Annotated in this window: 52 protein-coding genes (1 of these 52 only partly in view); 23 read left to right on the top strand and 29 right to left on the bottom strand. The window is 68.0% G+C overall.

Translation table 11 applies throughout. The features are described 5' to 3' along the window. The 5 genes from GWK18_RS08270 to GWK18_RS08250 all read right to left on the bottom strand — a co-directional run. Nucleotides 1–1,152: the 5' portion of an alpha-amylase family glycosyl hydrolase gene (locus GWK18_RS08270; RefSeq protein ID WP_166834521.1), read on the bottom strand. 783 nt of this gene lie to the left of the window's left edge; only the first 1,152 of its 1,935 coding nucleotides appear in the window; the start codon lies at nucleotides 1,150–1,152; its stop codon lies beyond the left edge, outside the window. Nucleotides 1,153–1,579: 427 nt separating this feature from the next. Then, complete coding sequence (locus tag GWK18_RS08265) at nucleotides 1,580–2,545, bottom strand: ABC transporter substrate-binding protein (RefSeq protein WP_123825858.1); 966 nt, start codon at nucleotides 2,543–2,545, stop codon at nucleotides 1,580–1,582. A gap of 10 nt (nucleotides 2,546–2,555) precedes the next feature. Beyond that, nucleotides 2,556–3,233: an ABC transporter permease gene (locus GWK18_RS08260; RefSeq protein ID WP_123825856.1), complete on the bottom strand. Its 678-nt coding sequence runs from the start codon at nucleotides 3,231–3,233 to the stop codon at nucleotides 2,556–2,558. Beyond that, nucleotides 3,230–3,910 carry an ABC transporter permease gene (locus tag GWK18_RS08255; protein WP_123825854.1) on the bottom strand — a complete coding sequence of 227 codons (681 nt, stop codon included), beginning with the start codon at nucleotides 3,908–3,910 and terminating at the stop codon, nucleotides 3,230–3,232. The genes GWK18_RS08260 and GWK18_RS08255 overlap by 4 nt, the downstream gene beginning before the upstream one ends. After that, nucleotides 3,907–5,013 (bottom strand): ATP-binding cassette domain-containing protein, encoded by a 1,107-nt coding sequence (locus GWK18_RS08250; RefSeq protein ID WP_123825852.1) that lies wholly within the window; start codon nucleotides 5,011–5,013, stop codon nucleotides 3,907–3,909. Before GWK18_RS08250 ends, GWK18_RS08255 begins: the two co-directional genes overlap by 4 nt. Before the next feature lie 135 nt (nucleotides 5,014–5,148). Between GWK18_RS08250 and GWK18_RS08245 the strand changes: the two genes are divergently transcribed. Continuing rightward, nucleotides 5,149–6,210, top strand: a complete 1,062-nt coding sequence (locus tag GWK18_RS08245; RefSeq protein ID WP_123825850.1) for a DUF808 domain-containing protein — start codon at nucleotides 5,149–5,151, stop codon at nucleotides 6,208–6,210. A gap of 87 nt (nucleotides 6,211–6,297) precedes the next feature. Here the strand turns inward: GWK18_RS08245 and GWK18_RS08240 are convergent, their stop codons facing one another. After that, nucleotides 6,298–8,145 (bottom strand): ABC transporter ATP-binding protein, encoded by a 1,848-nt coding sequence (locus tag GWK18_RS08240; protein WP_245193059.1) that lies wholly within the window; start codon nucleotides 8,143–8,145, stop codon nucleotides 6,298–6,300. Between the two features lie 99 nt (nucleotides 8,146–8,244). After that, the gene (locus GWK18_RS08235; RefSeq protein WP_123825848.1) at nucleotides 8,245–8,724 is read right to left on the bottom strand and encodes a MarR family transcriptional regulator; all 480 of its coding nucleotides are present in this window, start codon (nucleotides 8,722–8,724) and stop codon (nucleotides 8,245–8,247) included. Nucleotides 8,725–8,921: 197 nt separating this feature from the next. Here GWK18_RS08235 and GWK18_RS08230 point away from each other — a divergent pair, with 197 nt between their 5' ends. Continuing rightward, nucleotides 8,922–9,638, top strand: a complete 717-nt coding sequence (locus GWK18_RS08230; protein WP_123825846.1) for a hypothetical protein — start codon at nucleotides 8,922–8,924, stop codon at nucleotides 9,636–9,638. Between the two features lie 6 nt (nucleotides 9,639–9,644). Here the strand turns inward: GWK18_RS08230 and GWK18_RS08225 are convergent, their stop codons facing one another. Further along, the gene (locus GWK18_RS08225; protein ID WP_166834519.1) at nucleotides 9,645–10,322 is read right to left on the bottom strand and encodes an MOSC domain-containing protein; all 678 of its coding nucleotides are present in this window, start codon (nucleotides 10,320–10,322) and stop codon (nucleotides 9,645–9,647) included. Between the two features lie 13 nt (nucleotides 10,323–10,335). Beyond that, nucleotides 10,336–10,857, bottom strand: coding sequence for a hypothetical protein (locus tag GWK18_RS08220; RefSeq protein ID WP_166834517.1), 522 nt, complete (start codon nucleotides 10,855–10,857; stop codon nucleotides 10,336–10,338). 105 nt (nucleotides 10,858–10,962) lie between these two features. On the opposite strand from GWK18_RS08220, the gene GWK18_RS08215 reads away from it, so the two are divergent. From GWK18_RS08215 to GWK18_RS08205, 3 genes are all read left to right on the top strand, one after another. After that, nucleotides 10,963–11,835, top strand: a complete 873-nt coding sequence (locus GWK18_RS08215; protein ID WP_166834515.1) for an NAD-dependent deacylase — start codon at nucleotides 10,963–10,965, stop codon at nucleotides 11,833–11,835. Nucleotides 11,836–11,952: 117 nt separating this feature from the next. Next, nucleotides 11,953–12,780 carry an aldo/keto reductase gene (locus tag GWK18_RS08210; protein ID WP_123825838.1) on the top strand — a complete coding sequence of 276 codons (828 nt, stop codon included), beginning with the start codon at nucleotides 11,953–11,955 and terminating at the stop codon, nucleotides 12,778–12,780. Between the two features lie 331 nt (nucleotides 12,781–13,111). Further along, nucleotides 13,112–15,283, top strand: coding sequence for an MMPL family transporter (locus GWK18_RS08205; RefSeq protein ID WP_166834513.1), 2,172 nt, complete (start codon nucleotides 13,112–13,114; stop codon nucleotides 15,281–15,283). A gap of 137 nt (nucleotides 15,284–15,420) precedes the next feature. Here the strand turns inward: GWK18_RS08205 and GWK18_RS08200 are convergent, their stop codons facing one another. Then, a complete protein-coding gene (locus tag GWK18_RS08200; RefSeq protein ID WP_166834511.1) occupies nucleotides 15,421–16,341 on the bottom strand; it encodes a hypothetical protein in 921 nt (306 codons plus the stop codon). Nucleotides 16,342–17,288: 947 nt separating this feature from the next. Here GWK18_RS08200 and GWK18_RS13330 point away from each other — a divergent pair. Then, nucleotides 17,289–17,420 (top strand): hypothetical protein, encoded by a 132-nt coding sequence (locus GWK18_RS13330; protein ID WP_280720447.1) that lies wholly within the window; start codon nucleotides 17,289–17,291, stop codon nucleotides 17,418–17,420. A gap of 929 nt (nucleotides 17,421–18,349) precedes the next feature. Beyond that, nucleotides 18,350–19,789: a sugar porter family MFS transporter gene (locus tag GWK18_RS08195; RefSeq protein WP_123825832.1), complete on the top strand. Its 1,440-nt coding sequence runs from the start codon at nucleotides 18,350–18,352 to the stop codon at nucleotides 19,787–19,789. Nucleotides 19,790–19,831: 42 nt separating this feature from the next. Here GWK18_RS08195 and GWK18_RS08190 read toward each other — a convergent pair whose 3' ends face one another. From GWK18_RS08190 to GWK18_RS08170, 5 genes are all read right to left on the bottom strand, one after another. Continuing rightward, on the bottom strand, nucleotides 19,832–21,229 hold the full coding sequence (locus GWK18_RS08190) for an MFS transporter (protein WP_166834509.1): 1,398 nt from the start codon (nucleotides 21,227–21,229) through the stop codon (nucleotides 19,832–19,834). An 11-nt stretch (nucleotides 21,230–21,240) separates the two neighbouring features. Continuing rightward, nucleotides 21,241–22,215 (bottom strand): alpha/beta hydrolase, encoded by a 975-nt coding sequence (locus tag GWK18_RS08185; protein ID WP_166834507.1) that lies wholly within the window; start codon nucleotides 22,213–22,215, stop codon nucleotides 21,241–21,243. A gap of 67 nt (nucleotides 22,216–22,282) precedes the next feature. Continuing rightward, nucleotides 22,283–23,317, bottom strand: coding sequence for an alpha/beta hydrolase (locus tag GWK18_RS08180; RefSeq protein ID WP_166834505.1), 1,035 nt, complete (start codon nucleotides 23,315–23,317; stop codon nucleotides 22,283–22,285). Further along, nucleotides 23,310–24,170 carry a sulfurtransferase gene (locus GWK18_RS08175; protein ID WP_166834503.1) on the bottom strand — a complete coding sequence of 287 codons (861 nt, stop codon included), beginning with the start codon at nucleotides 24,168–24,170 and terminating at the stop codon, nucleotides 23,310–23,312. The genes GWK18_RS08180 and GWK18_RS08175 overlap by 8 nt, the downstream gene beginning before the upstream one ends. Before the next feature lie 40 nt (nucleotides 24,171–24,210). Then, on the bottom strand, nucleotides 24,211–24,645 hold the full coding sequence (locus GWK18_RS08170) for a hypothetical protein (RefSeq protein ID WP_166834501.1): 435 nt from the start codon (nucleotides 24,643–24,645) through the stop codon (nucleotides 24,211–24,213). A gap of 267 nt (nucleotides 24,646–24,912) precedes the next feature. Between GWK18_RS08170 and GWK18_RS08165 the strand changes: the two genes are divergently transcribed. Further along, the gene (locus GWK18_RS08165; protein WP_166834499.1) at nucleotides 24,913–26,433 is read left to right on the top strand and encodes an MDR family MFS transporter; all 1,521 of its coding nucleotides are present in this window, start codon (nucleotides 24,913–24,915) and stop codon (nucleotides 26,431–26,433) included. Between the two features lie 8 nt (nucleotides 26,434–26,441). Here GWK18_RS08165 and GWK18_RS08160 read toward each other — a convergent pair whose 3' ends face one another. After that, nucleotides 26,442–29,369 (bottom strand): FAD-binding and (Fe-S)-binding domain-containing protein, encoded by a 2,928-nt coding sequence (locus tag GWK18_RS08160; protein WP_348535898.1) that lies wholly within the window; start codon nucleotides 29,367–29,369, stop codon nucleotides 26,442–26,444. Between the two features lie 164 nt (nucleotides 29,370–29,533). Here GWK18_RS08160 and GWK18_RS08155 point away from each other — a divergent pair, with 164 nt between their 5' ends. Further along, on the top strand, nucleotides 29,534–31,540 hold the full coding sequence (locus GWK18_RS08155; protein WP_166834495.1) for an alpha-amylase family protein: 2,007 nt from the start codon (nucleotides 29,534–29,536) through the stop codon (nucleotides 31,538–31,540). 118 nt (nucleotides 31,541–31,658) lie between these two features. Here GWK18_RS08155 and GWK18_RS08150 read toward each other — a convergent pair whose 3' ends face one another. Then, nucleotides 31,659–32,324 (bottom strand): DUF1801 domain-containing protein, encoded by a 666-nt coding sequence (locus tag GWK18_RS08150; protein WP_166834493.1) that lies wholly within the window; start codon nucleotides 32,322–32,324, stop codon nucleotides 31,659–31,661. Nucleotides 32,325–32,461: 137 nt separating this feature from the next. Between GWK18_RS08150 and GWK18_RS08145 the strand changes: the two genes are divergently transcribed. Further along, entirely contained in the window at nucleotides 32,462–33,181 is a 720-nt protein-coding gene (locus GWK18_RS08145) for a Crp/Fnr family transcriptional regulator (RefSeq protein ID WP_123824473.1), read from the top strand. A 38-nt stretch (nucleotides 33,182–33,219) separates the two neighbouring features. Here GWK18_RS08145 and GWK18_RS08140 read toward each other — a convergent pair whose 3' ends face one another. The 4 genes from GWK18_RS08140 to GWK18_RS08125 are packed head-to-tail and all read right to left on the bottom strand — an operon-like array spanning nucleotide 33,220 to nucleotide 35,594. Beyond that, nucleotides 33,220–34,137 (bottom strand): patatin family protein, encoded by a 918-nt coding sequence (locus GWK18_RS08140; RefSeq protein ID WP_280720446.1) that lies wholly within the window; start codon nucleotides 34,135–34,137, stop codon nucleotides 33,220–33,222. Next, complete coding sequence (locus GWK18_RS08135) at nucleotides 34,134–34,838, bottom strand: GntR family transcriptional regulator (RefSeq protein ID WP_348535897.1); 705 nt, start codon at nucleotides 34,836–34,838, stop codon at nucleotides 34,134–34,136. Before GWK18_RS08135 ends, GWK18_RS08140 begins: the two co-directional genes overlap by 4 nt. A gap of 22 nt (nucleotides 34,839–34,860) precedes the next feature. After that, nucleotides 34,861–35,331, bottom strand: a complete 471-nt coding sequence (locus GWK18_RS08130; RefSeq protein WP_123824474.1) for a PTS glucose transporter subunit IIA — start codon at nucleotides 35,329–35,331, stop codon at nucleotides 34,861–34,863. Further along, nucleotides 35,328–35,594 carry a glucose PTS transporter subunit EIIB gene (locus tag GWK18_RS08125; RefSeq protein WP_267900136.1) on the bottom strand — a complete coding sequence of 89 codons (267 nt, stop codon included), beginning with the start codon at nucleotides 35,592–35,594 and terminating at the stop codon, nucleotides 35,328–35,330. The genes GWK18_RS08130 and GWK18_RS08125 overlap by 4 nt, the downstream gene beginning before the upstream one ends. Nucleotides 35,595–35,691: 97 nt before the next feature. Here GWK18_RS08125 and GWK18_RS08120 point away from each other — a divergent pair, with 97 nt between their 5' ends. From GWK18_RS08120 to GWK18_RS08095, 6 genes are all read left to right on the top strand, one after another. After that, nucleotides 35,692–36,999: a PTS transporter subunit EIIC gene (locus GWK18_RS08120; protein ID WP_123824476.1), complete on the top strand. Its 1,308-nt coding sequence runs from the start codon at nucleotides 35,692–35,694 to the stop codon at nucleotides 36,997–36,999. 3 nt (nucleotides 37,000–37,002) lie between these two features. Further along, the gene (gene nagB, locus GWK18_RS08115) at nucleotides 37,003–37,788 is read left to right on the top strand and encodes a glucosamine-6-phosphate deaminase (RefSeq protein WP_166834491.1); all 786 of its coding nucleotides are present in this window, start codon (nucleotides 37,003–37,005) and stop codon (nucleotides 37,786–37,788) included. Further along, complete coding sequence (nagA, locus tag GWK18_RS08110) at nucleotides 37,785–38,936, top strand: N-acetylglucosamine-6-phosphate deacetylase (protein ID WP_348535896.1); 1,152 nt, start codon at nucleotides 37,785–37,787, stop codon at nucleotides 38,934–38,936. Before nagB ends, nagA begins: the two co-directional genes overlap by 4 nt. An 8-nt stretch (nucleotides 38,937–38,944) precedes the next feature. Next, complete coding sequence (locus GWK18_RS08105; protein WP_166834489.1) at nucleotides 38,945–40,147, top strand: PLP-dependent aminotransferase family protein; 1,203 nt, start codon at nucleotides 38,945–38,947, stop codon at nucleotides 40,145–40,147. A gap of 73 nt (nucleotides 40,148–40,220) precedes the next feature. Beyond that, nucleotides 40,221–40,664, top strand: a complete 444-nt coding sequence (locus GWK18_RS08100; RefSeq protein ID WP_348535895.1) for a CrcB family protein — start codon at nucleotides 40,221–40,223, stop codon at nucleotides 40,662–40,664. Next, complete coding sequence (locus GWK18_RS08095; protein ID WP_166834485.1) at nucleotides 40,661–41,053, top strand: CrcB family protein; 393 nt, start codon at nucleotides 40,661–40,663, stop codon at nucleotides 41,051–41,053. Before GWK18_RS08100 ends, GWK18_RS08095 begins: the two co-directional genes overlap by 4 nt. Nucleotides 41,054–41,127: 74 nt before the next feature. Here the strand turns inward: GWK18_RS08095 and GWK18_RS08090 are convergent, their stop codons facing one another. From GWK18_RS08090 to GWK18_RS08065, 6 genes are all read right to left on the bottom strand, one after another. Next, entirely contained in the window at nucleotides 41,128–42,204 is a 1,077-nt protein-coding gene (locus tag GWK18_RS08090) for a cupin domain-containing protein (protein ID WP_209280914.1), read from the bottom strand. 122 nt (nucleotides 42,205–42,326) lie between these two features. After that, entirely contained in the window at nucleotides 42,327–43,295 is a 969-nt protein-coding gene (locus tag GWK18_RS08085; RefSeq protein WP_166834483.1) for an alpha/beta hydrolase, read from the bottom strand. Between the two features lie 104 nt (nucleotides 43,296–43,399). Beyond that, nucleotides 43,400–44,290, bottom strand: coding sequence for a LysR substrate-binding domain-containing protein (locus GWK18_RS08080; protein WP_166834481.1), 891 nt, complete (start codon nucleotides 44,288–44,290; stop codon nucleotides 43,400–43,402). Nucleotides 44,291–44,297: 7 nt separating this feature from the next. Then, nucleotides 44,298–45,095, bottom strand: coding sequence for a carbon-nitrogen hydrolase family protein (locus GWK18_RS08075; protein ID WP_123824483.1), 798 nt, complete (start codon nucleotides 45,093–45,095; stop codon nucleotides 44,298–44,300). A gap of 267 nt (nucleotides 45,096–45,362) precedes the next feature. Then, nucleotides 45,363–46,985 carry an HNH endonuclease signature motif containing protein gene (locus tag GWK18_RS08070; protein ID WP_166834479.1) on the bottom strand — a complete coding sequence of 541 codons (1,623 nt, stop codon included), beginning with the start codon at nucleotides 46,983–46,985 and terminating at the stop codon, nucleotides 45,363–45,365. A 265-nt stretch (nucleotides 46,986–47,250) separates the two neighbouring features. Further along, nucleotides 47,251–47,859: a hypothetical protein gene (locus tag GWK18_RS08065; protein WP_166834477.1), complete on the bottom strand. Its 609-nt coding sequence runs from the start codon at nucleotides 47,857–47,859 to the stop codon at nucleotides 47,251–47,253. Nucleotides 47,860–47,942: 83 nt separating this feature from the next. Here GWK18_RS08065 and GWK18_RS08060 point away from each other — a divergent pair, with 83 nt between their 5' ends. The 5 genes from GWK18_RS08060 to GWK18_RS08040 are packed head-to-tail and all read left to right on the top strand — an operon-like array spanning nucleotide 47,943 to nucleotide 53,361. Then, nucleotides 47,943–48,665, top strand: a complete 723-nt coding sequence (locus tag GWK18_RS08060; RefSeq protein WP_348535894.1) for a CDP-alcohol phosphatidyltransferase family protein — start codon at nucleotides 47,943–47,945, stop codon at nucleotides 48,663–48,665. Further along, nucleotides 48,662–49,681, top strand: a complete 1,020-nt coding sequence (locus tag GWK18_RS08055) for a phosphatidate cytidylyltransferase (RefSeq protein WP_209280913.1) — start codon at nucleotides 48,662–48,664, stop codon at nucleotides 49,679–49,681. Before GWK18_RS08060 ends, GWK18_RS08055 begins: the two co-directional genes overlap by 4 nt. 55 nt (nucleotides 49,682–49,736) lie before the next feature. Then, complete coding sequence (locus GWK18_RS08050; protein ID WP_166834475.1) at nucleotides 49,737–50,684, top strand: MerR family transcriptional regulator; 948 nt, start codon at nucleotides 49,737–49,739, stop codon at nucleotides 50,682–50,684. Next, nucleotides 50,681–51,661: an ABC transporter ATP-binding protein gene (locus tag GWK18_RS08045; protein WP_348535893.1), complete on the top strand. Its 981-nt coding sequence runs from the start codon at nucleotides 50,681–50,683 to the stop codon at nucleotides 51,659–51,661. The genes GWK18_RS08050 and GWK18_RS08045 overlap by 4 nt, the downstream gene beginning before the upstream one ends. Next, nucleotides 51,658–53,361 (top strand): hypothetical protein, encoded by a 1,704-nt coding sequence (locus GWK18_RS08040; protein WP_166834473.1) that lies wholly within the window; start codon nucleotides 51,658–51,660, stop codon nucleotides 53,359–53,361. The genes GWK18_RS08045 and GWK18_RS08040 overlap by 4 nt, the downstream gene beginning before the upstream one ends. Here GWK18_RS08040 and GWK18_RS08035 read toward each other — a convergent pair. Further along, entirely contained in the window at nucleotides 53,358–54,317 is a 960-nt protein-coding gene (locus tag GWK18_RS08035; protein ID WP_348535892.1) for a bile acid:sodium symporter, read from the bottom strand. The two genes, GWK18_RS08040 and GWK18_RS08035, sit on opposite strands and share 4 nt — an antisense overlap. Nucleotides 54,318–54,516: 199 nt before the next feature. On the opposite strand from GWK18_RS08035, the gene GWK18_RS08030 reads away from it, so the two are divergent. Together GWK18_RS08030 and GWK18_RS08025 are read left to right on the top strand one after the other, a co-directional pair. Next, on the top strand, nucleotides 54,517–54,843 hold the full coding sequence (locus GWK18_RS08030) for a GNAT family N-acetyltransferase (RefSeq protein WP_166834469.1): 327 nt from the start codon (nucleotides 54,517–54,519) through the stop codon (nucleotides 54,841–54,843). Beyond that, the gene (locus GWK18_RS08025) at nucleotides 54,840–55,748 is read left to right on the top strand and encodes a pirin family protein (protein WP_348535891.1); all 909 of its coding nucleotides are present in this window, start codon (nucleotides 54,840–54,842) and stop codon (nucleotides 55,746–55,748) included. The genes GWK18_RS08030 and GWK18_RS08025 overlap by 4 nt, the downstream gene beginning before the upstream one ends. A gap of 10 nt (nucleotides 55,749–55,758) precedes the next feature. On the opposite strand, the gene GWK18_RS08020 is transcribed toward GWK18_RS08025, so the two are convergent. Beyond that, complete coding sequence (locus GWK18_RS08020; protein WP_166834467.1) at nucleotides 55,759–56,772, bottom strand: phosphotransferase; 1,014 nt, start codon at nucleotides 56,770–56,772, stop codon at nucleotides 55,759–55,761. Nucleotides 56,773–56,859 lie beyond the last annotated feature (87 nt).

Raw genomic sequence — 56,859 nt, 5'->3', positions numbered from 1 at the left:
CAGGTTCTTGTCCCGGCGAATGTGTTCGGCCAGCAGCGTGGCGTCCCGCGTGGCGATCGAGCTCCAGATCAACGCGGACCGGTCCAGTCCATCGGCGACGTGGACGCCGCCGGCCGGGACCTGCAACTCGGCCGGGTCGTTCGATTCGAGCACCACGGACGGCGCAACGATCTGCAGCAGCACGTCCAGCGCGCGGAGCACGGTTCGCCCGCGCGACAGCACATCCCCGGCGCCTTCCACGGGTCGCCACAGGTGCCACGGGGAACCCACGCGCAGCACCTGCGCTCCCAGTCCGGCGACGTGCAGCATCTCTCCCGCCATGGCCACGAAGACCCGCGGGTTGGTCCAGTCCAGGTCCCACTGGTGGGCGTGTTCGGAGGTACGGACCCGACGCCGGTCGGTGGGGTCGTCGGGGACCACACGCTCCCACGCCGGCCCCTGTGCCCACACGGAGCGTTGCGAGGCCTCGCCGGTGGGGCCGTCCGGTTGGATCCAGTAGAACTTCTCGAAGAAGGAGTTGTGCCGCGCCGCAGCCAATGACCACGGGTGCTCGGGCGCGTTACGGGAGAGCACGACGTCGAGCATCAGGGAAATGCCGTTCTCGTGCAGGACCTGGCCCAGCTCCGCCAGTTCCTCGATGCTGCCCAGATTCGGGTTGGTCTCCCGGTAGGAGGCCACCGAGAAACCGCCGTCGTCATGGGCGTCGGAGGCACGGAACGGGGGGAGCAACCGCAGGTGCGTCACACCCAGTTCGCGCAGGTACGGAATGCGGTCCCGGACGCCGGCAAAGCCTCCCGCCCACCGGTCCGCGTAACACGCGGCGACGACGGCGTGGCGCGAGTTCCACCACGGCGCCTGGTTCTCCCGGTCGGAATCGACCCCGCGGAGGTAATCGGAACGGGTCACCCAGGCGTGGACGATCAGCGACCCGAGGTCTCCCGCCACCCGACGCAGCTCCTCGGGCGAAACTCCGCCACCGTAGAGGTCCCGGACAATGGAGATGAGCGGCCGCAGATGGCGATCCAGGCGCCTCTGGAACTCGTCCCGCTGAGCCTGTTGCCGCAGATCGACTTCCCCGAGACGCCCGCGGACCACGTCCAGCAGGTCCGCCAACACAGGATCCTGCTCCTGGGGACGGTCCTGGACCTGCACAGCCCCGTCGCCTCGACGAGCACGGCGTGCCCCGCCACCGCTGCCCAATTCCGTGTCAGGCAGGAGGTACTCCAGACTCAGCGGGTCGGAGGGAACGTGTGACTGGACGTGTTGAGTGATGGTGACTCCCTGGGATCGGCGTGAGGACGCACAAGGCCCCCATGCGTACCGGACTCAGGATCGCCATTGACTCCGAGGTCGAGTGATGTCGGCTGCAGCACAAGGTTCCGCTGGATCGGGTGGTGCACGCCGCGGTCGGTTCTGCCGCCATCTTAGTGACGAGTCCTACTTTTTGCAGACCCCTGCCTCGTCCACAAGTATCCACATCCTCTCCACAGAGTTGTCCACAACCTGTGGATGGGTCCCGGTCAGGGCGTGCTCGGGGGTAACCGGACGCATCGGCCGGTACACACTCAACAGGACACGCTCAAGCGGCGTCGTACCCGTTCTCCTCCAGCCACTTCTGCGCGGCCTGCTGCGGGCTCACGGCTCCGTCGCCCGAGACCGCCTGGTTGAGTTCGATCAGATCCTCGGTGGTCAACTTCGAGGACAGTTCGTTGAGTGCGTCCTCGCTTCCCTCGGGCAGTCGGTCCTCGGCGGCCAACGGGATGACCTGCTGGGCGATGAAGTTGTTCTCGGGGTCCTCCAGAACCACCAGGTTCTGTTCCTCGATGGCGGGAGTGGTCGTGAAGATGTTCGCCACATCCGCGTCCCCCCGCGTCAGGGTGTCCACCGTCAGGCTGCCTCCGCCGTCGTTGATGGGCTCGAAGGACTCGGGCACGCAGTTGTACTTGGACTCGAGCCCCGGCAGGCCGTAGGCGCGTTCCTGGAACTCGGGCGGGCCCGCGATCACGAGTTCACCGCACACGGAAGCCATGTCCGAGATGCTGGTCAGCGAATACTCGTCCGCGGTGTCCTGCGTGACCACCATGGCGTCCTTGTTCTCTGCCTCGGAGGGCTCGAGAACCGTCAGGCCCTCGGGCAGCGCGTCGGGCAGTTCCGCCATGATCTCGTCCGCGGAGGCTGCCTTGGATTCGGAGTCCACGTACAACAGGAGGTTGCCCGTGTAGTCGGGGACCAAGTCGATCGACCCGTCCTCGACCGCGCTCACATAGGCCTCACGGGCGCCGATTCCCGGTTCGGTGGTGGCCTCCACGCCCGCGTCCCGCAGGACACCGGCGTACAGTTCGGCGATGATCTGCGATTCGGGGAAGTCCGCCGAGCCGACGGTCACCGCACCGTCGTCGGACCCGGCGCTCTGGTCGTCCTCCGCCAACGGGTCGGAGGAACCGCAGGCGCTCAACACGAGCACTCCGGCAACAGCCGCGGGTAGCAGGGCGCGCCGCGAGAACCGGGGTGCACGGGGGCCGGGGGTGGGTGACGTCGTCGTCATGATTTCTCCATCATTTTTCGGTGGGGGAGGTACGAATACCCGGTGAGCTCACGGCGCGTTGGAGGGCGGCGAGCACGGCGTCGGCGGCCAGGGCGAGAACGGCGACCAGGAGCACCGATCCCAGCATGCGGGAATAGTCGCGGACCGCCAACCCGTCGATCAGGTACCGGCCCAGTCCGCCCAGATTGATGTAGGCGGCCACGGTGGCGGTCGCGATGACCTGCAGGGCGGCGTTACGGATCCCGCCCATGGCCACGGGCAGCGCCAAAGGAACCTCCACGTGCCCGAGCACCTGACCGGGGGTCATGCCCTGGGCCTTGGCGGCATCCTTGACGGCGGGGTCGACTTCGGCGACACCCGCGTATGTGGCGGTGAGGATCGGCGGGACGGCCAGGATCACCAGGGCCAGCAGCGGAGGGACCAACCCCAGACCCATGAGCAACGAGAACAAGGTCAGCAGACCCAGTGTCGGCAGGGCCCGCAGGGCACCAGAGACGCCGATGACGACGCCGGCCCCGCGCCCCGTGTGCCCCACCAGCAGGCCCAGGGGCACCGCGACCAGAACGGCCACGAGCATGACGACTCCCGAGTACGCCACGTGCTCCAACATGCGCGCGGGGATGGCTCCCGTGCCGGTCCAGTTGGTGGGGTCCGTGAGCCATTGCCACATTCCGCTCAAGAGGTTCATGCCGCACCCCCCGTCGCGGCCAAACGCGTACGGGTGTCGACCCTACCGGGGCGCTGCCAGCGAGTCAGGAACAGACCGGCCAACCGGAGGACCTGGTCCAGGAGCACCGCCAGGACGACGGTGACGACCACGCCCACCAGGATCTCCTCCGCGATGCTGCGTCGGAGCCCGTCGGTGAACAGCGTTCCCAACGACTGGACGCCGATCACGGCACCCACGGAGACCATGGAGATGTTGGCCACCAGCGCAGTGCGCACGCCCGCGAGCATGACGGGTACCGCCAGTGGCAGCTCGACCGCCCAGAACCGCTGGGTGCGGGTGTACCCCATGGCCGTGGCCGCCTGCAGCACGGCGGGGTCCACGGATTCGAAGGCATCCGTGCAGGAGCGCACCAGGATGGCGATCACGTACACGGTCAGCGCCACGATCACGTTGGTGATCGAGGTGATCCGGGTCCCCAGGATCACCGGCAGCACCACGAACAGGGTGAGCGAAGGAATCGTGTAGAGCAGCGCCGCGCCGTTGATGGTCACGGGGCGCAGCCACCGGGAACCCGAAGCCATGCGGGCCAGCGGGACGGAGATCAACAGGCCCAGGACCACGGGAAGGACCGACTGGAACAGATGGGTCCCGGTCAGACGCAGGAGCAGGTCCAGGTTCTCCGGAAGCCAGGTCATTGCCGTGACTCCCGCACCTTGTCGATGGCCTCCAGAACGTCCTGGGGCCGCAGAACGCCGAGCAACCGCCCGTCGTCGTCGACCGCCACGGCCAATCCCGACGGCGACGAGAGAGCCGCGTCGAGCGCCGAACGGAGCGAACCGCCCGGGTGGTGCAAGGAGCCACCCACGCGATGGGCCTGGTCCGTGATCTCTGCGGACTGCGTGCTGGTGACCCAGCCGACGGGCTGCCCGGCGGAGTTCACCTCCAGCACCCAGTCGGTCACGCCCGCTGGTCCGCCGACTTCCGCCGTGTGGCCCTGTCCGTCAACGGTCAGGACGCCGGACAGGGGGATGTCGTGCGTGTCGAAGGACAGCGCCCGGAAGCCACGGTCCCGGCCCACGAAGTCGGAGACGAACTGGTCCGCGGGTTCGCGCAGGATCTTCTCGGGGGACGCGTACTGCGCCAACCGCCCACCCCGCGCAAAGACCGCCACCCGGTCGCCCAGCAGAACGGCCTCGTCCATGTCATGGGTCACGAAGACGATGGTCTTGTTGAGGCGCTGCTTGAGATCGAGCAGTTCACGCTGCAGGTCCGCGCGAACCACGGGGTCCACCGCGGAGAACGGTTCGTCCATGAGCAGGACGGGCGGATCCGCGGCGAGCGCGCGCGCCACGCCCACGCGCTGCTGCTGTCCACCCGAGAGCTGAGAGGGATACCTACCCCCCAGCCCACGGTCGAGCCCGATGGTCTCCAACAGTTCCTCCGCCCGCTCCCGTGCGGCGCGTTTGGACTGGCCCAGGAGCCGGGGCACGGTCGAAATGTTCTCCACCACCGTGCGGTGCGGCAGCAGCCCCGAGGCCTGCATGACGTAACCCATGGAGCGCCGTAGCTGCGCTTCCGGAACGGTCGAAACGTCCTGTCCGTTGACCTCCACAGTGCCGGCCGTCGGCTCCACCATGCGATTGATCATGCGCAGGGAGGTCGTCTTGCCGCAGCCCGACGGGCCCACGAAAACTGTCAACGACCCTTCCGGAACGTCCAGGGTGAGATCGTCGACGGCGGTGGTGCCGTCCGGGTAGGTCTTCCGCACTTCTCGGAAGCTGATGGCGTGATTGCCCATGGCAGGTTTTCCTGACCTCGAGTGACCGCACCAGACTATGTCACGCGTCCGACATCATCAGGCGACTTAACAATTCGAGGTCACAGAGGGCCTTACGCTTGACCCCATGAGCATGTTCGAACGGGTGAGCACCCGATGAGCGGCGGTCTGATCGCCCTTCTCGACGACGTCGCAGCACTGGCGCGAGCCTCAGCGGCCTCCATCGACGACATCGGCGCGGCCGCGGGGCGGGCCAGCGCGAAGGCGGCCGGCGTCGTCGTGGACGACACGGCCGTGACCCCGCAGTACGTCCAGGACGTGGATCCACAGCGTGAGTTGCCCATCATCTGGCGGATCGCCAAGGGCTCGCTGTTCAACAAACTCGTCATCATCCTCCCGATCGCCCTGCTGCTGAGCCAGTTCGCGCCGTGGGCGCTCACGCCCATCCTCATGCTGGGTGGCACCTACCTGTGCTTCGAAGGCGCCGAGAAGATCTGGGGCGCGATCTCCGGGCACGACAGCCACATCGAATCCGTCGTCGAAACTCACGAGGGCCAGAATGAGAGCAAGGGCGACGGCGAGGACGGCGGCAAGTCTCCCGAGGACAAGATGGTCTCCGGCGCGATTCGCACGGACCTGATCCTCTCCGCGGAGATCATGGTGATTTCCTTGAACGAGGTCGCCAGTGAGGCCTTCTTCAATCGCCTTCTCATCCTGATCGTGGTGGCCATCGCCATCACCGCTCTGGTCTACGGCGCGGTGGCGGCCCTGATCCGCATGGACGACGTCGGACTCAAGTTGGCCGGCAAGGACTCCGCCGGTGCCCAGAAGTTCGGGCGTCTGCTGGTCGCGGCCATGCCCAAGATCCTGCAGGTGATCTCCGTGGTGGGCACCGTCGCCATGCTGTGGGTCGGCGGGCACATCATCCTGGTCGGCCTCGATGAACTCGGCTGGCACCCGCTCTACGAATTCGTCCACCACGCGGAGGAAGCCGCCGCCCATGCGGTTCCGTTCCTCTCCGGGGCGGTGGCCTGGGTGGTCAACACCTTCTTCTCCGCCGTCCTGGGCCTGATCTGGGGCGCCGTGGTGGTTCTGGTCATCACCGCGATCAAGGCCATGACCGGTCGCAAGGAGGGTCAGATGTCCACCCGTCACCCGGGGTCCACCGCCACGGGGCGGCACGAGGCGGTTCCCGCCGACCACGACCCACGGCACTGACCCCCGGCCCGACGCCGGTCCCCACCGAGACCTCCGTTACAGCCCACAATCGACACGGATTTGGGCCGTGACGGAGGTCTCGGCGTATCACTCCTGTTCGGCGAACTGGGTTTCGTAGAGCTCCGCGTAGCGCCCTCCCGCTGCGAGCAGATCCGCGTGGGGTCCGCGCTCGACCACGCGGCCGCCTTCGATCACCAGGATCTCGTCCGCCTTGCGCACCGTGGAGAGCCGGTGTGCGATGACCAAGGCGGTCCGCCCCGTCATGGCCTCGTCCAACGCGGCTTGCACGTGCGCCTCGTTCGTCGAGTCCAGAGCGGAGGTGGCCTCGTCCAGGATCACGACGCGCGGGGCGGCCAGCAGCAGGCGGGCAATGGTCAGCCGTTGGCGTTCGCCCCCTGAGAGCCGGTAGCCACGCTCACCGATCACGGTGTCCAGCCCGTCCGGCAGCTCGCGCACCACGTGGTCCATGCGCGCCCGCCGCAGAGCGGACCACATGTCGTTGTCGGTGGCACCGGGCCTGACCAGAGCCATGTTCGCCCGGATGGATTCGTGGAACAGGTGCCCATCCTGCGTGACCATCCCAACGGTGCGCCGGATCTGTTCGAAGGACGTGTCCCGAAGATCCACGCCACCCAACCGCACGGCGCCGTCGGAGACGTCGTAGAGCCTGGGAACCAGGGAGGCGATGGTCGACTTCCCCGCACCCGATGACCCGACCAGGGCGACGGTCTGACCTGGCTCGATCGTGAAGTCGACGCCGTGGAGGACCTCCTCACTGGTCCGCGCATCGAGCACGGACACGTCCTCGAGGGAGGCCAGGGACACCTGCTCCGCCGACGGGTAGGTGAAGGCGACGTCGTCGAACGCGAGCGAAACCGCGCCCTGCGGAATGGCGCGCGGATCCACTGGTTCGGTCAGCAGCGGCTTGAGGTCCAGGACCTCGAAGACCCGCTCGAAACTCACCAATGCGCTCATGATGTCCAACCGGGCGTTGGCCAGCATGGTGAGCGGTGTATAGAGCTGGCTGAGCAGCATGGCCAGGGTGACCACCTGCCCGGCGTCGAGATTGCCCAGGATGGCCTGCACGCCACCCACGCCGTAGACCAAGGCCAGCGCCAAGGCAGAGACCAGGGTCAGGGCGGTCACGAACGTGGCCTGCAGCATGGCCACGCGCACGCCGATCCCCTTGACCCGACCTGCTCGGGACGCGAACTCTCGGGACTCCGCGTGCGGATCACCGAAGAGTTTGACCAGCGTGGCCCCACCGGCGGAGAAGCGTTCCGTCATCTGGGTGGACATGTCCGCGTTGTACTGCGCCGCCTCCCGTTGGAGGTCCGCCAACCGCCCACCCACGAGTCGCGCGGGGACCAGGAAGATCGGCAGCAGCAGCAGGGAGAGCAGCGTGACCTGCCAGGAGATCGTGAGCATGACCCCGATGGTCAGAGCCACGGAGACCAGGTTGGACACCACCCCGGAGAGGGTGTTGGAGAAGGCCCGCTGCGCCCCGATCACGTCGTTGTTCAACCGGGACACCAACGCACCGGTTCGCGTCCGGGTGAAGAAGGCGATGGGTAGGGTCTGGACGTGGTTGTAGACGGCCGTCCGGAGATCCAGGATCAGACCCTCCCCGATGGTCGAGGACAACCACCGGTTCAGCACGCCGAGCCCCGCCGTGGCGATGGCCACGACCGCGATCAGGATCGCCAACCGCACCACGAGGTCCACCGGCCCACCACCGGTGATGGCGTTGACGACGTCTCCGGCCAGGACGGGCGTCACCACGCCCAGGCCTGACACGGCTATGGACACCAGCAGGAACAGCAGCAGCATCCGCCGGTGCGGGGCAGCGAAACGGAAGATGCGGCCCACCGTCTCCCGGGACACGCGACTGCCCTTGAACTGCTGGCTCCGGGCAGTGCTGTGCAGCAGAGCCATCGGCGAATTTTGCATACTCACGCGCACACTCTAGGACCGGTTCCACCGCCAGAATTGCGGTTTCGCCGAGGGCCCGGGTGACGCCGGTCTCAGCCGCGCTCAGGCCTGGGAGGCTTCGACCTTCCCCTGGTCCGAAGCACCGGCGAGCGTCTGGCAGATGGTCGCGAGCTGGCGGACCTGCTGGGCGCTCAGCTTGTCGAAGACAGCGTTCCGGACGTGTGCCACATGCCCCGGGGCAGCGGCTTCCACGCGCTCCATTCCGCGGTCGGTGAGCGTGGCGACGACGACCCGCTTGTCACCGCCGTCGCCGTAGCGTTCGACCAGGTTCTGGGCCTCCAGGCGAGTGACGATGCGTGACAGCCTGGACTGCGCGGTGTAGGTCGCGGCCGCCAGGTCGGACATCCGACGACGCCGGTCGGGCGCCTCCGAGAGGATCGCCAGGACGAGGTACTCGGCGAAGCTCAGTCCGGAGTCCTCGACGAGTTGACGCTCGATGGTGCCGGGCGTCTTGAACATGACTGAAACAAGGGCCAACCAGGCCTCACGCTCGTCCGAGCTCAGCCACTGGGTATCTGACATGACGATTATCATAGTGCTTAATATCTGCGTTGGACGCATCAACAAGTGCCGGGTAGCTACATGTGCCCACAATTATCAGCTGCCTGCCTAGTAGCCGCCTGTCAGGGCCGCGTCTGCAGGGGCTCCGGCGTGATTCCGGCCTCATCATGCACCACCCGGAGCCTTCGGCGTGTTGCGGTTCTGCCAGAATGTGCGCCATGGACGATCTCGGAACCTGGCCCGCCCCCCTGTCTGCGCGCGGCAGCACTCCCGAACGCGAGTTCGACCGCCAGGTCATGGACGAACTCCGGTCGGACCCGGAAGCGCTGAAGGCCATCGGCGGCGTCAAAGGCAACGTCCTGATCCTCCTGGTGCCGATCCTGGCCGCAGCCGTGCTCGCCTTGGCCTGGTTGCAGTGGCGCGCCTCGGGTTCGGCCTGGTGGCTGGCGGTCATCGCCGTCGTGATCGTGGTTGCCGCCCTGGTGTGGATCTCTCGGGTCAAGGCCGTCATGTCGCAGGCTCACCAGGTGCTGGGTGATCACCTTTCCGGCTCGGTCGGTTACGGCGTGGGTGTCATCCGTGAGGTCGAGCTGCTCGGCACCGAAGGCTCCGATCCTGAGGTTCCCGACGACGCCGCGGATCACGCCACGGTCGCGGATGCCGAAGAATCCGGACATCCCGAGGAATCCGGGGGCCAGGACGACTTCTCGAGCGTCGGGGCCCGGCTCACCTTGGCCGTCTCCCCCGTTCAGGGCGTGGCTTTCACGGCGAAGACCGTGCAGCGCTACGCCACGTTGGACGCGATGCGCCTGGCGGCCGGCCAGCACGGTCCGGTGCGCTACCTGCGCCGGAGCCCGGAGACCACCACCGCCGTCGAAACCCGGCTGGAGCCCGAGGCCGTACAGAAGATCTACCGGGGCGCGGCCCTCAACTGACCGCTCTCAGCGGGATCGCCCGGCTGCCTTCTCCGCTTTCGCTCGCAATTCCGGAAGCAGGTAGGGCCCCAGGTCCGACAGTTGGGGCAGCAGTGCGCGCTCTGTGGTCCCGGCGCGGAAGGCCTGGCTCACGGTGATGCCGTGGTCCGGACGTGACTCCACCACGATCTCGGCCCCGGCACTGACGGCCCCGGGCTCGAGGACCATCAGATACGCACCGGTCCGTCCCCGTTGTGCGAAGGTCTTGACCCATCCGGGCTCCCCCATGACACCGGCGAAGGTCGCGCACGGCGTACGGCCACCGGTCACCTGGAGCCGCAGGTTACCGATGCGCCAGATCTCCCCCAGGACGGCGGCATCGACGTCGTAACCGGAGGTGGTCAGGTTCTCCCCGAACAATCCGGGTGGGATCTCGCGATTGAGCTCCGTGGCCCAGTGATCGAGTTCCTCCCGTGCAAAAGCGTAGACGGCCTGATGGTCTCCACCGTGATGCTTGTCGTCTCCGATGTAGTCCCCGACGAATCCCGATCCCGCCCCGTCACCGCGCAGACCGGGGGCACGAACGTTGACCGGCCCCGCGACGGAGGCCTTGTGGATCCCGGTGTCGACCCGACCGGGCACCGGATTCGAGCGCTGCCGGCCGACGTTCACGCTCAGGACGGTGCCCACCGCGGATTCGCTCATGCGTCGGCCAGCGTCAGAAGCGCTTGGTGATCTTCGGTTCGCCGACGGCGGCGGTGTCCCCGGTGACACTCGACGTCGATGCCGATGCCGAGGGGGAGGTGGGGGTGGAGGACGAAACCGAGGTCGAGGTCGATCCGGTCCGCACCGGGGAATCCGAGCCGGAGTCCTTGGACGCACGTGCGTCCGATGCCGACTTCGACGAGGCTGCGGAGTCCGCCGCGGGCCCTGAAATCCGTCCGGTCCGCGCGGCGGAGTCCCGCAGCGCGGACCGTGCGTCCTTGGCCCGGTCCTCGGAGGGGTTGGAGCGCACGGTCGTTGTCGTGAACCTGGCCTTGCGGTCGTTGGTCGTCCGACTCGACTCCATGGGCACGTCGATCTGCACGACGGCGACGGCAATCACGTTGAGCGCCAGGCCGGCCAGGCCGACGATCCAGGCGAGAATCACCCAGCCGATGCTCGCGCACAACAGCGCGAGGAACAGCAGGGCCAACGAGGTCACCAGTGCGGGGGTCAGGCGCCGGAAGTCAAACTTCATGCATCCATTCCACCACACGACCCCCTGCACCAACCCTCGGCAGGACCGACGGAGGTCCGGAATCGGCCGACCGGATTTCCGAGGGAGCACCGCTACGGTGGAGTCATGTCCGACGACGTTTCCACCTCCCCGGACCATCCCGGACCACCGAGCCACGCCGTCTCGAGCACACAAGACCTGGCCGAGCTCGCCGCCCGCCTGAACTCGCAACTCGACGCCTTCGACCCCGCCGTCCTGGATCTGGCCCGAACAGCACGCCGCGTGGCGGTGCTCTCCGGGGCGGGAGTCTCGGCGGAGTCCGGCGTGCCGACCTTCCGCACCCCCGAGACCGGGCTGTGGTCCCGCTACTCGCCCCAGGAACTGGCCACTCCGGAAGCGTGGGAGGACGACCCCGCCGTTGTCTGGTCCTGGTACGTCCAGCGAGCCCGCATGGTGCGTGGAGTGCAGCCCAACGCCGGACACCGTGCCCTTGCGCGCTGGGCGCAGGACGTTGAGCTCACGATCAGCACGCAGAACGTGGACGACCTCCACGAGCGAGCCGGTTCTCGGGTGCTTTCGCACCTGCACGGATCGCTCTTCGAATTCCGCTGCGAGTCCTGCGAGCGCCCGGCCGACCGCTGGCAGATCGGGGAACTGCGCCTGGACGCTCCTGTCGACACGGACCCACAGCCCCTTGAGCCTCCCGAGTGCCTCGAGTGCGACGCGCGGATCAGGCCGGGGGTCGTGTGGTTCGGGGAGGCCCTGCCGTGGGATGCGTTCGAGGCCGCGGAACAGTCCATGACGGAAGCCGATCTCGTCCTGGTCATCGGCACCTCCGGGATCGTCCAACCCGCGGCTTCCCTGCCACTGGCGGCGCTGGGTCTGGGTGTTCCGGTGGTCGAAATCAATCCGGAGGCCACCGAGTTCTCCGCGTACGCGGACTACACCGTCCGCCTGCCGTCGGGGACGGCCTTGCCCCTCATGACGGCCAAGCTGTGAACGTCCGGAAGCGGGCCGCCGAGTTGTGCAAGGTGTCCGTGCGCGGTTGACTGGACAGGTTGACTGCACCGAGGTCAAGACTCTGCGGCCTGACCCGTCGCGCGATTGGAGCACCGAATGAGCACGTCCCCCACGCTGGTTCTCAACGACGACCACCGCATCCCCCAGCTCGGTTTCGGCACCTGGCAGGTCGAGCCCGACGTTGCCGAAGCCTCCGTGGCCACGGCCCTGGAAACGGGATACCGGCACATCGACACCGCAGCGATCTACGGCAACGAGGAGGGCGTCGGCCGCGCGATCGCCGCATCCGGTGTTCCCCGTGAGGAGATCTTCCTGACCACCAAACTGTGGAACACGGACCAGGGCTACGACTCGGCGCTTGCCGCCTTCGACCAGTCCCTGGAACGCCTGGGAACGGACTACGTGGACCTCTACCTGATCCACTGGCCGTGCCCCGAGAACGGCCTGTACCGCGACAGCTGGGAAGCATTCCGGAGTCTGCGTGAGAGCGGCCGTGCCCGGTCGATCGGTGTCTCCAACTTCCCGGCCCCGCTGCTCGAAGAACTCGTGGGGACGGGCACGGTGCCCGCGGTGAACCAGATCGAACTGCACCCGTACTTCCCCCAGGTCGAACTGCGGGCAGCCAACGCCTCCCACGGTGTGCTCACGGAAGCCTGGTCCCCCCTGGGGCAGGGAGGTGAGGTGCTCACGGACCCCGTGGTCACGCAGATCGCCGAGGAGGTCGGGGCCACCCCGGCGCAGACCGTCCTGGCCTGGCACCTGGCCATCGGCAACATCGTCTTCCCCAAGTCGGTGACCCCCGATCGGATCCGGGAGAACTGGGGTGCCCTGGACATCGTGCTGGATGAGGAACAGCTCGAGCGCCTGACCGGACTGGGGCGGGAGAACGGCCGTCTGGGGCCGAACCCGATGGAGCTCAACTGAACCCGGCACCTGAAGCGGCGTGAGCCGCCGCAGCCATTTACTACGAAACGTGAACTACACGTAGTGTGAGGGCGAGGCCTGTGACGGGCCTCGCCCTTTCCGCATTCGCGTCGTTCTCACCGCGGTCTTCATCGCGGTCCTCACCGCAGTTCTCACCGCATCGGAGTCAGCCTTGGCGCCTGAACCCTCTTCCTCACCGCGTTCCACGGACCACGAGCCCCCTTGGAGCGCCGCCGGGTCCGTCGGCCCTGAGGACGTTGCCACTGAGCCGAGCGCCGACAGGCCCACCACCGGCGAGGGGCGCCGCGCTCGAGGCCCCCGTTGGGTCCGTGTGCTGCTGCCCGCCCTGGCGTTGGTCGCGTGGGTCCTGGTCATCGGGCTCGGCGGCCCGTTCTTCGGGCGGATCAGCGACGTCGTCGAGAACTCTCAGTCCACCTTCCTGCCGGAGACCGCGGAATCCACTCAGGTCTCCGAGCGGGCGGAAGATTTCGTGGCCGACCCGTACCTGCCCGGAATCGCCGTGGCCCAGCGCGACGGGGGCCTGACGGACGAGGACAAGCAGTGGGCACAGGAGCTCGGCGAAGGCCTCGTGGACAAGGGCTTGGCCGAGGAGGCCGGGTCCCCGCCCGTCGAGTCTGAGGACGGCGCGGCACTGCAGATCTTCGTCCCCATGAGCGAGACGACCTTCGACGAACAGGTCGCGGACCTGCGCGCTGAGATGTCAGACACCGCCCCGGAGGGTCTGAACACCTATGTGACCGGACCGGCGGGATTCGCCACCGAGCTGGCCGAGGGCTTCTCCGGGATCGACGGCGTGCTGCTCCTGGTGGCGCTTGCCGTGGTGTTCGTGATCCTGGTGATCGTCTACCGCTCCCCGTTCCTGCCGGTTCTGGTTCTGATCACCGCCATGGCGGCTTTGTGCGCGGCGATCATCGTGGTCTACCTGTTGGCTTCCGGCGGAGTGATCCAGATCGACGGGCAGGTGCAGGGCATCCTGTTCATCCTGGTGGTCGGTGCCGCGACGGACTACTGCCTGCTCTACACGGCCCGCTACCGGGAGGCCCTGCGGGAGCATCGCAGCAAGGGTGCGGCCACCCGTGCCGCCCTGCGGGGAACGATCGAACCCGTGCTGGCCTCCGGCGGAACGGTTATGGCCGGACTCCTGTGCCTCTTGTTCTCCGATCTCGGTTCCACCAAGGCGCTGGGGCCCGCAGCAGCAACCGGCATCGCCTTCTCCATGCTGGCGGCGCTCACGTTCCTGCCGGCCGTGCTCTACATCCTGGGTCGGGCAGCGTTCTGGCCGAGCCGCCCCAAGTACGATCCCGACCGCCCGGACGCGATTCGTGTGGTCGACCACGAGGGCCCGCAAGGGCTGCCGACGGTCACAGGGAAGGGTCTCTGGGCCGGCGTCGGGCGGTTCGTGGCCCGGCGCTTCCGCCCGGTGTGGATCGTGGCAACGGTCGCCCTGATGGCCATGGCGGTGTTCGCGCCCACTTTGCAGGCGTCGGGGCTCAAGCAGTCGGAGACGCTGCTGGGTGCTTCACCCGCCGCGGATGGTCAAGCCGCACTCTCCGCCCATTTCCCGGGCGGCACGGGTTCACCCATCACCGTGATCGCCCCCGAGGACACCCAGGACCGCGTGGCTCAAGCCGCCGAGGACCTGGACGTGACGGATTCCGTGTCCGTGACCGCCAACGATTCGCCGTCGGGGTCACTGCCGTTGGGCAAGGCCGCCGAGGAACAGGCTGCTCAGTTCCAGGGCGCTCCGGGTGGGGCCAATCCGTTCGAGGGCGTGGAACCCACGGTCTCCGACGGGGACGTGCAGATCCAGATCACCACGAATGTCGCGCCGGACTCGGATCAGGCGAATGCCGCGGTCGAGCAGCTGCGCAACGATTTGAAGGAGATCGACCCGTCGATCGTCGTCGGCGGTGAGACGGCCAGTGCCATGGACACCCAGACCGCCTCGATCCACGACCGCAACCTGATCATCCCCGTGATCTTGGTGGTGGTGACCCTGATCCTGATGCTGCTGCTGCGTTCGGTCCTGGCCCCGTTGCTGTTGATCGTCCTGACGGTGATCTCCTTCGCCTCGGCACTCGGGGTCTCGGCGCTGCTGTTCAACCACGTGTTCCACTTCCCGGGCTCGGACGCGTCCGTGCCGCTGTACGCCTTCGTGTTCCTGGTGGCGCTGGGGATCGACTACAACATCTTCCTCATGTCACGGGTCAGGGAGGAGTCCCTGGTCCACGGCACCCGGGCGGGCATCTTGCGTGGACTGGTCCTGACCGGCGGCGTCATCACCTCGGCGGGCGTGGTCCTGGCAGCCACCTTCGCGGCCCTGGCGGTCATTCCCATCGTGTTCATGGTGCAGTTGGCCTTCATCGTGGCCTTCGGGGTCCTGCTGGACTCGCTGCTGGTCAGGTCTCTGCTGGTACCGGCGCTGTCCTACGACCTCGGGCGGGTGATCTGGTGGCCCCTGCACAAGAAGATCGAACGGTGAGCGTCCCACCCGCGCCCGCGCCGATCTCACGGTGAGCCATGAAAAGGACCGGGGCCGCATCCTTCGAAGGATCCGGCCCCGGTCCTTTGGCACACGGGCGTGAACTGGAGTCTCACGCCCGGCGGTGGGCCAGTGGGTCAGGCGGCGCTGTGGCGGATCACCGGGATCTCCTCGGTGATGGGTCCGTCGTCGTACTCGTTGGTCATCTCGGCGGGCGCGACGTCGTGATCCGTACCCTTCGGAACGACGGCGGAGCGCGTCCCCGCGGTGATGTCGACGTCGGGGGTCACGTAGGCGTCCGCGTAAGCCACGCTGCGGTCCGGGTTGCGGTAGTTGAGCTTGCGCCCGGATTCGTCGAGGTCCCACCCGAAGCGGTAGGCCATGGCGGGAACGGCCTGGTTGGCCACACCGCAGCCGAGGACCACGCCGGCCCAGGCCACGGGCAAGGCGGCGACGACGTCCAGGAGGTAGGCGTACGAACCCACCAGGCTGGCCAGCGCCACGACCAGCGTGACCACGCCTCCGGCGGTCAACGTGAAGACCGCGCGGGCGTGCTGCCGGGCGGAGACCAGCAACGCCAAGGTCACCACGATCGCCCCGCACACCGCACCCGCGGGCATGGACGCCAAGGTCTCGGCGGCGGTCAAGGTTTCGCCGGGGACCACGGGAGCGGGGCGACCGACGATCTGCTGCACCATGAAGCAGACCATGGCGCCCACCACGGCCGTGACGGCGAAGCCCGCAGCGTCCCGCGCGGAACGGCGGATGACGACCAGCCAGGCGGTGAGGGCGGCGATGAGTGCGAAGACCATGGGTGCACTGAAGATTCCGTGCACGACGCCTGCTGCCGCCAGCATGATGGAAGAACGCACGGGTTCGAGGGCCGCGAGGACCTGCGACTCAGCGGCTCCGACCGGTGGCGTGAAACTGATGACTCGTCCCAGGGTTCCGATCGTCAGAATGACGATCAGCGGGACGACCACCCAGTGCTCCAGCTGCGGCAACCGCCATGTCGTTCGGTCCGGCGAGGGGGAAGTGTACTGCGCCGGGAAAGACATTCTTCGATTGTGGCATCACTTGGGAGAATCTCTGAACGCCACGTCGAGGTTGAACAACAAACGGGGAATATTTTTAGGAACCACCCAGTGTGCACCTCAGGTCAGACACGGTTGTGACCGCTTCTGTTGCATCGGGTGTGAATGTTTCTCAGTCAAACAGTTAATCGACGACGGGCACCACAGGCACTGACGAACCGGCGGAAGTTGCGAGAGTTGCCGGGCCGCCGTCCTGGCCGGGAGTTGCCGGGGATGCCGGCGTCCTGGATGGCTCAGCGGGCTCTGCTGGCGTAGCAGGCTCTTCACGGGTAGCGGGTTCAGCAGGTTGGGACGGCTCAGGGGACTCGGCTGGATCTGACGGTTCAGCTTGATCCGATGGCACGGGTTGATCCGACGGTTCGGGTTGATCCGACGGCTGGTCGGATACAACCGGTTCGACTGTGGCCGTCGATTCTGTGGGCGGGGTCGGCTCGGTGAATTCTCCCGGAGCCTTGGTTTCCGCCGCCCCCTCCGATTCGACCGGTGTCTCGGTTTCCTGTGGGACTTCCGGTTCCTCTGTGGCTTCCGGTTCGGTGGGGGTAGCAGGTTCGGTTGGGGTAGCAGGCTCGGTTGGAGTAGCAGGCTCGGTTGGAGTGACGGCCGGCGGGGAAGTGTCCGATTCCTCGACCTCCGTCGGTTCCGGCAAGGAATCGTCAGCGCCGGAGTCATCCAGGCTGTAAGTATCGGTCGCAGGGTCCTGGTCCGGATCTCCGGATCCCGCGAGATCCGCACCCGTCATCGCGGACGAACGGCCCAAAACGTAGGGGACTTCTTCCACGGGTCTCGGCACACCGGCGGCACCGTCACCGTTCGGTGAAACGTTCGGACTCGCGTCCACCAGGCCCTCGGACACGGCAATGACCCCTGTGGGGACCATGGGAAAGCGCGCAGGAAGGCCGGTGGAGGGCGCGGTGACAACGGTAACCGGGTCGGACGGTGAAGTTGTGTCCGGCTCAGGCTCCACACCGCTGATCGGGGCAGGAGCCATCGAGGACAAGGCCGGGGCGGGCCAGAACACGGAGGGCACCGGGGGCACGATGTGATCTGCACCGAGCCCCGCACCCGCATTCCCGGAGGGGGGGAACCAGAGCCGTTGGCCGTCAACCGTGAATGTCGCCCAAATACCTTTGCCCATGTGTCGCACACCGGCTTCGGTTCGCAAAGCTCCGGTGGGAGCGACCAGCAGGTAGGGCGGTTCACCAAAGCTGTTGAAGGTCGGCCCGGGGTCCCCGTAACTGTTCGCGGTCATGCCCGGGCGGGCTGTGATGGTGGTACGCGGTGTGGACCTGAGAGCCGCGTCTCGACCCACGTCGTCATTGTCCTGCTGGGTGGACTGCAGGTCCGAGGTCGTCGTCTCGGCGGTGGTGCTCGGCGCGAGCGTGGTGATGGCTCCCGCCACCAACACACCGGCGGCAAGCGTGATGTAAAGCGGCACTCCCGCCGAAGAGACGGCACCCTTGGGACCCCAGAGGACACGTGCCCCTGGATCACGATGCCGACCATGGGCTTTGCCGTCGTCGTCCGCTTCGCGGCCTTCCTCGTACACTCGTCCCCCTTGTGTCACGCCGTTGACGGCGTGTTCGGCAAGGCCCGCTCCCCGGCGGGCCCGTCCCCGTGTCACGAACCCGGTTCCCAATCCGGCCTCGCCCGGGACCTGTCACCAATATGTGAGACAGGTCCCCGAATCAACATGAGGTGCTCCACCGATTTTAGTGACGCATCACGACGCGCCTCAACACAGAGGCAAGAGTTTCAAGAGATCAGCATCAGATCAGAGGTCCGATCCCCACCGGCCCCCTTCGAGGACGCAGGCCACCAACCAGCCACAGGCTGAAACCCCCAGCTGCACCCGGACGCGAGCGGGTCACGAATGGACACGCAGCGCACTGAGTTCTAGCCTGACAGGAATCTTCAGGACGTGCCCCGGGCCACACCACCCGCGACGGCCGTCCTTGTGGCGAAGGAGCCCGATATGTCCACGTACACGTCTCCCACCTCCGTTGCGGCGCACACCGCCAACACGGCGGCCGTTCTGCGGATCACGATCGTCGCCGCAATCGGCGGATTCCTGTTCGGCTACGACTCAGCGGTGATCAACGGCGCGACCTCGGCCATGCGCGAGTATTTCGGCGTCGGTGCCACCGCACTCGGCAGTGCCGTGGCCTCGGCCCTCCTGGGAGCTGCGGCAGGTGCAGCTCTCGGTGGTCGCTTGGCGGACAAGATCGGCCGTGTGCGCGTGATGCGCATCGCCGCGATCCTCTTCCTGTTCTCCGCAATCTTCTGCGGCATCGATCCGTTCTTCGGCGCAGATCAGGGTGGCTTCTACTGGCTGGTGTTCTGGCGCGTGGTCGGCGGCGTCGGCGTGGGCGTGGCTTCGATCATCGCCCCGGCCTACATTGCCGAGATCGCCCCCGCGGACATTCGCGGGCGCCTGGGTTCTCTGCAGCAGCTGGGCATCGTGCTCGGGATCTTCGCCTCCCAGATCGCCAACCGCATCATCGTGGCCCTGGCAGGTTCCTCCGACGCCACCTGGCTCGCGGGTCTGCCGGCCTGGCGCTGGATGTTCCTCCTCTGCGCCGTCCCCGCCCTGGTCTACCTGGTGGGGGCCTTCCTGATCCCGGAGTCTCCGCGGTGGTTGGTCCAGCAGGGTCGTCGGGACGAGGCCATGGCCGTCATGACCCACCTCCAGGGCGAAGGACCGGCGCAGCACCGCCTGTCCATCATCGACCGCACTCTGGACACCGAACACAAGCCGAAGCTCTCGGACCTGGCGGGCAAGGCGCTCGGTCTGAAACCGATCATGTGGATCGGCATCGGACTGGCTGCGCTGCAGCAGCTGGTCGGGATCAACGTGATCTTCTACTACTCCAACCAGCTCTGGGAGTCGGTCGGCTTCCAGGAGAGCGATGCCTTCACGATCTCCACGATCACCTCCGTGACCAACGTGGTGGTCACCCTGGTGGCGATCCTGTTGGTGGACAAGATCGGCCGGAAGCGGCTCCTGCTCATCGGTTCGGTGGGTATGGCCCTGACACTGGGCACCATGGCTGGCGTCTTCGCCACTGCCACGGTCACCGACGCAGGGCCCGTTCTGGGCGACGTTGCCGGACCGATCGCCCTGGTGGCGGCGAACCTGTACGTGATCTTCTTCGGCATCTCCTGGGGCCCCGTGATGTGGGTCCTGCTGGGTGAGATGTTCCCCAACCGGATTCGCGGTGCCGCGCTGGCCGTGGCGGGCTTCATCCAGTGGATCGCCAACTGGCTGGTCACGGTCACCTTCCCCGCCATTTCGGAGATCTCGCTGGTTCTGGCCTACGGCCTCTACGCGTTCTTCGCCTTCGCCTCGATCTTCTTCGTGATCAAGGCGGTGCGCGAGACCAAGGGCGTGGAACTCGAGGACATGCACGACTGAGGACCGCTCGCCCGACGTCGTCGCACCCACCGCCGTCGGCCGTCAGCTGCGTAGGGGATTGGTGAGTTCGTCACGGCCCATTCGTGCCACCCACCACACGACGACGGCGGCAACGGCCGGCACCGTCGCGGCGATCACGAAGATCACGGGGATCGGGACCACCACCGACAACGGACCCGCCACGGCCATGGACGCCGGGAGCAACAGCAGGGACACGAAGAAGTCCAGGCTGGACACCCGCCCGAGCATGCGCCCGGGAACACGCCGCTGAAGCAGCGTGCCCCACAGCACCTGGCCGATGCCGTCCGATGCCCCCACGACCAGCAGGATCAGGACCATGACCGCCCAGGACTCCGTGAATCCCACGAAGGCCAGCGGCAGGGTCCCGAATCCCCACACGAGCACGATCACGGTGAGATACCTGCGCGGGTAGGGCAGTCCCGCGGTGGTCATGGCTCCGACGGCCGAGGCCGTGCCCGTGACGGCCAGCAGCAGACCGAATTCCGCCTCCCCGCCGCCGAGGGCATCCCGGACGACGAACGGCAGGAGCACCTCCAGGGGCCCCAGGAAGAAGAAGATCGCAACCACGGCGAACAGCAAGGTACCGAGCAGCCACGGGGTCCGAATCGTGTAACCCACACCTTCCTTCAGGTCGCTCAGGACCTTGGCGAAGGCGCCGCTGGGAGCGGCGGCCGGTTCCACGGGCGCGCCGACGGCCTCCACGCCGATACCGGAGATCTTGACGGAGCCGGTGTCGGGACCGGCCGGGTTCGCATCGTCCTGCCCACTGCCGGAGTCCTGGTGCTCCAACTCGGGGACTTCCAAACCGAGCAACGTGACCACGGAGATCACGCCGCACACCGCCACCGCCGCGAAACCGGACCAGGGGCCCCAGGCCGCAGCCAGGAATCCGGCCACGGCGGGGCCGGCAGCCGTTTGCAACAGCGGCCTGGCGGAGCCTTCCACGCCGTTGGCCGCCAGCAGCTTGTCCGGTGGAAGCAGACGCGGCAAGGACGCCGAGTAGGACGGGTAGAACATCCCCACGCCGGCAAAGATCAGAAAAGCTGCACCGGCCAACTGCCAGGTGGTCAGCACACCCGTGGCACTGAGCACGGAGACCGTGCTCACCACCACCGTCAGGGTGAGTGAGACGCCCAACAGGACTCGGTGCGGAGGCAGGCGATCAGCCGCGACCCCGCCCAACAGGGCGAACACGATCAATCCGCACGAGCCGATCGCGGTGACCGTGGACAACGCCACCGGGTCGCCGCCGTCGTGCATGACCTGGAAGACGGTGGAGAGAGCCCAGGTGCCCTGACCGAGCACCATCGACAGCATGGCGACGGCCAGCCGTGGGTACCCCGAGTACCCGAACGGCGCGAAGGCACGGCGGACCGCGCGCTGTGCTGCGCCCGCTGCCCTGCTGCTGCCCGTGTCCACGGGAAGGCAGTCTAGGGGGTCGCTCCACCACCGGCCCGCGGGCGGTCCTCCTGAGTTCCCACGCTGGACAGGCAGACCTCCCGGGCCACCGCCCACGGACGACCGCGGACGGCCACGAGGTCGTTGTGCTCGGCTCCGTCCAGCAGGATCACCCGCCCCGTGTTGCCGGTCTGCGCGTGCCGCTCCAGGTAGTCGCGCAGCGTGGTCAGCGGAACCGTGGAGTCCGCCCGCCCGTGGAGGACGTTGACGGGGACCGACGACGGCAGCCCCCGGAGGGGTGAGACGCGGCGGTAGCGGTCGGGGTGTTCGTCCGGGCGGCCGCCCATGACGTCCAACGCCCAGTGGTCGTCGTCCTCCGTGACGGCCTTGTCGAGGTCCAGGACAGCGGAGAGTGCGGTCACGCTGCCCACGCGTACACGGTCCGCGTTCGGCCCCGAACCCACGCCCGGTGTCCCCGCCGGGAAGGCGTTTCGTGCGCTCACCCAGGCCGCCAGTTGGCCCCCGGCGCTGTGCCCGGTGACATGCACCCGCTCCAGATTCGGGGTGAAGTCGGCGTGGTCGCCCAGGTGTCGGACGAAGTCCAGGCCGTCTGCGGCGTCGTCGAAGGTCATGGGCCAACCTCCGGGCGACGGCGTTCCACGGTAGGTGGGCATCCACACCGCGACCCCGTAGCGGGCCAAATCCCTGGCTGCGGCCTGGCAGTACTCGGGACCGGAGGTGTCCGTCCAGCCGCCACCGTGGAAGAACACCATGACGGGATACGTGGGGCGCCGGTCTCCCCCGGACCAGACAATGGGATCCGGGAGGTACAACTGTCCCGACTGACGTTCAGGGTCCTCGCCCCATCGGATCTTCTCGATCTCCACGGGAGTCCCCGACCGTTGCCGCCCCGCCACGACCATCGAGTGCGCCTGCCGATGGAGCACCACGGTCGACCCCGCGAGCGCACCTCCCGCCAACCCGGCCAGCCAGGCGGCACGGAACAAGGCCCTGCGGGTGAACCCGGGCAGTGATCGGCCGGCATGTTCCTGATCTGAAGGTCGTCGCCGCACGTCAACCAACCCCCATGGCCCCGACGCCGGATTCGGTCCCCGTGGGGAACACGGAGTCCAGGAAGGCCTTGCGCGCCCGGGCCCAGGGGTCCCCGTGCAGATCGGTCCAGTCGTCGTGTCCCACACCGGGCAGGATCTCCCGCGCCCCGGGGTTCCCGGAATCGCGCAAGGCCTGGAAGTAGCCCTCGACCGCTTCGAGTGGGATGACCTGGTCCTCCGTGCCGTGCAGGACGTTGACCGGGATCCCCAGGGGCAGCCGGTCGATCGGAGAGGCAATGTCGTAGCGTTCAGGGTCCTCCTCCGGCGCGACCCCGCCCAGGAGGTCCCTGATCAGATCCCCGCCTTCAAAGTTCTCGGCCAGGCTGAGGTCGTAGAGGCCGGCCATGGAGGTGACGCTGCGGGCCTCGATCACGGGATCGGCACCCGGTGCACCCGCGGGGAGCTCGGACCTCCCGGCGGCCCAGGTCGCCAGGTGCCCGCCCGCACTGTGCCCCAGGAGGTGGACCTGCTCCAGGGCCGGACGGAACCGGCCCTGCTCGGCCAGCTGTGGCACGAAGTCGACGGCGTCCGACACGTCCTGAAAGGTCTCGGGCCAGCCTCCGGGCCCGTCCAGACCCCGATAGGTCGGGGCCCAGACGGCCAGGCCGTACCGGGCAAGGTCCTGGGCGATGTCGGCCATGTAGCTCGGCGAGGAGGCATCGTGCCAGGACCCTCCGTGCACCACGACGGCGACGGGGTAGGCGGGATCGATCTCTCCCCGAGACCATTCGGTGGGATCGGGGACGAAGAGCCACCCCGTCTGACGTTCTTCATCATCACCCCAGGTCAAACGGACCCTGTCCACGGGCCGCCCCGCTCTGCGATGACCCGAGACCTGCCCGGAATCGACGGAGCCGGTGCCGACCGGCGTGGTGAGAGCAGCGGCGGCACCCGCTCCCAGCACCGTCACACCCGCGGCGCGCAGGAGATTACGGCGAGTCGGGCGAGCGGATTCGGGAGACGGTTGTGGCTGTGCGACGTCGGAGGCCTCAGGCACCCGTGACCACGGGGCGCTCGTCGGGGTCGTGGTCGGCCCGACCCCAGTCGGCCCAGGAACCGTCGTAGACCGAGACCTGCTTGCGTCCTGCCACGACGGCGGCCAGCGCACCCACGCAGGCCGTGATCCCGGAGCCGCAGCTGAAGGTCAGACGCTGCCGGTCACCGACCGCGTCGGCGAGCCTGTCGCGCAGTCGCTGCGGATCGAGCAGGAACCCACCGGGGGCCAGTTCGGAGAAGGGCACGTTCACGGCACCGGGCATGTGCCCACCCCGAAGGCCCGGACGGGGTTCGGGGGCGGTCCCGGCGAAGCGCTCCGCGCTACGGACATCCACCACGGCTTGCTCGGTGTCCTGCAACCGGGCCGCGACGTCGGCGTCGTCGATGAACGCACCGTCGGTGATGCGCACGTCGGGGGCGGCAACGGGCTCCGGGTCCAGGTCCAACGGCGCCTCCGGATGCCCGGCGGCCACCCACGCGGGCAGGCCGCCGTCCAGGACGTAGGGCGTACTGACCCCCGTGGCGCGCAGCATCCACCAGGCCCGTGCGGAGGAGAACATGCCGGCCCGATCATAGGCGACCACCACGCTGTCCTGCCCGATACCCAGCCGACCCAGGCGCTGCGCGAAGTCACCGGCCGGGAGCATGGTGTGCGGGAGAGCGGAATCGGCGGACATCTCCCCGTCCAGATCGAAACGCCGGGCGCCGGGGATCCCCGTGTCCGCACCTCGGTGGTCCATGGCCGAGGCGTCCACGACCACCACCCGGTCCAGGTTCGCGGCCAACCATTCGACGGAGACGGTGGGGCCCTCGGGGAGGTCCGTGGATTCCGTGGTCTGGGCGTTCTGTGTCATGACCCGATCATCCCACCCGGCACCCCCGCCGAGCACCCGGTCACAGGTACATGTCGGCGTACTTGCGGACGCTGGCCTCGAGCCGGTCCAGGGCGGGCAGCGGCGTCTTCCAGCGTTGCAGGAAGAGGGTCACGGTGTCGTCCTCCAAACCGGGAACCCGCGCAAAGTCCTCGGTCACGGCCGCGAACGGTGACCGGGCCATTTGCAGGCGCGGCACCATCCCCCAGCCCAGCCCGTCGGCCACGGCACGGATGAAAGCCTCCGATGACGGAACCCGGTGTTCGGGGGCGGCACCGTCCGCCTGGACCCTCCGGAGCTGATGGTGTTGGAGGTCGTCCTTGTCGTTGAACACGACCACGGGCACCACGCTCAGGTCCAACGCCGGGTCCGTGCTGCCCTTGTCCCCTCCCCTCCCGTCGGCCTGGTCCGTCAGCCGGTCCAGGAGGGTGGCGGACAGGCAGGGTTCGTAGACCATCTCCCCGAGCGCGATGCTCCGGCACCCCGTGGCCGCCCGCCCGGGCGGGGGCCCGGCTGCCGCCCCGCGCCCCCCCGGCCCCCCCCCCGCGGGGGGGGGGGGGTCTCCCCCCCGGGCCGCGGCGGCGGCGGCCCGCCCCCCCTGGGGGGGCCCCCCCTCCGTCGTATTGCTCACAGTCACTTACGGGACACTTCACGAAGTTGTACGCTTCCAGGCGCTCCGGGTTCTCTTCCCGCTGAGCCCGCCTTTCTTTCGTTCAGGAGCACCATGTCCGTGACCTCGACCGGATCCTTGCCCCAGGTCCCGCAGAAATCCTCCGAAGCCCCCGTCGAGGCCGGTGAGACCACCCGCGACCTGGCACCGCAGCGCGTCCGCACCCTGCTGGCGGTCCTGATCGTCTCGGCCTTCGCCGTGATCCTCAACGAGACCGTCCTGTCCGTGGCGCTGCCCGACCTCATGGCGGATCTGCAGATCCCCGCGACCACGGCACAGTGGTTGACGGCGGGCTTCATGCTGACCATGGCCGTGGTCATCCCGACCACGGGCTTCCTGCTGGAGCGCCTGCCGCACCGCGTGGTGTTCATGACCGCCATGGTCCTGTTCACCGCGGGCACGGTGCTGGCCAGCATGGCCCCGAACTTTCCGGTCCTCATGACCGCCCGGGTGGTCCAGGCATCCGGCACGGCGCTGCTGCTCCCGCTGCTCATGACCACTGTGCTGACCGTGGTGCCCGCGGAACGCCGGGGTTCCGTGATGGGACTGATCTCCGTGGTCATCTCCGTGGCCCCGGCGGTGGGCCCCACCATTTCCGGGATCATCCTGGGCGCGCTGTCCTGGCGGTGGCTGTTCCTGCTCATGTTGCCGATCGCCGTCGCCGCTTTGGTCATCGGCGCGTGGCTCATGCCCTCCATGGGGGAACCGCGCAAGGTCCGCCTGGACCTCCTGTCCGTGGTCCTCTCCGTCCTGGGCTTCGGTGGCCTGGTCATGGGCCTGAGCGGGTTCGGCAGCCACGGCAGCGGTGCGGGGGAGAGCGGCGGAAGCGTGCCGCCGGTCCCGGCCCTGGTGGTCGGGCTGATCGCCTTGTCCTTGTTCGTGTGGCGGCAGGTGCGGTTGCAACGAGAGGACCGCGCTCTGCTGGACCTGCGACCCTTCACCCACCGGACGTTCACGATCTCCCTCGGCATGATGATCGTGGCCATGGGCACGCTGTTCGGCATCGTGATCCTGCTGCCGATCTACATGCAGTCCATCCTCGGCCACTCGACGTTGACCACGGGTCTGAGCATGCTGCCCGGTGGCCTGATCATGGGGCTGCTGGCACCGTTCGTGGGGCGGCTCTACGACCGTCACGGCGCCAAGGTCCTGGTGATCCCCGGTGCGTTCGTGCTGAGCGCCGCCCTGTGGAGCTTTGCCGCGCTGGGTGCGGACGCCCCTCTGTGGCGGATCGTGGCCTCCCACATCGTCATGAGCTCCGGTCTGGCGCTGCTGTTCACTCCGCTCATGACCTCCGCCTTGGGCAGCCTCCCGCAGTCGCTGTACTCCCACGGCAGCGCCGTGATGAACACGTTGCAGCAGGTGGCCGGTGCGGCCGGTTCGGCGCTGTTCATCACCCTCATGGCCTTGGGGACCGCCAGCGCCATGTCCGGTGGAGCGGATCAGACCGCGGGTCAGGCGCACGGGATTCACGTGGCCTTCCTGGTCTCGGCCGCGATCTCACTGGTGACCATCGTGTTCGCGTTCTTCGTGCCCAAGCGGGCCGAGGGTTCCTCCGCGCGGCACGAGGTCTGAGCAGCTGCTCACCGGTCGGGGCGGTCCTCCGGCGCCCGGGTGGCGCGTTCCAGGTACTGCAGGATGTGCCGGTAAGAGCGTCCGGTGGCCTGGGTCATGCCCAGTTCGCACGTGCGGTTCAGCGATGCGTGCGCGTCGAACTCCAGTGCGGTGACCTCGGCGGATTCACGCGCCGTCGCCGACTCCGTCAGCTCGGGATGGAGCATTCCGCGATCCCCCGCGTATCCGCAGCAGTTCCAGGCGACCGGGGTGGTCACCTCCTGGGCCACGGCCTGCGCCAGGGTGTCCAGGGCGGTGTTGAGTCCCAGCTGCGTGGACGAGCACGTGGGGTGCAGGATCATGGACCCGACCCGTTGATGCACGGTGAGTGAGGGAAGAAGGGTCTCGGCCGTGAACTCCACGGCGTCCAGGAAGGTCAGCTCACGGTAGCGGGGGTCGGCGCCCGCCTTGGATTTCATGACCTCCAACCCCTCCGTGCAGGAGGACGCGTCGCACACCACCGGCAGTCGTCCGTGATCGGTGGCCTCCCACAGCATCGGGAGGGTCACCCCGGCCATGGTCGAGTACCCGTCCACCATGCCCTTGGACTTCCACGGGGTTCCGCAGCACGCCGCCTGCACGCCCTCCGGGATCCGGACGGCCACTCCCGCTCGTTCGCACAGTGCCAGGAAGGCCCGGGACGACGACGGCGCCATCGCCTCCGGTCCGCCCGGCGCCTTTCCCCGCTGCGTGTCCTCCGCGGTGTCGCCGTCGTCGCTGTCCTGCCCGAACATCGAGGACACGCAGGCCGGGAAGAAGACGACCGCGGGATTTTGGGGGTCCTGCGGCCCGGGCCGGCGTTCGCCCCCGCGGGGAAGGAACGCGTTGTACTGAGGGACCCGCTGCTCACCCATGAGCAGTCGACCCAGTGAGGTCGCGCTTCTGGGGAGTGCGGTGGGGAAGGCCTTGGCCACGGTCAGCGCCGTGGACGCGACGCGCACGGCCCCGCCCCAGTTCGCGGCGGCACGGTCCCAGATCTTGGCCTCCGTGCGGTTGGCGTCCTCGGACCGGAGCCGACGCACCAGGTCCCCCGTGTCGATGAACACCGGACAGGCCGTGGAGCACATCCCGTCGACCGCGCAGGTCTCCTGGCCGTGGTAGTCGTACTCCCGCGCCAGGGCTTCTGCGGTGTCGTCGTCGTTCTTGGCCCTGGCGTCGGCGATCTCGCGGCGACCCACGATTCGTTGCCGCGGCGTGAGCGTCAGATCCTTGGAAGGGCACACGGGCTCGCAGTAGCCGCATTCCACGCAGCGGTCCACCTCCGCTTCGACCGTGGGAGCGACCTTGAGATCCTGGAGGTAGCAGCGGGGGTCCTCGTTGAGGATCACGCCGGGGTTGAACATCTGGGCCGGATCGATCAGCCGCTTGAGTTCGCGCATGACCTCGTAGAGCTCGTCGCCGTACTGCCGCCGCACGTAGGGCGCCATGATCCGTCCCGTGCCGTGCTCGGCCTTGAGGGACCCGTCGTTGTCCAGGATCAGGTCCACCATGTCCTCGGTGAACCGCTCGTAGCGCTCCAGGAGCACGGGATCCGCGAAGTCCTCGTTGAGCAGGAAGTGGACGTTGCCGTCCTTGGCGTGACCGAAGATCACGGACTGTTCGTATTCGTGCGCCGTGAAGAGGTCCGTGAGGGCTTCACACGTGGCACCCAGGGACGGAACGGGAACGACGACGTCCTCGAGCAGCGCGTTCGTCCCGGACGGACGATTGCCCGCGACGGCGGCGTACAGGCCCTTGCGCACGGTCCACAGGGCCGCGCGCCCGGCCGCGTCCCGGGTGAGTTCCGGCGTGGTGGCCAGCGGGAGCTGCCCGAAGAGCTTGCCCGCGGAGTCGACGCGCTCACCCAGCTCGTCCTGGTCCCTGCCCTGGTACTCGACCAGCAGGGCGGCGTGGTCCTGGACCTGGATTCCGGCGATCTGCGGCGGAGCCTTTCCGGAGGCCTGGGCCACGCGCAGGGACGTGGCATCCATGAGTTCGACGGTCGCCGACTCGGCCTCCACCAGGGCGGGGACCGAACCCGTGGCCGCGAACAGGTCGGGGAAGACCAAGAGCCCCGTGGCCACGTGCGGCTGCACCGGGACGGTGCGGAACACCGCCTCGGCCACGAATCCCAGGGTGCCTTCGGACCCGATCATCAGCCGTTCCAGGATCTTGACGGGGGAGGACTGGTCCAGGAAGGCGTTGAGGCCGTACCCCATGGTGTTCTTCATGCCGAACAAGCGGCGCACGGTGGCCACGGACCGCGGGTTGTCCAGGACCCGTCTGCGCAGCCGCAGGAGTCCCTCGTGCACCGAGGGTTCCGCGTCGCGCAGCTGCTGGTCGGCGTGCGGATCGGAGGTGTCCAGGACCGTGCCGGCCGGAGTCACCAGGATCATCGATTCGAGCGTCCGGTAGGTGTTGAACTCCGTGCCGCAGTGCATACCGGACGAGTTGTTGGCGATCACCCCGCCCAGGGTGCAGGCGGATTCGGAGGCGGGGTCCGGGCCGAGCTTGTACCTGTGACGGGCCAGGGCGGAGTTGACCTCCCGCACGGTGGTTCCGGGCCGCACCCGTACCCGGGCGCCGTCGTCGAGAATCTCGAAGCCCCGGAAGTGCCTGCGGACGTCCACCAGGACCTGATCGGTGACGGCCTGACCAGAGAGGGAGGTGCCCCCGGAGCGCAGCGTCAATCCGACACCGTGGCGTTGCAGGATCCGCAACAGCGAGCCGACTTGGGAAGCCGAGTGGGCCCGGACAAGTGCGCGCGGGTGCAGCAGGTAGTGGGAGGCGTCGTGCGCCGTGGTGACGCGTTCGAGGTCCGAGGCGACGGTGTCCCCCGGCCAGGCCCGCAGGTCGTCGAGCAGGGGGTCGCGGGGTTGTTGCTGGAACCTGCGATGACCGCGATGAAGCGCTGGCACTGGACCTCCCGGGAGCGTTGCATCCGCTGCCTCTTCGCAAGCGGACCGTGTTTCCATGGTAAGACCACGCAGCGTTCAGCAGCCGGGTTGAACGTGACGAAGATCGTGCTGCCGGTTCCCTCGAACTTTTGTTGTCAAGCACCGGGACAGGGGAGCATGGTGCAATGCACTCACTGCCCGCCGGAGCCGCGCCCGGCCTGTCTTCCACGCCCGCCCCGGACCGGCCGTCGGATCTCAACAACACCGCGGCCGTCGTGGAGGCGGCCAAGGCGGGGGCGCTGCAACACCTGGAGACGCTGGTCGCGGCCGGCACGGTCCAGGAGCCCGAGGCCCTGGACTTCCTCCGGCGCTTCGACCTCCACTACCCGGCCCTGATCGACCTGGTCCGGCGCACCTACGGCTCCGACGGGCACGTGGCCTCCGTGATGGTCGACCTGGGTGCGGCACTGGCCCGGTCCTGGGGTGAGCGGTCCGCGGACCTGCGCGCCCTGGACCGACGGCGCAGTGACGCCCCGGACTGGTTCCTGGCCCGCGACCAACTGGGCGGGGTCTGCTACGTGGACCGTTGGGCGGGGAACCTGGCGGGCCTGCGGGAGCGCATCCCGTACCTGGAGGAACTCGGGCTCACCTACCTGCACCTCATGCCGGCCTTCGCGGTCCCCGAGGGCAACAACGACGGCGGGTACGCGGTCTCCTCCTACCGACACGTGGATCCCCGCGTGGGCACCATGGAAGAGTTGGCTGAACTCTCGCGTGACCTTCGGGAACGTGGAATCAGCCTGGTGGTCGACTTCGTGCTCAACCACACGGCCAACGACCACGAGTGGGCCAAGGCCGCGCGAGCCGGGGACCCTACGTTCCAGAACTACTACTGGATCTACCCGGACCGGCAGATGCCGGATGCCTTCGAACGAACCACCCGGGAGATCTTCCCGGACGACCATCCCGGGTCCTTCACACCCGTGGCTCCCGGGGATCCGCGGTGGGTGTGGACCACGTTCCACGACTTCCAGTGGGACCTGAACTGGACCAATCCGGAGGTCCTGGCGGCCATGGCCGGGGAGATGTTGTTCCTGGCCAACCAGGGTGCCGAGGTGCTGCGCTTCGACGCCGTGGCCTTCCTGTGGAAGGAGCTGGGCACGTCCTGCGAGTCCCTGCCGCAGGCGCACTGGATCGTGCAGATGCTCAACCGGGTCTGTCGCATCGCCGCGCCCGCCACGATCTTCAAGTCCGAGGCGATCGTCCACCCCGATGAGGTGGTGCAGTACATCCACCCGGACGAGTGCCAGATCTCCTACAACCCGTTGCAGATGGCGCTGACCTGGGAGGCGCTGGCCACGCGCAAGGGCGTGCTGCTGAACGACGCGATCGCCGAACGGCACGGCCTGCCGCCCGGCACGGCATGGGTCAACTACGTGCGCAGCCACGACGACATCGGCTGGACCTTCTCCGACGAGGACGCGGCCCGCCGTGGCATCGACGGTTACCACCACCGCCGCTTCCTCAACGACTTCTACACGGGGCGCTTCCCGGACTCCTTCGCCGACGGCGTCGCCTTCCAGTACAACCCCAAGACCGGCGACGCCCGGGTCTGCGGCACCACCGCCTCCCTGGCCGGCACGACGACGGATCACCCCTCCGACGGCGTGGACCGGGTCCTGCTGGCGCACGGGATCGCCATGTCTACGGGAGGACTGCCGCTGTTGTACCTGGGCGACGAACTGGCCCAGACCAACGACCCCGACTGGCATCTGGACCCCGCCAACGGCAACGACTCCCGGTGGGCACACCGCCCGTACTTCCCGGAGACCGGTTACGCGCAGCGCACGGATTCCACGACTGTTCCCGGGCGGGTGTTCCAAGGACTGAAGCACCTGCTGACCGTGCGTGAACAGGTCACGGAGTTCGACGGCGCCGACCTGATCGGCTTCGACCCCCGCAACGAACACCTGGTGGGGTACCAGCGTCCCGGCCTGGACCCGGAGGGCTGGCCGTCGGTCGTGCTGTGTCTGGCCAACGTGGACGACCACCCCCACAGGGTGGAGGCCCTGACCCTGTCCGGTTTCGAGCGGGAGGCGGTGTCCCTGCTGGACGACAAGATCCTCGACCTGGCCCAGGGCGTGGACCTGCCGTCCCACTCGATGGTGTGGTTGCGCGTCTACACCCGCTGACCCGCTCGCCCTCACCCCACCCTCACCCCACACTCACCCTCGCCGAGTGTCCGTTTCGGGTCGCCCCGGGGCCTCCAAAGCGACCCGAAACGGACACTCGGCAGGGGTGTCAGGGGTGTCAGCGGACGCAGGGCTCGGACTCCCAGGCGTACGTGATCAGGGCGAGCAGAACGTCGTCGTCGACGTCCTCGAGCTGGTTGACGTAGACGCAGCTGACCGCCGTGCGGTGCTTGCTCAGGCGGCTCAGGAGTTCGTCCGAACGCGGGTGGTTCTGCAACCCGTACAGGCTGATGGCGGCCTTGCGGGGGCTGAAACCGATGCGGAAGGTGTCGCCCTCACGGCCGGTCGCGTAGCGGTAGTGAGCCTGCCCGTAACCGATCATCGACGGGCCCCACATCACGGGTGCCTCCCCCGTGGCGGCGCCGAACAGCGACAACAGGCGGTGCCCCTGCTCCACGCGTCGCGGCCAGGGCAGGGAGGCCACGAACTCCGCCGGGTCCACCGCGGTGGCATGGGTCTTGAGATCGGGGGCGTTGGAGCCCGTGTGCGCGTCCGTCACGACGGCGCTGCGGTCGGTGCGCGCCGGAGCGTCCGTCAAGGACAGCCCCCGCTCGACCAGGGCCGCCTGCACTCGTTCCAATCCGCGGGCACCCACGCCGTGGAGGGCGAGCAAGTCCCGGTGGGCAACCCCGTTCAGGTCCTCCAGCGTCGAATACCCGGCCTCCCGGAGGGCCCGTCGTGCCGGATTCCCCAGGCCCGCGACGTCGTCGAAATCCGTGGTCATGGGCAGGAGCTTAGGGGATGGCGGGATGGTGCGCTGAGGTGGGGCAACCACCTGCACCCGCACGCAAGACGAGTCGAATAAGGTCATAATGGACTAGCCCAATTTGGCGCAGTTGAGACCTGGGAAGGAACGAGTCCATGAGCTGCGGTTGCTCGCACGTCGGTGTGGAAGCGTCCGGGAACGTGGCGTTGGACCTGGATGCACGGTTCGCGTGCGTCAGCAAGGTCCCCATTTTCCGTGACCTGCCCATCCAGGAGCGGCGCAGCATCGCGGCACGCGTGACCACTCGTGCGGTGGGCAAGGGCCAGGTCATCCAGGCGCAGGGCGCCATGCCGGCACTGCAGATCGTGCACCGCGGTCAGGTCAAGCAGGTCCGCCTGGGCGCTGACGGGTCCGAACGCCTGTTGCGCATCCTGGGGCCGGGGGAGTTCATGGGCGAGCACTCGGTGTTGACGGGATCGCCCGCCCCGCGAATGGCCACCACGGTCACCGATGCCATGGTCTGCACGCTGTCGCGGATCGATGTCCAGCAGTGGCTCGAACAACGGCCCCAGATGGCGGTCAACATGCTCCAGGTGGTGACGCAACGGCTGGAGGAGACGGAGGCGCAGCTGGCCGCCCTGGCCGACCGGACGGTGGCCCAGCGACTGGGCGACTACCTCATGACGGCCTCGGACCGGCCCGTGGGGGACACCTTTGAACTGCCCGTGAGCAAGAAGGACCTGGCCAGCCTGATCGGCACCACGCCCGAAACCCTGTCGCGGCGACTGCGAGCCCTGGCGGACCGGGGTGTCCTGGCGCTCGGTCCCGGACGACGCATCACCATCCTGGACGAACAGGGCCTCCAGGAGGCCTGAGCCTCCCTTACGGTGGCCCCGGCATTCCGAGGTCCCTTTCAGAGCCCCAGGAATTCCTTCCACCTCGGTAGCTCCCGCTGCGCCTGCGCGTACCCGGCGGCATAGGCGGCCTGGAGGCGCGCCACGCGGCGTTCACCGTTGGAGACCGGCATGCGATCGGGGGTGAAGATCATCGCCTGGCCCGCCGACTGCAGGTCGTAGAGCTCCTCCCGGGTGCGGTTGTAGTTGGCGGGTCGCGCATCCAGGGCTTCGACGACAGCCGGGTGGTCCCGGAACTTCCGCTGGTACACGCGGGCGAAGCGTTCGGGTTCCTTGATGTAGTCGCGCTCGCGGGTCAGGATCACCAGGAACTTCCGGTATCCGTCGGCGCGGGCCGCGTCCAGGGCGATCCCGCCCGTGGGGCCGAGCGCCCCGTCCACCCAGACCGAGTCCCGATAGTGCACGGGAGGCATCAGCACGGGCATGGACGACGACGCCCTGACCTGGAGCATCAGGTCGTCCTGAGTGGGTGCGTCTTCGTTGGTGAAGTAGGTCTGTTCACCCGTGACGGCGTTGAACGCACCGATGCGGTAGCGCGCCGGGTTGGCGCGGAAGCGGTCGAAGTCGAAGGGCAGGGACGCGTCCGGCAGGCTGGCGTGCTGATAGATGTACTCGGCATTGAACAGCCCCTGGCCCCGGGCGAAGGTCCGAAGGTTGCCGAACTGCGGGTCTCCCGCGAAGTCCACGAAGGTCCTGCGCGCACGGGAGGCGTCCCGGCAGATGTAGTTGCCGGTGTGGGACGCCCCAGCGGAGATTCCGCCCACCCAGTCGATGTGGATCCGGGCGCCCAGCAAGGTGGTCACGGCCCCGGCCGTGTAGCTCCCGCGCATCCCGCCGCCTTCGAAGATCAGGGCGGTGTCGGTGACGTTGCTGCGCAGTTCGGTGGTGGAACTGCCGGAGGGTGTTGTCTCGGTCAAGCCAGGACCTCCATGTGGAGCTGATAACGGTCCGCCCGGTACACGGACACGGAGTAGTCGATCGGGCGTTCGGATCCGTCCGGATTCGCGCTGAAGGACCGGCGGTGAAACGCCAGCACCGGGGCCCCGGGCTCGATGCCCAGCAGGGCAGCGTCCTCCGGAGATGCCGCCTCCGCCTGGACGGTCTGTTCGGCCCGTGTGATGCCCGCGCCCGCGGCGGAGAGCATCCCGTACAGGGAGGTCTCCCAGTCGGCCTCCAACGGAAGCAGACCGGGGCGAACCCAGCAGTCGTCCACACTGACGGGAACGCCGTCGCCCAGGCGAAGTCGCCGCACCCGCAGGGCGCGGTCGGATCCCAGATGCGCGACGGCTTCCGGGGGAGCGTCCTGTTCGGCCACTACGTCCACCCGTGTGGAGGGGGAGAGGCCGGCCGCGCGCATGTCCTCGTGGAAGGAGGCCAGGTGCAACCGTGACTGCGCCATCCCGTGGGCGACGAACGTTCCCCGCCCGTGTTTGCGCACCAACAGGCCCTCGGACACCAGTTGGGCGATGGCGTGCCGGACGGTGATCCGGGAGACGCCGAACTGCTCCACCAGCCGCCGTTCACCGGGCAGTTGATCTCCCACGGACAGCTCCGTGCGGATCATCTCGGCCAACGCGTCACGTAGTCGGACGTGTTTGGCGGCGGGCAATTCGGTCACCCGGTGATCTTAGTCAGTGCCCTCAGTCAGTGCCCTCAGTGAGGATCCTGAAGAGAGTTGCACCGTCGGACACCGGCCCGCCCGCCTGCTCTGCCACGTCGTCGGACTTGCCGTCCATGACCACCACGGGGCTGCACAGGTTGTAACCCTTGGCCCGGACCGCAGCCGCGTCCACTCGCAGCAGTTCCTGGCCCGCGGTCACGTTCTGCTTCTTCTCCACCAGGACCTCGAAGCCCTCGCCCTTGAGCTCCACGGTGTCCAGGCCCACGTGGACCAGGACGCCTTGGCCGGCCTCCGTGACGACGGCGACGGCGTGCGGCATCGCCTTCATGACGGTCCCCGCAACGGGTGCGACGACGGTCAGCTTCGCCGCGTCCTGGGCCGGAACCACCGCGGCGCCCGGGCCCACCATGCCCTGCGCGAAGACCGGATCCGGGACCTCCGTCAGTGGGACGGCCCGGCCCGCGAACGGAGTGCGGACTGTGGTGCTCACAGCAGGTCCTGGATGTCTTCGGCCAGGTTCTCGGCCTCCGGGCCCACCACGACCTGCACCACGGTGCCGGCCACGACGACGCCGTGCGCCCCCAGCGCCTTCAGGGCGGCCTGGTCGACGAGCGATCCGTCCACGACTTCCGTGCGCAGGCGCGTGATGCAGCCCTCGATCTCTTCGACGTTGTCCGCGCCACCCAGGGCGGAGAGGATCTCTTCGGGCTTGGACATGGGCTCCTCCTTGCGGGAATTGCTGAGTTGTTTCACAGGTTGTTGACAGTTTTGCACGATTCGTCCACAGTGACTGGCAACACTGGTTATAACCAGTTGAGATCACTCTACGGGAGAGAGAAAGGACGGGTCCATGGGCCGGGCAAACGTGGGAGCGAGCGCAGATGCTGCTCGGGAGCAAGGCAAGCAACCCTCAAAGGCGCTGATCGTGCTGCAGCGCTTCGGTCGCAGCCTCATGCTGCCGATCGCCAGCCTTCCCGCGGCGGCGCTGCTGCTGCGTTTGGGACAGGACGACCTGCTGGGTCGCTTCGACGGTTTGCACACGGTCGCGGCTGTGTTCGCGGGTGCGGGCAACGCTCTGTTCGAAAACCTCGGTCTGCTCTTCGCCGTAGGTATCGCCTTTGGGTTCGCCAAGAAGGGTGACGGGTCCACCGCGCTCGCCGCCGTCGTCGGGTATCTGGTCCTGACCAATGTCTTCGATGCGATGGCCCCGGTCGTCCTTGGCCCGGGCACGGAGGAGGAGCCACCCGTCATCAACTACGGGGTGCTCGCGGGCATCCTGGTCGGATTCATCACCGCCAAACTCTGGGAACGGTTCCACCGAACCAAGTTGCCCGACTGGCTGGGCTTCTTCGGCGGCCGTCGGCTGGTGCCCATGATGGTGGCGGTGGTCTGCCTGGTCCTGGGCGTCCTGCTGGCCTTCCCGTACCCCCTGTTCTCGAGCTTCCTGACCTGGGCCGGTGAGACCGTTGCGGAGAACGACGTGCTGGGTGGCGGCGTCTACGGTGTTGCCAACCGTCTGCTCATCCCGTTGGGCCTGCACCACCTGCTCAACTTCTTCCCGTGGTTCCAGCTCGGTGATTTCAACGGGTCCCACGGGGACATCGCACGATTCTTCGCGGGGGATCCCGCCGCGGGGACCTTCATGACGGGGTTCTTCCCGATCATGATGTTCGCGTTGCCCGCAGCCGCGTTGGCCATCACCCACGAGGCGAAGCCCGAGAACCGGAAGGCAGTCGGTGGCGTGATGCTTTCGGTCGGTCTGACCTCGTTCGTCACGGGGATCACCGAGCCGTTGGAGTTCGCGTTCATGTTCGTGGCCTGGCCGCTGTACCTGGTGCATGCCGTGCTGACCGGTACCTCCATGGCGCTGGTCAACGCGTTGGACATTCACATGGGGTTCGGCTTCTCGGCCGGTGCGATCGACTACCTGCTGAACTTCGGCATCGGTCAGCGCGCGTGGCTCATCATCCCCATCGGTCTCGCCTACGCGTTGATCTACTACATCGTCTTCCGTTTCGTGATCCGACTGTGGAACCTCCGGACCCCCGGCCGTGAGGAAGAAGGCGAGATCTCCATGGCCGTTGACGACGAACTCCAGAAGGACACGTCTAAGAAGACCAAGGGTGCTCGAGGCACCGAAACCGCAACGGAGGCCTGAGCCATGGAAGTCGTCATTGTCGAATCGCAGGGGCGGGCCGGGCGGCTGGTTGCCGACGCCGTCGGAGAACTGATCGCCCGCAAACCGGACGCGGTCCTGGGCGTGGCCACGGGGTCGTCGCCCGAGGCCGTCTACCGGGAACTCGCGAACCGGGTCCAGGCGGGTGAACTGAGCCTCAAGGATGCGCGGGCCTTCATGCTCGACGAGTACGTGGGGCTGTTACCGGAACACCCTCAGCGCTACCGGGCGGTGATCGACCGCCAATTGGTCGAGCCCACGGACATCCAGGCGGAGAACGTGCACGGCCCGGACGGGACGGCCTGGGACCTCCCCAAGGCCTGCGCCGACTACGAACAGGCCATGCGGGACGCCGGTGGCGTGGACCTGCAGATCCTGGGTGTCGGCTCGGACGGTCACGTGGCCTTCAACGAACCCGGGTCTTCCTTGGCCTCCCGGACCCGCTTGAAGACCCTCACGCGTCAGACGCGCCAGGACAATGCGCGGTTCTTCGGAGACGACCTGGAAGCCGTCCCCAAGCACTGCCTCACCCAAGGAGTGGGCACCCTGATGGAGGCCCGCCACCTGGTGCTCCTGGCCTTCGGGCAGGCCAAGGCGGAAGCCGTCCACCACATGGTCGAAGGGCCTGTTTCAGCCATGTGGCCAGCGACGGCCTTGCAGTTCCACCCCCACACCACGGTGATCCTGGACGAATCCGCGGCCTCGCGCCTGCAATTGGCGTCCTACGCTCGACAGGCTTGGGAGTCCAAACCGAAGTGGCAGGGGCTGTGACAGGCAACGTGAGCGCCGACGGGATGGCGGAGCAGGTCCTGCATGCCCGGCGGGTCGTGTTTCCCACGGGAACGCCGAAGGAGGGCTGGGTCAGGGTCCGCGGCGGCGTCGTCGTCGATCTCGGCACCGGGGCCGGTCCCGCCGGTGCCAAGGAGCTGGGTGATGTCTACCTGACCCCGGGGTTCGTGGACGGCCACTGCCACGGTGGCGGGGGCGCCGCGTTCACCGAAGGTGCCGACGCCGCGCGAGTGGCCTTGAGCGCTCACCGAGCCCACGGAACGACGACGATGGTCGCCTCGCTGGTCACGGACACGATTGAAGAACTCGAACGACAAGTCGCAGCCCTGGCCGATCTGGTCGAGACGGACGAGTTGGCGGGCATCCACCTGGAAGGCCCCTGGCTGGCCGAGCGACGCTGCGGGGCCCACGATCCCGGGCTGCTTCGCGATCCCGCGGTGGAGGAGGTGAGCCGCCTGCTGGACGCCGGCCGGGGGGCGGTGCGCATGGTGACGTTGGCACCCGAGCGTCAGGGCGCGCTGGAGGCGATCCGCCACATGAGCGACCGCGGTGTGCTGGCCGCCGTCGGCCACACGGACGCCACCGACGACCAGGTGCGCGCCGCCGTGCGCTCCGGGGCCCGGGTGGGCACCCACGTCTTCAACGCCATGCCGCCCATGCACCACCGGGAACCCGGTCCTGTTCCGCGTCTGCTCACGGAGCCCTCCGTGGTGGCCGAACTGATTGCCGACGGCGTCCACGTCCACCCCTCTGTGCTCCGGATGGCCGCCGATGCGGCCCGGGGGCGATTCGTGCTGATCACGGACGCGATGGCCGCGGCAGCCCACCCGGACGGGTCCTACCGGCTGGGGCCGCTGGACGTCGACGTCGTGGAGGGAGTGGCTCGGATCCGCGCCACCGGGGCCATCGCAGGGTCGACCCTGACCATGGACAAGGCCGTGCGGTTCGCCGTCGAACGGGTGGGGTTGCCCGTGGAGCAGGCACTGCGCGCAGCCTCCCAGGGACCGGCCGATCTGCTCGGCCGCCTGGACATCGGCCGGATCGCCCGCGGTGCGCAGGCCAACCTGCTGGTGCTGGATCGCGCCCTGAACGTACGTGAGGTGCTGCATCACGGCCGAGTAGTGGGATGATCGGAGACATGTCTGACGTGCCCACACCCGTGCAGTTCCCCGTCTCCTCCCGCTACGGCGGGGTGACCTCCACCGCCGTCCGAGACCTGTTGGACGTCCTGTCCCAGGGCAACGTGATCTCCTTCGCGGGGGGAGCCCCGGCGGCGGAGTTCTTCGCGGCGGAGGACATCCGGGCCTGCTTCGACTGGGTCTTCGCCAACCGCCCGGCCAAGGCGCTGCAGTACTCCTCCACCCCCGGTGAGCCGGAACTGCGGGAACAGGCGGCCTTGCGGGTCTCGCGCTCGATCCCGACCACACCGGACCAGATCCAGGTGACCACGGGTTCGCAGGAAGCCATCTACCTGGTGGGCAACGCCATGCTCAACCCGGGCGACGTCGTCCTGGTCGAGCGCCCCACGTACCTGGCCGCGGTGCAGGCCTTCGCCTCCTCGGGCGCGCGCATGATCGGCATTCCTTCGGACGACGACGGCACCCGCCCCGATGCGCTCGAGGACCTGATCCGCGAGCACAACCCCAAGTTCGTCTACCTGATTCCGACCTTCCAGAACCCCTCTGGCGTGTGCATGCCGCTCTCCCGACGGGAAGAGATCGCCGACGTCCTGCGCCGCACGGGGGCGATCCTGGTCGAGGACGACCCGTACGGCGAACTGCGGTTCTCCGGCGAGTTCATCCCCCAGATCTGTGCCCTGCCGGGGCTGGCGCACCAGTCCCTGCTGCTGAACTCGATCTCCAAGATCATGGCACCGGGCATCCGCGTCGGGTGGATCCGCGGCGAAGGCCCCATCATGAACACGCTGTCCATCGCCAAGGAGGCCGTGGGGCTGCACTCCTCCGTGGTCGATCAACTGGCTGTGGCGCGCTATCTGGAGGCCTACGACGTGGACGAGCACATCCGCACCGTGGTCCAGGTCTACAAGCAGCGGCGTGACGGGATGCGGAAGGAACTGATCGAGATCCTGCCCGAGGGCGCCACGGTGACCTCGCCCGACGGCGGCATGTTCCTGTGGGCCGCACTGGGCAACGGGATCGACACGACGGCTCTGCTGCCCATCGCAGTCCAGGAGGGCGTGGCGTTCGTTCCCGGGGAGTCCTTCTACGCGCACGACCCGGACCGTTCGACCATGCGGTTGTCCTACGTGACCAACCCGCCGGAGGTCATCAGCGAAGGGCTGCACCGGTTGCAGAGAGCACTGCAGCGGTGGCACGGCTGATCAGGGTCACTGCACCGGGGTCGATGACCGTGGGCGCTATGACCACGTCCCCGTGTTCGGTCGGGGTCGGGACGTGAAACCTCCACACCGGCAGGTCGGTCTGATCCTGGTGGTGGTGCTGGGTGGTTTCCTGGGCGCTGCCTGCCGGGGCCTGGTGTCCACCGGATTGCAGGGAGAGGTGGGTGGCTGGCCGCTGGCGACCCTCTTGGTGAATCTGGCCGGGGCTTTCGGCTTGGGTGTCCTTCTGGAGGCGCTGGCCGCGGCCGGTCCCGAAGGGCCCAGGCGGCGGCTGCTCCGACTCGGGCTGGGGACCGGATTCTTCGGCGGCTTCACCACCTATTCCGGTTTCGCCCTGGACCTCGTCCAGCTGGCGGCGAGTGGCCGCGTTCCGGTTCTGGTCGGGTACGTCCTGGTCACCCTGGGTCTGGGACTGCTGTCCGCACACCTGGGGGCTGTCACCGGTGCCCGGTGGGGACGACGACGCCACCCGGGGGACCTCCTGCGGGGTGAGCGATGACGCCCATCCTGGTGTCTGCGGTGGCCGGCGGGGTGGGTGCCGCCGCCAGGTTCGTGCTGGACGGTGAGATCCGTGTGCGCTGGAGGGGAGGCGTCCCGCTGTCGACGTTGCTGATCAACGTGTTGGGCTCCCTGGTCCTGGGCCTGGCAGTGGGGTTGGCGGCGCCGTCGTCGGGGTCCTTCACGGTCCCCGCGGACCCCGGCCCGTGGGTGCTGGTGGCCGTGGGGTTCTGCGGCGGCTTCACCACGTTCTCGACCGCGATGTTCGAGACCCTACAGCCGCTCTACGAGCGTCAACCATGGGCCGCGTTGGCCTACCTGTGGGGTACCGCGGTAGCCGCCGTCGTCGCCGTGGGTCTGGGTCTGGCCGTGGGTCTGATCCTGGTGTGAGGGCCACGGAGTGAGCGCCATGAAGGTGCGAGACGGCTCTCCGGCGTCCGTAGCGGGCGCCGGAGACTCGTCGGTCAGAGACCGGGTGCGCGGGTCCGCTCGGGAGGCGGCCCGGTGACGACCAGGTCCAGATCCGGATTGGCCTTGATGCCGCCGATCACCACGGACGGGTCGATGAGACCCTCGGTGTAGACGTGGTCCTCCGTGTCCACTCCCGTGACGTCGAAGAACGGTTCGAAGACGTTGCCCGTGAGCACCCCGAGCATGCGCGTCTGGTGGGCCGCGAAGGCGAAACTGTGCACCGTTCCGGCGGGGGCGTGGACGTAGTCGCCGGCCGTCACCAGGATTTCCTCTCCGTTGACCCACAGCCAGATGCGGCCGGAGAGGCAGAAGAAGTTCTCCGTGTGGAGCTGGTGGAAGTGCTGGATGATGTAGGGCGCGGGCGCTCCCAGGGTGTCCACGGAGAAGTACCGGCCGCCCGTCGTGCGCCCGCGTGAGCTGAAGGCGTTGAGCGAGTCCGGCCAGCCGCGGCGGTCTCCCTCCAGTCCGCGGATCATGTAGGGCTCGTTGCCTTCGGGGAGATCCGCGTCCCAGGCGTCGTCCGCGCCGAGCAGTTCCAGGTCTCCTTGGGCTACCGACCCCAGTGGCGGGAGGGCGAGACCGGCGTCCGTGGTCGTCTCCGCTGCGCCGGCCGGGTACAGGTGATGTTCCACCTGATCCTCGCCGCTGATCAGCTCGTCCAGGGCCCCACCCGGTGCGCTGAAGAGCAGGAGCTTGGACAGGTGGCCGAGCAGGCGGTAGGCGATCGGTGTGCCTTCCGGGACGTGTACGGAGTCCCCGGGGCCCAGAACACGGCTGCGGCCGGGGAGCCAGACCTGAACCTGGCCCTCGAACACGTAGTAGGACCGCTGGTGCCGCGGGAGGCTGTGGGCTGCGGCTCCGGTGCCGTGCGAGCCGCGGATGAATGCCGCGTCGAAGGAACCGCCGGTGTCCCCGGCCCGGGCGATGATCGTCCAGAGCTGGCCGTCCCGCTCAAATCGCAGCCCTTCGCCGTTGGCCACGTAATAGGGCAGCGGTTCACCCGGGAGGGCGTTGAAGAGTGGCTTGGCTTCCTGAACGGTTTGGATGCGCGCCTCATCGGGTTGGGTCACGGTGTGTCTCCTGTCGGGTTGGAGTTGGGTTCGCGTCGGGTTCGGGCAGGTTCGAGCGGGTTGGCGTCGGGCGGCTTGGAGTCAGGTTCGAGCGGATATGGAAAGCACTTGGTCCAGGCCGGTCACGGCCGCCCGAGGTGCCGCCGGAAGAAGTCGTCCACGGTCGGGAAGCCGAAATCAGCCGGTACGGGCTCCGCACCGCTCGGGCCGTGGAAGGTTCCGGGGGCCTCACCGGCGGCTTCCAGGCGGCCGTCGTCCATGACCTCCGCCATCCGGACGTCCAGCCGTCCCGGGGGATTGAGGAACCCGTGCTTGTATCCGTCCAGGAGGTAGAGCTCGCTGGTCACTCCGGCGTTCGTCAGGGCTTCGTGCAGTTCCAGCGACTGACGGTGCGTGACCAGGAGGTCGCCGGTCCCGTGCGAGAGCTGGACCGGTGGGCATTCGGGCGTCACACGATGCAGCGGGCTCGCCTCCCGGGCCTGCTCGGGGAGGGATTCGGGGGTTCCGCCGATCAGCCGGGCCTCGGGCGATCCGGGATCGACCTCGCCCGCGGGTGAGCCGTTGACGGGCACGGTCAGGTCCACGGGCGGGTAGGACGCGGCCACGGCCTGCATGTCCGCGCGGACAGGTCCTGACGACGGCGGCTGGTCGCCCTGTCCGTCGTCGTCGACCTCCCCCGGGAGTCGTTCCAGGTGACCGGTCAGTGCGGTGAGTAGCGCAAGGTGACCGCCCGCGGAGGCTCCCCAAGTTCCTACGCGGGCGGGGTCGATGCCGTACTCGGCGGCGTGGGTACGCAGATGCCGCACCGCGCTGCGTACGTCGTGGAGTGGGGCGGGGAACAGTGCCTGCCCGGAGAGCCGGTACTCGATGCTGGCGAAGGCCATACCGGTCGCCTGTGCCCGCTGGGTCAGGTCCGGTGCCAGCGTCCGGTCGCCGGTGAACCAGCCTCCGCCGTGCAGCCAGAGCACGACGGCGGGAGGTTCGGCGCTGTCAGCGGTGCGCTCGGGCAGGTAGAGGTCGAAGAGGAGGTCCTGACCGTCGCGGTGGGTGTGGACCAGATCTCTGTGGATCGTGACTCGCGGATCGGGCATGCAGCCCATGGTGTGACAGGAGCCACTCGATCACCAGACGGAAGTTTGGGACGATCCTTCGGATGACCGGGACGATCCCTCGGGGTCTGCGGGAACTTGTGAGATCAGGCCTGCTCGGTGCGGCGCCCCGGGGAATCATCCGTCGGTGCCAGGGCCGCCCGGACGAAGTGGGCAACGACCTCGGAATCGTCCTCGGCCCGGTGGCTCAGATACGTGGTGGCCCTTGGCCCGTCCTGGATCGGGACGAAGCGGACCCCGGCATGGGCGTGGGTCTCCCGGACGGACTCGGCGGCCACGTTGACCCCCAAGCCGGCACCGCACAGTTCCAAGGCCTCGTCGAAGGTCGCTGCGTGGTGCCGCACGTCGAGTGGCCCGTACCCGTCGAGCCACCCGCTCACCCGGTCCCCGTTGCTCACGGGTGCGATGAATGCCAGACCCACCACTTCCGCCATGGCGACGGCGGCACGGTCGGCCAGGGGATGATGCGCGGGCGTGACCAGAACGCAGTCCTCCTCCCGGACGGCGTGGGAGGTGAACTCTCGGGGCGGTTCGCCTTGGGTTCGTGCGGTGAACAGGCAGTCCACCGTCCCGTCGCGCAAGGCGTCGTAGCTGTTGAGGAATCCGAGGTGTTTCACCTTCCAGCGGGTTCCGGGCATGGTGGTGGTGGCCCGCGCCAAGACGTCACGGAACCCGAGGCCCGGGACCATCAGGCCGATGGTCAGCTCCGTCGACTCCTGCGAGCGGGTCCACGCCACGACGTCGTCGTGGGCGGCAACCGCGCGTTGTGCCAGGTGAACCAGCTGGACCCCGTGGGGTGTGAGCTGCACGCTGCGCGAGGTGCGGTGGAACAGGGCGCGGCCGGTGCGTCGTTCGACGGTCTTGATCTGCTCGCTGAGCGCCGACGGGCTCAGGTTCAGTTCGCGCGCGGCGGCACCGAAGTGCAGGGTGTGGGCCACCGCGAGGAAGCAGCGCAGCTGGTGGGTGGTGATGTCCACGCGCGGGTCACAACCGGTTGTTGGCCAGCACCGGGATGGAGTCGCGGACCGTTGTGACCTGGGCCAGATCCAGGTCCACGGTCACCTGGTCTTCTCCGCCGTCGAGCCGCACGACGTCGCTTCCGTCCGGTGCGATCACGGCACTGTGCCCCACGCCCAGGGGAGTCTTGGTGGCCTCACCTTCGTGCGCGAGGTCGCGCACCGCTTGCCCACAGGCGACCACGTAGGAGGTCGAGTCCAGCGCCCTGGCACGAGTCAGCAGATCCCACTGCCGGGCCTTGCCGGGCCCGTCCCCCCAGGATGCGATCACGACGACGACCTGCGCGCCGTCGCGGGCCAGCCGCGTGAACAACTCCGGGAAGCGGAGGTCGTAGCAGATCGCCAAACCCACCTGAGTGCCTCCGACGTCCACGGACACGGGTGTGCTGCCCGGGACGATGCCCTTGGACTCCTTGAAGCCGAAGGCGTCGAACAGGTGGATCTTGTCGTAGGTGACCGGGTCCTGACCCGGCCTGAAGACGAACAAGGTGTTGGCGGTGCGCTCGTCCGAGGCGCTGGGCGTGAACGACCCCAGGATCACGGCCACCCCGTGTTGGTCGGAGGCATCTTGCACGCTCTTGTGGAAGCGGTCCGCAGAGGTCCGTGCGAAGTCGGCGAACTTGCCGTCGAACGAGCACGCGGCGGCCTCCGGGAACACCACCAGGTCGGCACCGTCACCGGCGGCCTGTGCGACAGCGGCCAGCACGCACTCGAGGTTCTGGTCGACGTCCGGGGTGGAGTTCAACTGGGCGATCGAGATCTTCATGCGTGCTGTACCGCCTTCCACGTGGTGCGTCACAACGGGTGGTCTCTGGTGCGAGCCGTGTGGGTGCTCGTTTCGTGCCACTGAGCCGCACCGTGCGCAATGCCGAGCCCCTGTCGGGTTCGCTTGTCCACGATGCTCCCATGATCTGGCCACCTCGGCCCACCCGGGAGGCAGGTGCGTGCCGGGTGGGCCGTTCCAGTACCCCGCGCCTGCCTCCGTGTCTGTGTTGCCCGTACCTGCGCCTCTGTCTGCCTCGGTACGGGACGTTCAGAACGGCGGGGGATCGTCAGGTGCGGCACCGGCCCGGAGTAGCGGCGGGCCCGTTGCCGCGGTCCCGCCCGCAAGCCACTCGGTGGTGGCTGAGGTAGCAGCTCCCGGGACCGTTCGACGGACCACGCCCGTGGGCGATCGCCATTCCAGAACCCCGTGGCCCAGGTGCTGCACCCGCCAGGCCCCAAGTGCACCGTCGTCGTGCTTGATGCGGTGGTGGTGTCGGCACAGGTGGGCCAGATTCTCTGCATCGGTGCTGCCACCGTCCTCCCAGGCGACCGTGTGGTCGACGTCGCAACCCGTGGCGCGACGCCGACAGCCCGGGAACCTGCAGGTCTGGTCGCGCTCCGCGAGCAGACAGCGCAATCCGGCGGGAACGGTGTAGGTGGACCGGCCGTGTTCGATGACCACTCCGGTGTCCGGGTGGGTCAGCAGGCGTTTCCAGGACGATGAAGCCGCCGCGATCCGCAGGGCGTCGCCCGGGCTGATCGGCCCGTAGCCCTGGAGGTGTGCCCCGGATTCTTCGACCTGAACACGGGCCGCGACTCCGAACAGGTCAGGGTCGTGAGCGACGAGATCCGCCGCGGGCACCGTGATCGAGACCTGTCCCCTGATTCCGCGCGGAATGCCGGAGCTCTCCGGAAGCTCTCCGTCCAGCAGGAGATCGCCCAGCACGTCTGCCCGCTTCTCTCCGACCAGTCGGTGATCGTCGTCGAGGGTTCGGGCCATGGTGTCGAGTCGGGTCTTGATCGCTGTGGCGACGGGAGCGTCCAGCACGGCGTTGAGGCAGGCCAGGCCGTCATCCGCTGGTGTGACCCACACATTGCGGTGCCGACGGGCGCTCGCGCACGCGCGCCGGTGGGTGGCGGACCCGAGCTTGGCCCGGCGGCGTCGGGCGTGGTCACCCAATTGCGCCACGCTGGTGTGAGGCGCCCGAGTCAAGAGTTCGTGCACGAGTTCCTGCGCCTCCCGCCGAGCCTCCGTGGGGGAGTCGACCGGCGGCAGCTCGTCCTGGGCGGTCGCGGTTTCGATCTGGGCGGCGCTCGCGGAGTCTTCGGTGCCCACCCCGTCCAGGAGCGCTCGCCAGGTGCGGAGAAGAAGGCGGGCGTGGGCCCAGGTGATCCGGCCTTCCTCCAACGCCTCCAAGGTCTCCGGCAGATCACCGGCCAGGACCAGGGCTTCCTCCAAGGTGGCACGGGCGGTTCCGGCGGGAAGCATGAGGGCCACGCCCACCTCGGCAGCGACGTCGCGCAGCACCAGGTCCGTGCTGGACTGCGCCAACGCGGTTGCCACGGAGGCCACAGGCCCGACCTGGGCCCTGGGGCCCTTGGTTCGGGTGAGCTCGTGGATCCAGGCGTGCTCGGTGTCCCCACGGCGGGCCAACGCGTAGGCGTACAGCTCCGCAACCCTTCGCAGGACCCGGCCACGTGATGCTGCTTCCGTGCGCGAGGCCTCCCGTAGATCGTCCACCAGGTGGGCCGCCGGTTCCCCGTCGATGTGAATGAGTTCGGAGCAGGGCGCGGGGTCTTCCGGCCAGGAGGGGTCGGGCTCGTAGTCCTCCGCACCGTCCCATTCGGGCAAGGTCTCAACTGCCTGGGGCGCGGACCAGCCCAGCGTCATTCGGTCCACTACGGCCGGATCACGCGGACCAGGATCGACGAACGTCGGCACCGGGTAACGCGACGGCAGGGAACGGGGCGGCAGGACATCGGATGGCTGGGAGCTGGAAAGCACGGAATAGGGAAGCGGGGAATGGGCCGACAACGATTCCCCACCGTCGCTGAATCCGACGGTGGACTGGTGCTGTACGAGGGACAAAAACCCCCGCTGACCTGCCCTTTCCATGACCTGAGTCTTCCACGGGTGTCAGACAACACAAGGCTGCCTACTCCCGCCCCACCGACCGGAAGAACCACGTGTAGAACGCGCCCCACCCCACCAGGAACACCGCCTTCTCCGCCCGTTCGGGCGTCATCCCCGGCAAACGTGACAGCCCCCGGCCCGGGTCAGTGATCCCCGAACGGCGGGCAACGGCCACCAGAGCCCCCACCGCCCCCGTGACCATCACGAACCGCGTCATCCGCGCCGGAACGGACCAGGCCAGAAACCCGGGAAGCCCCAACCCCTGGACACCGGCCGACCGCGCGTAGAGCTTGTACGGCGTCCCCGTGAAGGGGCCGATCATCAGTGCTGGGAGCCCGTGCTCGCTCATCTGCCGGTCCACCTTGGCCACCATGGCGACGCTGATCGCGGGGATCCTGCGCGCCAGGTCGGCTGAGCGTTCAGGCGGAGTCCGTGCAGCCCACCCGTGGACCAGGCTGCCGCCGAGCAGAGCGCCGGCCGTGGCGCTCGCCGTCGTCGCGAACCCACGACCGGGCCTGCGCAGCGCCAGATAGGAGGTCCAGGCGTCCGGGACCACGAAGAACACGGTCGCCTCCGCCACGCCCCACCCGAAGGCCACCGCGTGATCCCTGGCGCAATGTCGCAGAACCATGACCCACCCTCTCGAGTATTTGCGTATGTGAAGCATATGCTGAAGGTGCCCTCTGAGCACCACCCCGCGGGAGAGGATCCACCGTGACGCAGCATCCCCGGCCTGATTCCCGGCACAGTTCCCAGCCGGACGACGGCGAACGCACCATGCGCCGCGTGGTCCCCCAGCGGACCACATCCTGGGCCCGCCGCGCGGCCGTCACCCTGCAACGTCTGGGGCTGACCCCCAACATGATCTCCGTGGCCTCGGTGGTCGTGGCTGCGGTGGGTTGCGTGGCCCTGGTTCTCGCGGGGATCCACGACGGCGGAGTCACTCGCGTCCTGCTCCTGCTCACCGCCGCCGTGTGCGCACCGCTGCGCCTGCTGGCCAACATGCTGGACGGCATGTTGGCCGTGGAAGGTGGCATGAGTTCACCCGTGGGCGACCTCTACAACGAACTTCCGGACCGGCTCTCGGACATCCTGTTCCTGGCCGGGGCGGGTTATGCGCTGGCCGAGCTGCCGGGTGGCGTGGCACTCGGCTGGATCGCGGCCACGCTCGCCGTTTTGACGGCCTATGTCCGTTCCCTGGGCGCGGCGCAAGGGCTGTCCAACCACTTCGAGGGCCCCATGTCCAAGCCCCGGCGCATGTGGCTGTTGGTGCTGGGCTGTCTGGTCGGGACGGTGGAGACCGTGCTCCCCGGGCAGCTTCCCTGGGGATTGGGCCTCATGGTCGCTCTGGCCTTGATCGCGCTCGGCTCGCTGGTGACCGTCCTGATCCGGTTGCGCATCATTGCCCGTGAACTCAACGCAAGGGCTGCCCGATGACCTGGGTGAGTGAATTGTTCGCCGGAAGCCAGCACATCGGCATGGTCTCCGGACAGTCCGCGTGGCTGCTGGGAGGTGCCGTCGTAGCGCTGGTCCTGGCCACCGCTGTCGTCACGGCCATCACCTCGCGTCTTCCGGAAACCAAGGCCACGTTCTCCAAGGAACTGCGGCAACGCACCTGGGCGTGGTGGATCATGATCGGCGCACTCGGAGCGGCGCTGCTGGCGGGGGAGACCGCCGTCGTGGTCTTGTTCGCCGTCCTGTCCCTGATCGGCTTGCGGGAGATGGCCGAGTTCCTGCCGGAGCGTCGCCAGGACCGCCACACCATCATGTGGCTGGCCGTCATCACCCCGCTGCACTACTGGTTCCTGTGGGAACACTGGTACGGCATGTTCGCGGTGTTCATCCCCGTGTACGCGTTCCTGTTCCTCCCGGCCGTTGCCGCTTTGCAGGGGCGAACGGAGAACTTCCTGTCCCGGGCGGCCAGCGTCCAGTGGGCCCTCATGGTGTGCGTGTACGCCGTGTCTTACGTGCCCGCGTTGCTGCAGCTGCCCATCGCCATGGAGTTCGGCCGCGCGCGGGCGGAGGGGTCCGCGCCCGGCCTGGGTGGCGGGCAGGGAGCCGCCCTCATGCTGTTCCTGGTCATCGTGGTCCAGGGCTCGGACGTCCTCCAGTACGTGTGGGGCAAGACCCTGGGCAGGCACCCCGTGGCGCCGTCGGTGAGCCCGAACAAGACGTGGGAGGGGTTGATCGGTGGGATCCTCACCGCCACCGCGCTGGGCGCCCTGTTGTGGTGGGCCACTCCGTTCACGCCGTGGCAGGCGGCGGTCCTGTCCTTCATCTCCTGCGCGATGGGATTCCTGGGCGGGCTGGTCATGAGTTCCATCAAACGTGACCGCGGGGTCAAGGACTTCGGCTCCGCCATCCCCGGTCACGGCGGCATCATGGACCGGTTCGATTCGCTGGTGTTCGCCGCTCCCGTGTTCTTCCACCTGGTGCGGTTCTTCTTCGCCTGACGCAGGTCTGGCGCGTCTTTGACTGTGACGCGACGTCACGGCGCACCATGTGCACATGAGGATCAAGGAGGCGGCGGAGCTGACCGGCACCACGGTCCGCACCATCAGGTGGTACCACAGGGAAGGACTGGTCCCGATCCCACCGGTGCGTGGCGGCTACCGGGATTACCAGATCGAGCACGTCGCGCGAGTCCTTCGGGTGCGGTGGCTGGCGCAGGCCGGTCTCTCCCTGAGCGCCGTCCGTGACCTCCTGGCGCAGGACCCCGCGGACGACGTCGACGACGTTCCCGAGGCTCCCGGTACCCAGCGCCCCGCGGATGGCCCGGCTCTGGGCGACCTTCACGCCGCCCTGGAGAACATCGACGGGGCCATCGAGGAACTCCACGGGCAACGGGAACGCATCCTGCAGTTGATCGACTCGGCGGAGTCCGGGAAGGGCCTTTCGTCGGTCCCCGCCGAGATCGGCGTCGTCTACGACCGACTCGAAGCGGCCATTCCGGATGATCCGCACATCCAACGGGTACTGCGCCGCGAACGCCGCATGGCCGAGATGCTCACCCAGCGCGGGTTCATCAAGAGCGACGTGATGCAGAAGCTCTCCATGGACACCCGAACCATGGACGAGTGCGCCGACTTCCTGGTCCGTTTCGTGGCCATCCGGGACGTACCGGCACCCGAGCTGGAAGCCAGCATCCAGGCGTTCGTCGACGAGGTACTGACGTGGTGCAAGGCGCACGGCGACCTGATGAGCCTCTACCTGAGCGTGGTTCCCGGGTGGGCCACTCCGGCGGTCCGCTCCGTGGTCATGCGCATGGTCATGCTCGAGTACCGCGATCCCCACCAGCGCGATGTCATCAAACGACTCCTCGAGGGCCTCAACGACCTCGTGGACGAAGGCCATTTCGCGGTACCCCCGCACATCGATTCCCCACTGCCTGTCACCGAAATCGGACCGGTGGAGCCCGGCTCCCTCAGCAACCAACAAGCAGGAGCGCTCAAGTGAGTCACGTTGCAGCCACACCGAATTCCCCCGGCCAGGGCGCCGGGATCTCCTCGCCCACCGCGGCTGAAACCCCGGTCCAGGTCACGGGTCTGGTCAAGAGCTTCGGTTCCCTCAACGCCCTGGACGGTATCGATCTCACCGTTCGGCGCGGCAGCATCCATGGCTTTCTGGGCCCCAACGGGGCGGGTAAGTCCACGGCCATCCGCGTGATGCTCGGGCTGTACCGCGCCACCTCCGGTTCCGTGCGCGTGCTGGGCATGGATCCGGGGCGCCAACCCGCGGAAGTCACCAGGAAGGTTTCATACATTCCAGGGGACTCGGCGCTGTGGCCCAATCTGACCGGCCACCAGGTGCTGGACGTCCTGGCCGGGCTCCGCGGGGCCAGGGACAAGTCCCGCGAAACCGAGTTGATCGAGCGGTTCTCGCTGGACCCCACCAAGAAGGTCCGTTCCTACTCCACCGGCAACCGACGCAAGGTGATGCTCGTGGCCGCCTTCTCCGCGCCCACGGAACTACTCATTCTGGACGAGCCCACCTCTGGCCTGGACCCTCTCATGGAGCAGGTGTTCCAGGACTGCGTCAAGGAGGCGGCGGCGGAAGGCCGCACCGTGCTGCTGTCCTCCCACATCCTCAGCGAGGTCGAACGGCTCTGCACGGACGTCACCATCATCAAGGACGGCCGGGTCGTGGAGTCCGGCACCTTGAGCCACCTCCAGCACCTGGCCGCCGTCGAGGTCACGGTCCACGACGACGACGAAACCCTCACCCGCCTGGCCGCAACCCTGCACGCCCGCGGGGTGGATCCCAAGGCGTCCGCGGATCGACCCGCCGCCGGCGTGCTGGACTTCCCGGTCGAACGGGACCTGCTGCCCCAGGTCCTGGCCGAGGTCGCGGCGGCGGGGTGTACGGACGTCACCGTCGCCTCCGCCTCCCTGGAAGACCTGTTCCTGCGCCACTACCAGGTGGACGCGCGATGACGCGGGGCCGCTTCGGACTGTGGCCGGCCACCCGGTTGATGCTCCGGCGCCATCGCGTGGCCCTGGTGGCCTGGACGCTGTCGCTGCTCCTGCTGGTGGGCATCACGGTGCCGTCCTACCAAACGACGTACCCGGGCCTTGAAGAACGCGGCCCGTTGGTCCAGCAGATGCAGAACACGGACGGCATGCGCCTCATCTACGGGATCATGCACGGCCCCGGCAGACTGGGGCAGTTGTTCGTGTGGGAGGTCGGCGCCTACGCCATCCTGCTGACCTGCATCATGGCGCTGCTTCTGGCCGTGTCCTGCACCCGTGGCGAAGAGGACGCGGGGACCTTGGAACTCGTCCGGGCCTCCGGTGTCCGCACCGTGACGCCGTTGATCGCAGGCATGGTGTTGGTCTTCACGGCCTGCCTGCTGGTCGGCGGCGGATCCGCAGCGATCCTGTTGGCCCAGATGGCCTCGACCTCGGAACTCACCACCCAGGGTGCCTTGGCTTTCGGCGGCGTGACGGCCCTCTCTGGGTGCACGATCGGCTTGGTGGCCATGGTCTTCGCCCAGCTGCGCGGGGAAGCGAGGGGGGCCCGTGCCTGGTCGTTCCTGTTCGTCGGCGTGACGTTCCTGCTCCGGATTCTCGCGGACGAGGCGATCAGCAACGACGACTGGCCCCGGTGGCTGCGCACGTTGAACTGGTTCTCACCGTTCGGGTGGAAGGAAGTGGTGTCCCCGTACACGGAGGACCGTATGTGGCCGCTGTTGGTGTTCGTGGTGGTCGACGTCGTCCTGGTCATGGCCGCGGTCGGCCTGTACTCGGCGCGTGAGTACTCGCGTTCGGTTCTCCCGGACAGCTCCGCGAGCTCACGACGGCTCCACGTCCCCGGGGTGGAGGTCTGGACATGGATCGACGCGCGCTCGCAGATGGTGGGGTGGTCCGTCGCAATTCTGGTGGTCGCCGCCCTGTTCGGCTCCATGACCGATGGGCTCGTGGAGACCCTGCGGGACAGCGAACCCACGCGGAAGATGCTGGAACAGATGTCGGCCTCGTCCGGCACGGTTCCGGGGGCGTCCTCCGAAGACCTGGCGAAGGCTGCGGAAGCGCTGTCTCCGGAGAGCCTCCTGGGGCAGTTCTACGAATTCCTGGGCCTCTACGTCGCGTTGCTGGTCGCGATCTTCGCCGTCTCCGTGGTGCTGAAGTGGCGCGGGGAGGAGAAGGTGGGACACCTGGACCTGGAGCTCACGGCGGGCACACGCCACTGGCGGTCCCTGCTGGCCCGTTGCCTCTGGGCGGTCGTGGCTTCGGTCGCGGTGCTGGCCGCTGCCTCCGCTCTCATGGGCTGGCTCGGTGAGATGCAGATGGCCGAGGAAGTCGGGGCGGGGAAGTCCTTCGAACTGTCGATGACCTCAACATTCGGTCAGGTCCCGGCGGTGGTGGCGGGGATCGGCGTCGTCGCCGTCTTGATCGCGGTGGTTCCGCGGTTGTCCGGGGCGATCTGGGCGGTCATCGCGGGCTCGATGTTCCTGCAGATGTTCGGTGGGCTCGTGGACCTGCCGGGCTGGCTGCGTGACCTTAGCCTGTACGCCTGGGCACCGTCCGTGGGTGAAACCTGGCACTGGCCCCAGATGGTGCTGCTCACGGGAATCGGCGTGCTGGGCATGGCCGTAGCCGCCGCGTCGGTCGGTCGCCGGGATGTCAAGAGCTAGAGTTCCCCACCCGTCTCACGGCCCTCCGCCACCCTGGACAACCGCGGCGCAATCCGCACCAGCACCACCAGGGCAACCAGTTCCACCATCGTCTGGGTCACGACGACGAGCGCTGCCGCCTCCGTCCCGGGCGGCAGCGCCAACGCGAACGGGAGGACCACCAGGGAGTTGCGGGCCACCGCGCTGAACATGACGGCGCGCGTCGAGGGCTCGGGGAGACGGAACAGCCGCCCGACGGCCAGCCCCGCTGTCGTCATGATCAGCACGAAGGCGACGAACAGCGGTACGACCGCCATGATCTGGCCGATCTGCGAACCCACCGCGGCCGATTGGGAAGCGGTGACCAGGAACAGCACGGCCATGACCGCCGGCACCATGAGTGCCTGACCGATCCGTTCCAGGCGCGGTGCCCGGAGCTGGACGACGACGGCCAGGCCCAGCGGCAGGAGGAAGACCCACAGCAAGGTGGTCAGGAAGGGGCCCGCCGTGAGATGGAGGCCCACCCCAGGCCCACCGATCAGCATGAGCAGAGCGGGCAGCAGGAGCATCTGCGCCAGCATCAACGTGGGGGAGGCCGCGGTCATGCGCGCCCGGTCCCCGCCAGCCAGGCCCGTGAAGACGATGACCCAGTCGACGCACGGGGCCAACAGCACCAGCAGCAGGCCCGTGAGTACCGCCCGGTCGTGTACGACGAAGCGGCTCAGCACCCACACCACGACCGGGGCCACCAGGAAGTTGACCAGCAACAGGACACCCAGGAAGCGGAGGTCCCGGAAGGCCGCGGCCAGGTGTACCAACGGAATACTGAGAAACGTGGACAGCAGCAGGAGGGCGATCGCTGGATTCACTGCCGGCTCCAGCCTCACCGCTGAGGGGAGCAGGTGGCCGACGAACATCCCGATGACCAGCGTGAACAGGTACAGCACCGCCTGATGGCGTTCCAGCCACGCAGTCACGGGCCCTCCGTCCACGGTGTGATCGATCGTCCGAAACGTGAGCCGCGGTGGCACCCACGCTCCCGTCCCCGACGGACATGGTGGCATGCTGAAGGAATATCGGCGGCCGCGTCCGCCTTTTCCCGTCACGTCACCCGCGGCTTCGCGCGCTGCACCTGAAACGCATCGCGCAGCGGACCCTGGACCGAAAGGGCACACCATGACGCAGACCCCAGACTCCCGGTACTCCCTGCGCCACAACCCGTCGGGTACCGCGGTTGAGCTGCTCGACGACGACCAGGTCATCGGTGAGGTGAACTACCTGGAGGTCGAGCTCCCTGACGGTTCCGCGGCCTGGGACCTGGTGCACACGGGTGTCCGGCAGCAGTACCAGAACCAGGGGCTGGCTTCCGATCTGGTGCGCTTCACGGTGGAGACGGCTCAGGCCGGTGGCCACAAGATCATCCCCACCTGCCCGTACGTGGCTTTGTGGCTGCGGCGGCACCCCGAATTCGCGTCCTCCGCCGTTCAGGGCGAGGGCCGGTGAGCAACACCGAACCCGTCCCCCTGGAGACCCTGTGCCGCTCCGGCAGCGGCGAGCAGGTCCAGCTCCTGCCGCCGCGAGCGGTGCCGCTGGGTGGCCCGCGGGGGATGAACGTCCGGCGGACCTTGCCCCAACGTCGGCGTTCCCTGGTCGGAGCGTGGTGCTTCCTGGACAGCTACGGGCCGGACGACGTGACCGTCACCGACGGGATGAACGTCGCCCGGCACCCCCACACGGGGCTGGCCACCGTGTCCTGGCTGTTCACCGGATCCATCGACCATCTCGATTCCGCGGGGAAAAGAGCCCGGGTTCGCCCCGGAGAGATGAGCCTGATGCTGGCGGGCCGCGGCATCACCCACCAGGAGTACTCCACCCCGGAGACCACCGTCCTGCACGGGGCGCAGCTCTGGTACGCGCTGCCCGATGCCACCAGGGAACAGGAGCACGACTTCGCGCACTACGCGCCCGAACCCGTGCGGGGGCCAGGGTGGAGCCTGTGCGTGTTCCTGGGTTCCTTCGCGGGGAGCACCTCACCCGTCGATCCCCGAACCACGCCGCTGCTCGGCGCGGAGGTGCACCTGGAACCCGGCGCTTCCTGGGACGTGGAACTCGATCAGTCCTTCGAGCACGCGGTCCTCGTGGACAGCGGGGCAGTGCTCGCCGACGGCGTGGACCTCCCGGGCGATCACCTGGCCTACTTCCCGCCGGGGCGGCAGACTCTCACCTTGGCCACCCCCCACGACGGCGGCCCCACCCGGCTTCTTCTGTTGGGCGGGGAACCGTTCGGCGAGGACATCGTGCTGTGGTGGAACTTCGTGGGGCGCAGCCACGAGGAGATTGCCGCCTACCGGGCCATCTACCAGCACGAAATCGGGGCCGGGGCTAGGTGTACTGACCGGAGACGTTGATCGACTACACCTAGTCGTCGACGTTCAGACGCGAGCGCAACGTGGCGTGTAACGATCTGACCGCTTCTGGATAGTAGCCAGGGTCATGGAGGACTTGAGCCTGCTTCGAGAAGTGCAGGCTGGAGAGGAACCTTTCGTAGAGCTCCCAGGCATCTCGCCGTCCCTGCAACCGCTCGAACGACTCGTCGTTCCAATGTGGCTGGGCAGCCGCAGCGGTCATGTACTCCGCCATGAACCTCTTCACCGTGGACGGCTGCATGGGGACATACCACGGTCCGCCGGCCACTGGCCCGCCTATGTACGCAAGGTCCTGCGCGACATCACCGACCCGTGCCCACTCCCAATCGATGAACCTGGGGGTAGCTTCGTGATCCACGACCACGTTCGTGGCGACGAGATCGCCGTGGATGAAGGAACAACGCATGTCTTCGAAGTGCGGCCGGGCGTCAAGGAGCCGCTTCCTGATCTCGGTGCCAAGGGGCGCGACGCCGTGACTGTCGGTTACGACTGGATGCGACTCCTGCCACCACGCGTATCCTTCGTCAAACTCGCGCACGAGATCGATCGCGGCTCCATCCTCCCCCACGGCCCCTGCCCGTTCATAGTACGGGTCGTGGAGCTTCGCCATCTGTCTGGCGTGGGCCATCAGCAGCGCCTCGTTCCACTCGTGGGCAGCGAGAACAGTACCCGGGACGAACGTCGACACGATGAATGGAGCACCCAGTGCGTTCTCGGGACTGTCGTCCATCACAAGTGCACGAGAGCCAACCGATCCGTCGATCAGCGTCGCGGCATCGAACTCCTCCTTCATCGCCGTGGGCATCTCCTCCGGTGGACGGCGAGGGACCCGCACCACGACCGCCTGGGACCCGTCGCCCACCTTCCACGCCGCGTAGCTCTCGCCCGCTCCCAATGCGTGGACCTCGACGGCAGTGGGGGCTACGAAGTTTGGAACGATGATCGATCCCTCTCGCAAGGCCGCCAGCAGTCGTTCACCCACTTCAGGCCGTGTCGGATCATCCATGAGCGGCACCTTTCGCGGCTCATCATGATCCAGGGTGTAGTTGGGGTCTGAACCCGCCGGTCTCGAGCAGCGATCTGGCGATGTAGT

Source organism: Kocuria sp. JC486 (assembly GCF_011602805.1).
GTDB lineage: Bacteria > Actinomycetota > Actinomycetes > Actinomycetales > Micrococcaceae > Kocuria > Kocuria soli.
The sequence above is the reverse complement of the archived record's forward strand: the minus strand, read 5'-3'. Positions and strand labels throughout refer to the sequence as shown.

What these genes read in the sequence shown, in the direction of transcription:
- GWK18_RS08165 (WP_166834499.1), top strand. Translation starts at nt 24,913, where the DNA reads ATGTCCGTGACCTCGACCGGATCCTTGCCCCAGGTCCCGCAGAAATCC.
- GWK18_RS08105 (WP_166834489.1), top strand. Translation starts at nt 38,945, where the DNA reads ATGTCTGACGTGCCCACACCCGTGCAGTTCCCCGTCTCCTCCCGCTAC.
- GWK18_RS08155 (WP_166834495.1), top strand. Translation starts at nt 29,534, where the DNA reads ATGCACTCACTGCCCGCCGGAGCCGCGCCCGGCCTGTCTTCCACGCCC.
- GWK18_RS08145 (WP_123824473.1), top strand. Translation starts at nt 32,462, where the DNA reads ATGAGCTGCGGTTGCTCGCACGTCGGTGTGGAAGCGTCCGGGAACGTG.
- GWK18_RS08215 (WP_166834515.1), top strand. Translation starts at nt 10,963, where the DNA reads ATGTCCGACGACGTTTCCACCTCCCCGGACCATCCCGGACCACCGAGC.
- GWK18_RS08230 (WP_123825846.1), top strand. Translation starts at nt 8,922, where the DNA reads ATGGACGATCTCGGAACCTGGCCCGCCCCCCTGTCTGCGCGCGGCAGC.
- GWK18_RS08120 (WP_123824476.1), top strand. Translation starts at nt 35,692, where the DNA reads ATGGGCCGGGCAAACGTGGGAGCGAGCGCAGATGCTGCTCGGGAGCAA.
- GWK18_RS08085 (WP_166834483.1), bottom strand. Translation starts at nt 43,295, where the DNA reads ATGCCCGATCCGCGAGTCACGATCCACAGAGATCTGGTCCACACCCAC.
- GWK18_RS08200 (WP_166834511.1), bottom strand. Translation starts at nt 16,341, where the DNA reads ATGTCTTTCCCGGCGCAGTACACTTCCCCCTCGCCGGACCGAACGACA.
- GWK18_RS08150 (WP_166834493.1), bottom strand. Translation starts at nt 32,324, where the DNA reads ATGACCACGGATTTCGACGACGTCGCGGGCCTGGGGAATCCGGCACGA.
- GWK18_RS08255 (WP_123825854.1), bottom strand. Translation starts at nt 3,910, where the DNA reads ATGACCTGGCTTCCGGAGAACCTGGACCTGCTCCTGCGTCTGACCGGG.
- GWK18_RS08095 (WP_166834485.1), top strand. Translation starts at nt 40,661, where the DNA reads ATGACGCCCATCCTGGTGTCTGCGGTGGCCGGCGGGGTGGGTGCCGCC.
- GWK18_RS08220 (WP_166834517.1), bottom strand. Translation starts at nt 10,857, where the DNA reads ATGAAGTTTGACTTCCGGCGCCTGACCCCCGCACTGGTGACCTCGTTG.
- GWK18_RS08260 (WP_123825856.1), bottom strand. Translation starts at nt 3,233, where the DNA reads ATGAACCTCTTGAGCGGAATGTGGCAATGGCTCACGGACCCCACCAAC.
- GWK18_RS08245 (WP_123825850.1), top strand. Translation starts at nt 5,149, where the DNA reads ATGAGCGGCGGTCTGATCGCCCTTCTCGACGACGTCGCAGCACTGGCG.
- GWK18_RS08250 (WP_123825852.1), bottom strand. Translation starts at nt 5,013, where the DNA reads ATGGGCAATCACGCCATCAGCTTCCGAGAAGTGCGGAAGACCTACCCG.
- GWK18_RS08210 (WP_123825838.1), top strand. Translation starts at nt 11,953, where the DNA reads ATGAGCACGTCCCCCACGCTGGTTCTCAACGACGACCACCGCATCCCC.
- GWK18_RS08070 (WP_166834479.1), bottom strand. Translation starts at nt 46,985, where the DNA reads ATGACGCTGGGCTGGTCCGCGCCCCAGGCAGTTGAGACCTTGCCCGAA.
- GWK18_RS08065 (WP_166834477.1), bottom strand. Translation starts at nt 47,859, where the DNA reads ATGGTTCTGCGACATTGCGCCAGGGATCACGCGGTGGCCTTCGGGTGG.
- GWK18_RS08240 (WP_245193059.1), bottom strand. Translation starts at nt 8,145, where the DNA reads ATGGCTCTGCTGCACAGCACTGCCCGGAGCCAGCAGTTCAAGGGCAGT.
- GWK18_RS08075 (WP_123824483.1), bottom strand. Translation starts at nt 45,095, where the DNA reads ATGAAGATCTCGATCGCCCAGTTGAACTCCACCCCGGACGTCGACCAG.
- GWK18_RS08265 (WP_123825858.1), bottom strand. Translation starts at nt 2,545, where the DNA reads ATGACGACGACGTCACCCACCCCCGGCCCCCGTGCACCCCGGTTCTCG.
- nagB (WP_166834491.1), top strand. Translation starts at nt 37,003, where the DNA reads ATGGAAGTCGTCATTGTCGAATCGCAGGGGCGGGCCGGGCGGCTGGTT.
- GWK18_RS08195 (WP_123825832.1), top strand. Translation starts at nt 18,350, where the DNA reads ATGTCCACGTACACGTCTCCCACCTCCGTTGCGGCGCACACCGCCAAC.
- GWK18_RS08040 (WP_166834473.1), top strand. Translation starts at nt 51,658, where the DNA reads ATGACGCGGGGCCGCTTCGGACTGTGGCCGGCCACCCGGTTGATGCTC.
- GWK18_RS08225 (WP_166834519.1), bottom strand. Translation starts at nt 10,322, where the DNA reads ATGAGCGAATCCGCGGTGGGCACCGTCCTGAGCGTGAACGTCGGCCGG.
- GWK18_RS08170 (WP_166834501.1), bottom strand. Translation starts at nt 24,645, where the DNA reads ATGGTCTACGAACCCTGCCTGTCCGCCACCCTCCTGGACCGGCTGACG.
- GWK18_RS08175 (WP_166834503.1), bottom strand. Translation starts at nt 24,170, where the DNA reads ATGACACAGAACGCCCAGACCACGGAATCCACGGACCTCCCCGAGGGC.
- GWK18_RS08030 (WP_166834469.1), top strand. Translation starts at nt 54,517, where the DNA reads ATGACGCAGACCCCAGACTCCCGGTACTCCCTGCGCCACAACCCGTCG.
- GWK18_RS08055 (WP_209280913.1), top strand. Translation starts at nt 48,662, where the DNA reads ATGACCTGGGTGAGTGAATTGTTCGCCGGAAGCCAGCACATCGGCATG.
- GWK18_RS08235 (WP_123825848.1), bottom strand. Translation starts at nt 8,724, where the DNA reads ATGTCAGATACCCAGTGGCTGAGCTCGGACGAGCGTGAGGCCTGGTTG.
- GWK18_RS08020 (WP_166834467.1), bottom strand. Translation starts at nt 56,772, where the DNA reads ATGGATGATCCGACACGGCCTGAAGTGGGTGAACGACTGCTGGCGGCC.
- GWK18_RS08050 (WP_166834475.1), top strand. Translation starts at nt 49,737, where the DNA reads ATGAGGATCAAGGAGGCGGCGGAGCTGACCGGCACCACGGTCCGCACC.